We start from the raw sequence: 57,671 nt of genomic DNA, 5'->3' as shown, positions 1-57,671 counted from the left end.
TCATATTGGTACTTTTGGATTACTTCAACAACCTTCTGCCGTGTTTCCTCAGAGAAGCGACCATTCTCGTTAATCACACGGGAAACCGTAGCTACAGAAACTCCACTTAACCTGGCAATATCCTTTATGGACACTTGATTTTTTTTCATATTATTTCCCTCAAATAATTATATTGAGTAAACGTTTTCCTGATTGGAGATTAACATAATCCTAATATGGGTGTCAACTGACACACTAGCATAGAAAGAGTTTTCCGCCAAAATACGAAGAGACCACAAGTCAACATACCATTTAATGAGTAAATACAACCTTTATAAGGAATACTTTAGGAACAACTTGTATCTTAAGGAAAAATGAATTAATCGTATGGAGGTGATCATCATGTGGTCTAAAATAATTTCTTATATTCCAAGCTGGAGTACACTCTTTCAAGCAGGCCTCGCATTGATTATTCCTTTAGGGATTTATTATATAAACACCTCGATTTATTCGTTTGTTGGCAGTAAGGGAGCGAAATCCAAGCATTCTTCTGGTCGTTCTCTTTCCGACGAACATAACGAAGGCCACGCTGATCAGCAGCATGAACCAAGCTCCAAAATTACAGGGAATTATGATTCCGACTTAAAGTCGATCCAAGAAGCTATAGGCGAAAATAGTGATGTGCATTTTCGTGAGTTTGTAGTAAAGAAATATCATGCACGGTCCGTTTTAGTCTTCATAGATGGTATGCAGGATGAAAAGCTAATGAGCAAGCAGGTATTGGAGGTCTTGATGTTTGACGGCCAGCAGGCCCCACAGGAACAGCAGGAAAGTATAAATAGCTCTTTTATAAAAGAAAGCTTGATGCCGCTTACGCAAATTAGTGAAGTTGCTGATATGGAGGACCTGCAGGAGTCTATACTTTTAGGGCATACTGCCTTATTAATTGAAGGAATGAAGGGAGCACTGCTGGTAGGCTCGCCTAATGGCGCCATTCGCTCCGTCAATGAACCAACCTCTGAAGCATTACTTCGGGGTCCCAGGATCGGTTTTACGGAGGTATTAAGTGAAAATACTTCGATGCTTCGACGCCAAGGCATAAACAAAAGTCTGGAAATGAAGAAATTCCAAGTGGGAAGCCGAATCAAAAAAGATCTGGTTGTCGCGTACATCAAGGATATTGTGAATCCGGATCTCCTCGAAGAAGTAAACAGCAGAATTTCAAAAATAGACATGGACTTTTTAGCTGAATCCGGTTATGTGGAGCAACTTATTGAAGACAATTATTTAAGTCCGTTCCAGCAGGCTCACAACACTGAGCGCCCCGACCGTGTCATGAGTGCCTTGTTGGAAGGAAGAGTAGCGATTCTGCTGGATGGTACTCCCTTTGCACTTATTGTTCCGGTGACCTTCAGTATGCTACTCCAATCTCCCGAGGACTATTATGAGCGCTGGATTCCAGGGACACTTTTACGCGTGTTACGATTTTGCGGAGCTTTTATAGCGCTTATGGGTCCTGCTTTATATATCTCTTTCATATCGTTTCATCCCGGTTTGATTCCAACCAAGCTGATTATTAGCATCATCGAGACCCGTCAAGGCGTTCCTTTTCCATCTGTCATAGAAGTTATGATTCTGGAAATCTCTATCGAAATCCTGCGGGAAGCCGGCATACGATTGCCCAAACCTATCGGTCCTGCCATGGGCATTGTGGGAGGCTTAGTCATCGGCGATGCTGCTGTCAATGCGGGCATTGTTAGCCCGTTCCTGGTGATTGTGGTTTCGGTTACTGCCATCTCTTCGTTTTCGATACCGACATATAGTGCGGGCATTACCTTGCGTCTTTTGCGTTTCGTTGGCATGCTATTTGCAGCAATCCTGGGCATGTTTGGAACCGTATTGTTCTTTCTGTTAATTTGTATCCATCTGACGAAATTAAAAAGCTTTGGCGTACCGTATGTGACTCCCTTCTCCCCTATGCGTCCAAGCGACTGGAAGGATGTGTACATTCGAGCCCCTATATCTCTGATGAAACGAAGACCCGTTATGATGAAAACTCAGCAAAGCAAGCGCAAATCATAGCACCCGGAGGAAGGAGGAAGGATTGTGTTTAGACGTTCTGATGATAAGATTACATCCAAACAGGCGGCAGTATTCCTGACCAATACGGTATTAGGCGCAGGGATTTTGACACTGCCGAGAGGTGTAACTGAAACGGTAAAGACTCCGGATGCATGGCTCTCTGTCCTGCTTGGCGGATGTATTGTCATATTAGTGGTGTTGCTCATGGTAAAATTAAGCCAACAATTTCCCGGTAACACTGTGTATCAATACTCCAGGAGAATCGTCGGTATCATTCCAGGAGGATTTTTAAGTCTATTATTAATCATATACTTTATCATCATCGCTGGCTTTGAGATTCGTGTTTTAGCTGAAGTGACGATTTATTTTTTGCTTGAAGGGACACCCATATGGGCGATTGTGATTCCATTCATCTGGGTGGGAAGTTATCTGGTTTTTGGAGGTATTAATCCCATTGCGCGGTTATACCAGATTGTACTCCCGATCAGTCTCTTCTTTTTACTCATCTGTTTTGTCCTTAGCCTAAGGATCTTTGAAATTGACCATCTTCGTCCTGTATTGAGTAGCGGTATTCTTCCAGTAGTTAAGGGGCTAAAGTCGACTGTCCTTGTTTTCACTGGATGTGAAGTCATCATGACACTGGTCGCTTTCTTACAGTACCCTGAAAAAGCCATAAAGGCCATGGTAGTGGGAATCAGCATCCCTTGGGTATTATACTTTTTGACAGTAGTTATGGTAGTCGGCGGGTTATCGGTGGACTCTACTATGACAAGTACCTGGCCCACCATTAATTTAATGCGCAGCTTTGAAATCTCCGGATTTCTTTTTGAACGTCTTGAGTTTCCGTTGCTGGTAATCTGGATGATGCAAATGTTTTGTAATTTCTGCAGTTTTTTCTTCAATGCATCCTTAGGTGTCTCACAGGTATTTGGCCTTAAATATCGTTATGCGATTTTCGGCTTAATCCCAATTATCTTTATCTCCACAATGACTCCTGTTCGTATGATGGAAGTGTTTAGCCTAGGCGATGCGATCGGATACATGGGAATCATTTTATTTTTTCTGGTCCCGGTACTTCTCTCCATCGTTTTCATGATCAGGAAGAAGGGAATGAAGCAAAATGTATAGGCAACAAATCCTATCTTTGCTGCTTGCCTTCATTCTCCTGGTAACTCAAGCCGGTTGCTGGAGCAGCAGAGAAATAGAAGAACTAAGCATGTATACAGGACTGGCTCTGGATAAGGGTGAGCCCAGCACAGTGGAAAAGGACCTGGAAAAGGAAGGCAGCCGTTACTTCAAGAAAAATAAAATTACTGCCACTGTGCAAATCGTCCCCAAAAAGACTTTTGGAAACACGGCAAAACAAGGTGGTGGACAAGGGCCAAACTATATTAATATAGCTGCCACCGGGGATTCTTTACTTGAAATCTTCCGGCAATTATCCCTTCGTCTGGATCGCCCGATTATTGGCCACCATCTAAAGGTCATGGTGGTTTCCACCAAATTGGCAGAACAACAGACGATGCAGCAATTGATGGATTTTGTGCTTCGTGATAATGATATTCGTCCGAGTTGTTTTGTTTTCTTAAGTAAGGAACGTGCAGCTGATACCTTAGTTACCAAATATAAGGACGAGGTCCCATCCATTCATATTCTGTATATGCTTCGTAATCATTTCAGAACCAGCAAGGTGATGAGGGGAGTCAATTTGTCTGAATTGGATGGGTTGATGCACTCCAAAAAAAGCTATATATTGCAAAACATTTCTGAATCCGATGGGGAATTAGAATTTTCGGGTGCTGGTGTTATTAAAGGAGACACCGGTCACTGGATCGGTAGTTTGGGACAACAAGACGTAGAGAGCATTGCATGGATTAAAGGTGATGTTGAGGGCGGAGCTGTCAAAACGTATGACAAGCGGAATGAAGCTATAACTTATGAGATCAAATCGGTAAAAAGCAAAATAACAGCGAAGGTGACCGAGGGTAACGATATCTCGTTTCACGTAAAAATTGAATCCAAAGGACGTTTAATCGAAAACTGGGATGAGAAAGTGAACCCGACAGAGACACGAAACATGAAAGAGGCTGAGAAAGAATTTGAAAAAGAAGTGACTAGAAGGATTAAGTCTCTTATGCACAAATTACAATCAGAATATAAAGTCGATGTCGCCAGTTTTGGTGAACGTTTAAATATTGAGCAGCCTCAAGTGTGGAAAAAAGTAAAGGATGATTGGGATTACAAATTCAGCAAAATACCCGTAACCTTCGATATAAAATTATCTATTACGGATTTAGGCTCATCTGCCGAATGAAAGAGTCGAATTGGCCTTATATAAAAGCCAATTCGACTTAAGATTCGCGGTTGTCTTCATAACCATCCAACACTGCAACGGTCGCTCCTGAATTTCCAGAAGCGGCTACACGCTTAATTCAAATTGATTTTAAATCCATCCCCTGCATGGCCACCTAAAACGATCAAGCCACCTTTGGGCAGTACAACCGAATTGTTATTGCTAGCAGTTGAAAATTGTACAACCGCTCCGTTTTCATCATAGACAGCGAAGCCTCCGCTTTTTGGAAAATCAACGGTCATCGTTTTATTGGCTGAGTTTTTATCTATTTTATACCATGTGGCTTGGCCATTAGATGGTATGGTGTACACTGATTTTCCTCCCAAGATAGGTTTAACAGCATCTTCACTGATATAGGATTGTCCATCTATGGTTAAATACTCCGAACCATCCTTGGTATAAAAATTCAGATCAAATGCATCTCTTCCACTCATAACAGGAATCTCAACGGCATTTACTGCTTTATTCTCATCCACAATTTTAGTACCACTTGCGTATCCATCATGATCAACGGATATTTTTTTTGTTATAAATGAGGGGGCCAGATAAAATATGGAAGATATCTTTTCGTCCAAAGCATAATAATTTTTCCCGTTTCTATTTTCCCATGCCTTTTTAACTGTATTATTTAGAGGATTGGCATCAAGCTTTTGATATTCATAAATCACCATAACCATTTGGCCTAATCCCGGAAAGTTTAAATAAATGTTAGCCTTAATATACGTTTTCCCGTTTTTTTGTTTGTCAAAGCTTACGGCTACACTGCCATCACTGCTTTTGAATTGTCCATCACCTGTATACACATATTTTTGCGCCGGGACGAATCCATCCAAAAAAGCAGGTAAATCAAACTCACCGTTTTTAATCTCTACATTGATGGTTGTACCCACAGAACCGTATAATCCCGAATAAGAAAGTAAATCAGATGGCATTTCCACTTTTACAGGAGCCTCAAATGTTTTATCCGGTATGATGTCTTTAATGATGCCCTTATCTTTTAAAACTTCCAATAAAACGTTAGAAGCAAAAATACTATCTAAGATGGAAGACCCTCCAGATGAAAGCACAGCCATAGAAATTTGATGCTCTGGTATGGTGATCAAAGTAGAGTGATACAAAACAGTATCCCCACCCTTGGATAGCGCAGTTATTCCGTAATCACTAAACGGTGCCAACTGAACCGCATCCCAGCCAAGCCCATAATTAAAGCTGTTTGTCTCTTCAGGTACCCATATTCCTTTTCGATATTCATGACTTTGCATGGACTTCGCCGATTGTGCAGATAAAATATCGGGTCTGTTCCCCATTAATACTTCTGAAAACATAGCCACCTCTTCTGCGGTAGAGTATAAGCCCCCTGTCCCGATGACATTGGCATTTTCAACGGGTAAGGCCCCCTCAATCGCAGGAAAATAAGTTTTGGACAGCTTTTGTCTGTCAAACTGATCGAGTGGTGTTTTCGTAGAGTTCAAACCCAAAGGGGCACTAATATGCTTTGCCAGAAATTCGGTATAACTTAGACCACTCACCCGTTCAACCAATATTTCAAGCAATTGAAAACTATCATTACTATATACAGAATATTCGCCGGGGTTGGATTTTAAAGTTTCTGATCGTAATCTCAGCAATAGCTCATCATGATTTTCTGTATCATTGTCATTAAATAACATACTATTTTTATAGTGGGCACCGTAAAGACCCGACGAATGATTTAACAGCATACGTGGTGTAATTTGTTTGTACCTTTCATCAGCCATTGTAAAGTCCTTAATGTATGTTGTTAGCGGCTGATCAATATCTACCTTATGGGCATCCACCAGCATCATCGTTGCAGCAGATACATACATTTTGCTTGTAGAGCCTATACCGAACATCGTATCCTTGGTGATTGGCTCGTTGGTTGCTTTATTCTTTACACCCACGCTATCCGATAATACGATGTTTCCATGGTCCCTAATGGCATACTGCACACCGCTAGCACCGTATTTGGATACCAGCTCCGAGGCCAGATTGCGAGCCTTTTCCTTAATGGGTTCAGGATTGTCTTGAGCAAAAGCATTCGTCATCGGCAGTACAAAAAGCATAGCCGAAATGAACACAGCTATTATTTTCTTCATTCCATATTTCCTCCTCTTATGGGTTCCCAGATTATTACTGGACTGATCATACTATGAACGAGGATTCTATATAAAAAAGTCACCCTGAAACGAAAAAAACAATCCCTAAACAGCAAGATGTCTAAGAATTGTCCTTATAAAATGGCAATAAAACCATATTATCGAATACTTTATTTTTTGTTTCAATGGTCATATTCCCACCGTATTTGTCACATATTCTGGATATATTGGTCAAGCCAATGCCATGTACATCCGGGTTTGATTTTTGACTATGCAAATGAGCCACTTCATTCTCCACATGATTAAGGATGTGAATGAAAAGCGCGGACTCATTGGAATGTATTTTAATAAGAATGTACCTATCATCCGCAATCTTGACCTTTTTAGATGCTTCTATGGCATTATCCAGCATATTGCCCAGAGCGACACACAAGTCATAACGTTCAATATTTACTTTTTGTGAATACAAGTTAAGCTGAGTATCCACCTTGATGCCATTGGCCTGAGCAATATTAAGACTATTTGTGACAAGAGCATCTATAACCAGATTACCGGTATTAACCCTTTGATAGGCTCCTTCGATTTTATTTAATGTAACCTTAATATGTTCACTCGCCTCAGCCAATTCATTTCTCTTGATACATTCTTCAATATACAAAAACTGTTGGTGTGTATCATGAATGATTCTTTTCATATTTTTGAAGCTGTAAACCGTTTTTTCGTAGTTAGCATCTTGGTAGTCCATCTGATGTTGTAATTGAGCATTTTCATGCATTAATTGAAATTTTTCAATGATATTATCGAAAATATATATGATAAAAACATTTAAAAAAATAAAGCTAATAATAGAACCAAAATAATACATATTCTTTTCACTATAAACAGATAAAACATTGACCTGGTATAAACTTATGATGGGAACGATTAAAAATAAAATATAGTAACGATGCTGCAAAGGGAAGGTTCTGCGTTTGGCAAATAGCCGTATAATCTGAATGACAGCAAACATGATAATGCAGCTGAGTAACATAACCTTAGAGGATATCAAGTGATCTTGCCCACCCAAATGGCTAAAGTTGCTAATTTTAACGGAGCCTACAGCATATAAAATATAAAGAGATATAAAATTAACGATGGTTATCAATACAGCATAAAGGATAGAAAAAATGATCTTTGTCTTTATTTCCACTGTATACGAGTGCGCTAAACTAAATATGACAAGTAATGCCAAAATCGAGGATAGCGTAGGAGACAGATAAACACTTAAATATAAGATGTTCAGCAACCCGAAAATAATGAAATATATGAATCTATTTGGCTTTCGATTGGACTTATCAAAAACGGAGTTAAAGTAAAAATTCACTTGAAAGCACATCACCAGTACAACACATAGGTTAAGAAGCAGGTAGCTATATTCCATCATATTAATGCATCTTCATGATCATAAATTTGGTATATAGATCTTTAACTTCTTTTATTTTAGAACGCCCAATAGGTAACTTCACATCATTTGACATCAAAACATCACCGCCAGCAAATTTTTTCACATGAATTAAGTTTATAATAATCGAACGATGAATTTGTAGAAAATTATGTTCTTTTAATGCTGAAGCATAGTCCGAAAGAATCCCTTTGCTATCATAGGTTTGAGTAGAGGTTACAAAATGCAGTTTGTTTTTTATGGTTAAGCTTTTGGCCACTTCAATACTAATGATATCATCATATTTTAAAAGCACTTCCTCATAAGCTGACTTGATGATAACGAATTTTTTATCGAGAGATTGAAAATATTGACACAGCTTTATCATTTTTTCCTCAAAGATATGGGGAGCAATCGGTTTTATTAAATACTGAAATGTGACTACGTCAAAACTTTCCACCATATATTCAGGGTAGCTCGTTAAAAAAACAATCTGTTCATCTAGATGATTTAAATTCCTTATTTTTTGGGCGGTTTGAATTCCGTTTATGCCATTCATTTCAACATCCAATATTAAGATATGGAATGGAGACTCATAGTTTTGATAATAAGATACCAGCTGTTCTCCTGAGTCGAATAATTCAACTTTAAATTCTATATTGGTCTTTAACGACAAAGTAATCAGCATATTTTTAACAAGTTCTCTGTGCTTGTGCTCATCATCGCAGATAGCCACTCTATACATAAATAACATACACCTCATTCCCATTGCACTGATCATGGAATTGTATTCTAAACAGTATATAACCTTTTAATATTCTATAAACAGCTTTTGGATAAAACGCAAATTCAAATCCCTCAAATGCCAGTATACAAGCTGCTCAGCAGCTGCATCCAAGGTAAAAAAGAAACCCTCGTCTTCAAAAGACGGGGTTTCTTAACTGTTTTATTGATCGTTATTTAAAAAAATCAGTTCTTTTCTCTTCACCGTGGGAACGTCTGGCAAAGTCGACAAATTGGAATTTGTCCAACCGATGCCTTGACTCGGTATACTGGAACAAGGTGGTGTCCTCCAGATAAACATAGTTACGTACTACGACCACATGAGTGTAGTTCTGAAGGTCCATCAGTTTATGATCTTCTTCGTCTGCATTTTCTACGGAAACCACTTTTTTGGCATAACTGATTTGAAGATGGAGTTCTCCCTCCAAATATTCGTAGATGGACCCACGACTAATTTCCTCGGTAAGCACAGGTACAATGTCTGATCGAAAGTAATCTTTATCCAGTATGACGCATTCACCCTCAATCTCACGCGCACGAATAACTTTCCAGACCAAATACTTGTCTTTGTTAATCTCAAGATGATTGGCTATGTCATCTGGAACTGGAATTAAATGATTTTCATGTACAATTGTTCGTGATGTACGCCCAATCCGTTCAGACATTTCCTTGAAACTGACCAAGCCTCCTATAGGGAAATCCATCCGTCCCATATCCAGAACAAAAGATCCTTTAGCTTTTATTTTATGGATATACCCATTTTGTGCAAGCATGTGAAGTGCCTTACGTACGGTTTCGCGAGAAGTGTTATACTCTCGGGCCAGTTCATTTTCAGATGGCATTTTCGTGCCTGGAGCCAATTCGCCTGTCTGGATTCGTCCCGAGTACTCCTGATAAATTTGCAAAAATATATTCTTTGTCAATTTTCATCACCACGTTCATTGTAGCATCCTTTCACTTCCTGTTCACTAAAATAGGCTGTACGATGAATCTGACTTAATTCGTATTGTCTGATGAAGAATTCAAATGAATTCTCATTAAGGTATACTGCAAATCGTCTGCCTCACCCGGCAGTTCCTCAACCGATTCAATCATACTCTGACCATCCGGGACAATGACTGGTGTAATAATGGGGTATCCCGATTTCTGAATCAGCTCACGGTCAAATTCCATCAATAGCTGGCCTTGCTTTACGGTTTGACCTGTCTCCACATGCATGGTGAATCCTTCCCCCTTCAGGGACACCGTGTTAATTCCCACATGTACCAGAATCTGTACACCTGTCGGATGCTCTAAGATCAAGGCATGCTTGCTTTTCACCATGATGTGAATGACTTGCCCACTGAAAGGGGCAAGAATTTTGCCATCCTTCGGTTCCACTGCTATACCTTGACCCATCTGCCGTTCGGCAAAAGCCGGGTCAGGAACTTGTTCTAACGGTACAACACGTCCTCGTACGGGAGTCCTCACTTCAAGCACATCTAGTGCGGTATTTTGCGGAAGCGAGTCTTTCCTTACGGAATCATTGGCTGGTGCAGCCTGACGGCGCTTAGTTAACAACTTGCCATACATTAAAGTTAAAGCAAACGGCACAATTAACACGATCGCCATCCCGATGAAGAATACACCCCAGTTGTTTGGGAAAATAGACAAGAAGCCTGGAATCCCGCCCACACCAATGGAAGAAGCCATCACATGATTTACGGTGAGCAATATACCTGCAATACCGGAACCGATCATTGCGAATACAAACGGATATTTATACCGGATATTCACTCCGAATATGGCAGGCTCGGTTACACCCAGAAATGCAGACACTGAAGAGGTAAGAGCCAATCCTTTTCCCTTTTGCTCCTTCAATACCAGCATCATTGCCAGTGCTCCGGCACCCTGAGCGATATTGGACAGCGCCAGCATCGGCCAAAGGAATGTTCCACCCTGCGTACCAATTAATTGCACGTCCACCGCCAGGAAAGTATGGTGCATTCCCGTAATCACGAGCAAGGAGTACAAGCCTCCATAAATCAGGCCTCCCACTGCAGGAGCCAAATCGAAAACGTATACAAGACCAGACGTAATAGCATTACCAATCATAAAAGTAACCGGACCGATCACTGTAAAAGCCAGAAATCCCGTTATTAATAATGTAATCGGTGCTACGAGTAACAGTTTAAACGAATCCGCTATCTTCTTATTTAGGAATTTCTCAATGTGCGCGAGCACGTAAGCGGATACTAAAACGGGTAAAACCTGTCCTTGATAACCAATCTTGTTCACTTCCCACCCAAACAAATTCCAAACCGGAACGGTGCCCTTTGTAACCGCATCCGCATAACCGTATGCACTTAGCAGATCCGGATGAACCAGAATCAGACCCAGTACGATCCCGAGTAAAGGACTGCCGCCAAACCTAACAACGGCCGACCATCCAATTAAGGCAGGTAGAAATGTAAATGCGGTGCTGGCAATGGTGTTAATGATAGCAGCAAAGTCGGTCCATTGAGGATAGACCTGAACCAGAGCCATTCCTTCGAAGAAGATTCCCTTACCAGTCAAAATATTATTTATTCCAAGCAATAAGCCTGCAGTCACGATTGCGGGCAAGATAGGGATAAAAATATCTGCCAGCGTCTTGATGGCACGCTGAATTGGATTTTGTTTTTTGCTTGCCGCATTTTTGACATCGTCTTTAGAAGCCCGACTACCTCCTGTAATGGAGATCATTTCGTCATATACCTTATCCACCAGACCTGGGCCAATCACGACCTGATACTGTCCTTGTGAAGAGAATTGGCCTTTGACCAGATCATTTTGTTCAAGTGCATCTTTATCAACCAGCTTATCATCATAAAGGGCAAATCGCAGACGAGTTACGCAATGCGTAGAGGCCTCTATGTTGTCTTTGCCACCAACGGCTTTTATAATGTCTTCTACCTGTGATCTTTCAATCGCCATTTAGCCCACTCCCTTAACGTTTGCTCATTTTAAAGCAGCAACCCCGGTTGTAAAAAGTAGCGTACCCGGGGTGCTACCTGATGTCTCCATACTATTCACTAAGGCTACGAACAATCCACATATAGGAAGCATATGGGGTCAAAGAGATTACTTCTTTTAGCTCCGGGGCGTGCTGGGTATTACCTATTAAAAGCTCAGCCCCAGCCAACGCTTGATTTTCTAATGATGAATAAAATGAATCCGGTATACGGAATTGCGTATTCTGTCCGCTAAAATTGGAGATGACGATCAAAGTCTCCTCTTCATTGCTGCGTTGATAGGCATAGACCTGAGGATGAGCTTCGTCCAGGCGTAGATAATTCCCATCGGTAATGACTTGTACCGTCTTACGCAAATGAATCAGCTTACGGTAATGGTGGTAGATAGAATTCGGGTCCTCTAACTGAGCCTGAACATTAATCTGTGGATATCGTTCATCTACCTTAATCCAGGGAGTACCTGAAGTGAAGCCCGCATTGCGAGTGCCATCCCACTGCATCGGTGTTCTCGAATTATCACGAGACCGCTCTCGAATGATATTCAATGCTTCTTCTGCACTTTTGCCTTGCTCCTGTAAGATACGATACATATTCAGAGATTCAACATCCCGAAACTCTTCAATGTCTGCCCACTGCGGGTTGGCCATCCCAATCTCTTCACCCTGAAATATATAAGGCGTTCCTTGAAGACCATGTAGCGTGGTTGCCAGCAGCTTGGCGCTTTCCGCATGATATTCGCCATCATCCAAAAAGCGAGAGATTGCCCTTGGCTGATCATGATTATTAAAAAACAATGCACTCCAGCCACCGCCCTGTTGCATGCCCGTTTGCCAATCCGAGAATAGCTTTTTCAGCATTTCAAAATCATATGGCATCAATTCCCACTTTTGTCCATTTGGATAATCCACCTTCAAATGATGAAAATTAAAGGTCATGGACAATTCTTTTCTCTCTGGATTGGAATAACGGATACAGTGATCCAGTGAGGTGGAGGACATCTCACCCACAGTGACGCTATTCTGTTTGGCAAATACTTTCTCATGTAACTCATGGATGTATTCATGCACATGTGGACCGTCCGTATAATACTTACGTCCGTCGCCAGGAGCCGTGCTTCTATCATCGTCCGAGAATTGCTGATCCTTGGAAATCAAATTAATGACATCCAGTCGGAAACCACTAACTCCCTTCTCAGCCCAAAATTCCAGCAGATTGACAACTTCTTGACGGACTTTGGGATTTTCCCAGTTTAGATCCGCCTGAGTCTTATCAAACAGTGTCAGGAAATATTGGCCTGTTGCCTCGTCATATTGCCAAGCTGGTCCACCAAATTTGGAAACCCAATTGTTTGGAGGTCCACCATCAGGTGCTGGATCACGCCAGATATAGTAGTCCCTATACTCACTATCCTTAGAAAGCCGTGCCTCCTGGAACCAGGCATGTTCTGTGGAAGAATGGTTAACCACGATGTCGATCATTAGGTACATCCCACGCGCCCGGATTCCCTCGCTCAATTCTTCAAAATCCTGCATTGTTCCATAATCGGGATTAATCTGGCAATAATCGGCTACATCATACCCGTTATCACGTTGTGGTGAGACATATACAGGCTGCAACCAGACAATATCGACACCCAGTTTTTTCAAATAATCCAGCTTTTGCGTCAGTCCTCTTATATCACCGGTTCCTTTGCCCGTTGTATCGTTAAAACTTTTGGGATAAACCTGATAGACCACTGATTTGCGCCACCAGTCCTTATCTTGAGGAATTAAAGTCTTGTTCATTGCTTCCATTCATGCTCATTCCTTTCTTGCGAAATGAAGTAGCGTAAAAAATAATATAACGCTTTCAACATCTTGTATATACAAGATTAAGTCATGTATATACAAGTTGTCAACAGCTTTATCTATTAAGGTAATACCCGTTTTACAGCTAAATGATCAGGAGACTCATCCATTCTGTCCGATTGTATGTTATGACTCGTAGAATAAGCTCAATTCACACGAAAAAAGGCTCCTGCCTATAGTCAGGAACCTTTCTTTTCTATGATGAATAAGGTACTCATTTACATCCATATCGATAGTGCACTATAAAGGAGCAATAAGGACATTATGATATTGAAGGAACGCTCATGCTTATTCAAGAAACGTTGAAACACTGCGCCAAAAATCGCCCAGCTCACTACAGCTACAAAACCAATACAGGTCAGGAGTAATGAAATCGTAATAAGCTCTATATACGATACATCATAAGGCATTACAAACGTTGAAATGACCGTAATACCATACAAAATGATTTTTAAATTGATAAATTGTAGCAACAGTCCTGATTTGAAGGAATATCCCTCATTGTGATCATTATCCTCCGTAGAGGATTTGCTCTTTGCAATTTTCACCGCCAGATAAAGCATATACAGACTGCCGAGAACATTCATCCAGATCTTAACCCGTGGCAAAAAATGATACAAAGCAAGATTAAAATAGCAGGCTAACAGCATAATGGCGAAACAACCTGCTGTTACTCCCAGCAAGAATGGGAATGCTTTTTTCAAACCCAACCGCCTGGCACTGTCTAAAGACATAATATTGTTGGGACCTGGCGTAAAGCTGCTAACAAGTGCATAAGAAAGGAACGGAATAAACGGCATGCAACAATCAACTCCCGTATGTTATAATTGAATGAAATGTACGTTGAGACGTACATTTGTACTTTATAATTGTACAATATGTTCTTTATAAAGCACAATAGGAGCGAAGAATTATGGAGAATATTAATCTGATTTTAAGTAAAAATTTGAAACATCTAAGAAATGAAAGAAAATTAAGTTTAGATAAATTAGCTGATCTGACGGGGATCAGTAAAACGATGCTCGGTCAGATTGAGCGCGGAGAATCTAATCCCTCGATTACAACCGTATGGAAAATTGCGAACGGCTTGAAAATCTCTTTCACTGCTCTGATTAATGAACCACCTTCAGATGCAGTAGTCGTTCCTAAAAGCAAAGTACAAGTGCTTGAAGAAAATAATCAATATCGGTTGTATCCATTTTTCCCCTATGAAGGCAGTAGAAATTTTGAGGTTTACACCGTAGAGATTGAAGCAGGCGGAGAACTGAGTTCAGCGCCGCATCGTGAAGGTACAGAAGAATTTATTACGGTATTTGTGGGTGAGATGGTGGTAAAAGTCAGTGAGGAAATATACACGGTTAAAGCTGGAGATTCGATCCGCTTTAAAGCAGACCGCCCACACATTTACTATAATCTAGGAGAAACCCTGGTTCGGGTGAATATGATTATTTATTACTCTGTATAGTTCAATCTTGAAGACCATAAGTATACAAGTCTTTAAATTAAATGATCCTATTAAAATAAGGAGCGCTTTTAATAGGATCATCGGTACAAATATTAAATGATTTGCCTGTATGCTGTTTAGGAGATTTTAATTTGCTTTATCACTCGTGCTGGATTTCCAGCTACAACCACATGATCTGGAACATCCTTGGTTACTACTGCTCCTGATGCCACTACGACATTATTACCTATCGTAACACCGGGATTAATAACTGCTCTACCGCCGATCCATACATTGTTGCCAATCGTTACAGGTTTTCCATACTCTGGGCCAGCGATTCGTTCAAACGGATCTATGGGATGATTCGCTGTGTAAATATGGACTCCTGGAGCCATGAAACAATTATCTCCAATGCGCACTTCGCAAACATCCAAAATGGTACAGTCAAAGTTGGCGTAGAAATTTTCCCCAACATGGATATTGTATCCGTAGTCACAGCGTATGTTGGGTTCCATACCTATATTTTCACCAGTTGATCCGAAAAGCTCCTTAAGTAACTTTTCACGGTACTTACGATCCGTCTCTGCCGTCTGATTAAAGAGACGTACACAGCTTCTCGCATACTCTCTTTCATTTGTTAATTGAGGATCAGCAGCTACATAAAGTTCTCCATTCATCATCTTTTGTTTTTCCGTTTTCATAGTCATGGGACAATCCCCTTTATATTTTAATCTGATTTTTTTCTTTCATCCCAATAGGTTGGGCTGCGCCCGATATCAAGCCAGCAACAATAACGCCAACAAGCACTACAATCAAGGCATGTAGAAGTCCAACATGTTCACCTAAAAACCCTAAGCTTGGAGGGCCTACTAAAAAGGCAATGTAACCGATCGTGGCTACGGCTCCAACCCGGATAGCTGCACCACGAGGATCGTCTCCGGCAGCAGATAAGCCCACAGGAAAACCAAGTGAGGCTCCAAACCCCCATAATACGACGCCCAGTCCGGCCATGAGGTAATGCTGTCCCCAGATCACTAGAATGATACCGATAGCAGCCAGGACAGCACTCCCTTTCAACACAGGGACACGGCCGTATTTATCCAGTATGAATCCGCCAGTAAAACGTCCAATGGTCATCGCTGCCACAAATAGTCCATACATATAAGAGCCTGTTAAAGAATCCACGCCATAACCATCTACCATCGCTAGTGGCAACCAGTCATTCGCAGACCCTTCTGCAAACGCCATACCTAACACGATGATACCGATTAATAAAATCCGTCTTTCTTTCCATACAGCAAGCTGCGCCTTGAGATTAGATCCGACCTTTTGAGTAGAAACTTCTTTCTCTATACCTGTATCGTGGGGCAGAAAACGATAAAAATAGAAGGTTACCGCTGCAATCATGATAGCCATAGCTCCAAAATGGACCACAACAGGTATATGTAGCGCCGCTGCTCCAGAGCCAATGATCGCACCTACAAGTGTACCCATACTAAATGAACCGTGAAAAGCGGGCAAAAGCGTTTTTTGCAATTGATTTTCTACCGCAGAACCTTCGACATTAAGAGCTACTTCTGCTGTCCCATAGCCACCTCCAAAGATGACTAAACCAGCAAACACGATGCTCGTGAGCGAAAATGCAGTTCCCAACCCTACAATGACAAAACCGATCACAATCAAAATCGCACTTACCAAAATGACCGCCCGTCCACCTATACGAGAAATCATATTGCCTGCACTAAGTAGTCCCACTAAAGAACCTGCGGCTAAGCCAAAAATTATAATTCCCATTTCGGCAGTCGAGACATGTAAAATATCCCGGATAATAGGCGTTCGAGACACCCAGGAAGCAAAAGCTACACCCGGTAAAGCGAATAACAAAAATAAAATGTTACGAATTACCCTGGGATTCATGGAGGGTTCTACTGGCATTTACTTATCTCCTTATCACCACTTTTTATTAATCTTTTAATAAGTTATATTATAATTAGTCATTCTATTCGTATCCAAACTATTTGTCAAAAAGAGAATTATAGTCATAGATGGCTATTGACTGTCAGTTGTAAACATATTAAAAAGGGCCTGAGCAGGTAGGGCATAAGCATTCACCACCTGTTCAGACCTTATTAGTTAAACCATACAAGCTCTATACTGAATCAGCCTTGAATTGTCTTTTGGATTCTTCTTCTATTTTCAGTCTGGTTTCTCCCAGCAACCCTCCATCTGCTGACGCCTGAAGCAACAACTCACCAGCCACATAACCGGATTGTATAACAACGAGACACCTTCCCCTGTGTGTTCGTCTCTCATTCCCCTTGAAGGATTCATCGCTGGTGAGATCACCATTGTCTATTCCAAGGATACGACCATCACCATGCAGTTTAAAGGTTACATCAAAATCCTGGTTAGGTACAATGGTCCCGTTTGGGTCTATGACGGTTACTTCCACATGAGATATCTCATGCCCATCAGCAGGTAGAACCGTCCGATCGGCCTCCAACTTTAGAGCATAAGGAGCCCCGGCAGTGGTCAGTTCATGCTCACAAACCTTCTCGTTTCCATTACGACCCACAGCCCGGATTTTGCCCGGTGTATAGGGAAGCTCCCATAGGATTAGATGATTAGGGTAATCCACTAGCTTCCTCTCACCGTATGATTCATCATTCACGATCAATTCCACACTCTCACAATTAGTGAAAGTAACCAACCGTATCAATTTTCCACCGTATTCAGGAAATGTCCAGTGATCTTCCATAGCCGGAGATTTCCAGTGCATCGTCCATGTCGGATTAAATTCCGATTTCATATGTTCGTTAAATGCGGCTATGTGCACAATAGGCTGATCAGACCATAAACTTTGTTGGAGATAAGATACTGGTTTGCGGAATCCGCAAGTATCAATCAGACCCGAAGACCACCCTTTGGAGGGATAGCTCGTTTCTCCCAAATAGTCAATTCCACTCCAAACAAATTGACCGATCACATAATCATGATTAGCGACATCAAACCAGGGATTCATAGGCAAATAACCTTTAACCCGGTTATCCTTACCCCGATAGTATGGGAATGTTTCTGTTCCAAAGATAAGCGTATCCGGCATGGCCGCTCTATAGTGCTCATACCACTGCTCCTGATAGTTTACCCCCAGAACATCCACTCGTTGTGCCAGCTGTTTGGTATGCTCCACTTTGGCCTCAATCGAACCCTCACGCAAGCTGATCGGTGTATTATGCGGCTCAAGCGCACATGTAACCGGTCGGGTTGGGTCTTTTTCATGGCAGAAACCCACGAGCTGCTCCAACATTTTGAGCATGGATGGCTGACCTTGGTTTTCCACTTCATTCCCAACGCTCCACATGAAAACACTGGGATGGTTCCTGTCCCTGAGCAACATTGCTTCCAGATCTTTTTCCCACCACTCATCATACAAATGCTCATAGAAAAGAGACTTCCATTTGTCAAAAGCTTCATCAACCACCAAGAACCCCATCTGATCACATAAATCTAATAATTCGGGCGCCATCGGGTTATGAGCAAAACGAATTGAGTTACAGCCCATTTCTTTCAGCCTCTGCAGCCTTCTCTTCATGGCTGTATCATGGTAAGCAGCCCCCAGACAGCCTAAATCATGGTGAATGCACACTCCCTTTAGCTTTAAGTTGCTTCCGTTCAGCAATAAACCTTTTTGTGTATCCAGCTTCATTTCTCTTATACCAAAAGGGGTGCAATAACGATCCACCTCTGTATTGTCGCAATAGATCGTCGTCTGAGCTTCGTAGAGCAGTGGGTTGTCCGGTGACCATAGTTCTGGCTCTAAAACTCGCGCTTTTTGCTCTATTTCCCCCGTTTCACAGCCCGAAAGAGTTACTCGGTTTTCCACTTTTCCTTTGATCTGTCCCTGTGGGTCCAGCATTTCAGTCATAATCGTACACTCTACGGCATGCGCGTGATGATTAGTGACCTGGATTCTGGCAGTCACCTTGGCTTCATCTGGCGAAATTTCAGGTGTGGTAATGTAAGTCCCCCATTCGGTTATATGAATATAATCCGTACAAATCAGCCAAACATTACGATAAATACCGGCCCCCGAATACCATCTATCAGGTGAAAGAATCGTATTGTCCACTTTGACGGCAATCACATTCTCCTCATCCCACCGAATATATGGAGTCAAATCATATTGAAAGCTAACATATCCATAGGGTCGCTTGCCCACAAAATGCCCATTGATCCAAACCTCACTGTTACTGTGAATGCCATCAAATTGTATGTATACGCGCTGTTTTGGAGAGGAGGGCTTCACATTAAAATGCTTTCTGTACCACCCGACAGACCATCTCGGCAAATAAGCTTGATTGCCACCATACAGCATATGCGGATCAAAGGACTTTTCAATGCTCCAATCATGAGGGACTTGAAGGAGTCGCCAATGCTCATCGTTGTAGTCCATTTTCTCAGCACCTGCATAATTACCTTCTATAAATTTCCAATCTATTTTGAATGGCATAATCACTCTGCTTCCCATCATCTTGCCTCCATTTCATAAAGTGGATGAACGGATATAACAACAGTGCGGGATGACCATCACAAAAGACGTGTTCTCATTACAATATTTGAAACACCGGGCGATCTTCTATAAAGTGTACGGGGAGCATTGGAAATTGGGCGGAAAGTACATCTGCGAGATACTTCATCCCAGGTGCTTCACTTTCAGCATGTCCCAGCATGATAAGTGCTTTACTTTGCCCTTGATAGACAGCATCTTTAACATATTCTGGTGTTTCCCATTCTGGGCCCTCACCGGCAATGACTAAATCCACATTTTCATTTAGAAATAATGGAATGGCTAGTTCACCACCTCCCCTGTATCCTACTGAGATTCCCACTCGTTCACATGGCATGGAAACCTCGCCAGCCACCCGTACATAACGAATATGTAGTTTGGCTTTGATATATTCAGCGATCTCCTTAACCTCCATAGCCGGAATAGTCAAAATGGCGGCCGTCGGCTGCTGTTTCACAATGTAGTTGTGCCAGCTAAGCGCCTGAAGAAGCCCAACCATCACTCCATCCGGTTGATAACGATGTATGGCGTCATGAAACCGATAAATGCCTATACCTGCATCGGCAATGAGGCGAGATTTTTGCAAAAAAACAGGATCATATAGTAAACATTCATGCATTCTCTGATGACTATAAAAGATGCCTTCATGCGTAATGATAAAATTTGCACCTAGAGAAATAGCTTGTTCTATCACATACTGCGAAGCTGAGAAAGCGGTTACAATTCCTTGCACCTCAGTATCTATATATCCTGGGTCCAGCAGATCTACGGTGGTGTTGGGTATGCTTATTCCCTTGGTCAGATGATTCACAATCTGACCCATAGTCATGGTCATACACGTTCCCTCCTCATGGATAATGCATATCAATTGTACCATTTTATTTCAATCATAAGTGCTATTCTTTCTAGCAAAATAGCCAGTTCCAAAGGAGCCAGCTGTTTTACGAATGGTTCTATTATTTATACAGAACTCCTAAAATGGAGTCGATTCGTTCTTTTGCTCCTTGCCAGGATGTCATGACGGGGAACTCATATTGCTCTCTTACTCTCAGATTCCATGGATGAGGAATGCAAAGCACCTTTTTCCCCTCCTCTAGCGCAGGCACTAAATTATGAGGACCATCATCAATCAGGAGATCATAGTTAATCAGGTTCTTTCGTTTACATGGGAAAAAGTTCTCAATCGGAATGAATGGCATATGTCTTTGAAGCCAGTTCCATTTCTCTACGACGGTCTTGGGTTCTGCCGCTGTCACAATAATGACATCAAAAGCATTGCAAAGCTTCTCCATCTCTTCTACAACATACTCGTCATACAGTTCAAGTTCCTCAAACAAACCCGGTCGCCCATAAAATACATCATGCGTGCTTTTGGGATGACGTAGATGATCGGTGTTCCAATCTAACATTTCTTCATACCGAAGCGGATGAGTGGGAAATTCACTATTGTTATGGTATATGGCTCGTTTGACGAGATGACAGATGGTATCGTCCATATCGACTGCAATGATTGGTTTTCTCATCAGCTTGCCCCTATTCACTCTGGTAAAATTTTTCACAAGAATATCATACTATAATTTAATATCGCGGTGAAGCTTAGGTATTGCTGTCCGATTAGATCTCGCCTTTGTTCAAGATAATTAGCCAAGTACAACGTTAGGTTTATCTACATAAATCAGATATATTAAAGCAAAAAAGTTAGGTTAGTTTTATTGAAATAAACTAAATTTCAAACAAATATAAGCAATAAATACAATGATACCATAGAAAATCTCACTTAAATAATAAATCTATGTGTTTATGATTAGAAAACACAAAAAATAACTAAAAAAATCAATTGAATAACAAAAACTCAAATGATAGAATAACAAAAAATAACTTTTCTCCAAATTGAAAACGATTAATTTGTGTTTAGCTTACTGCTATTTACACACTTACATACCTACCTCATCTCTGTATAGCAGGAAGTTGAATAATATATTTAGGGAGGAACAAAAATGAAGGTATTGTTAAGAAAAGCATTATTGTCTGGACTGGTCGGCTTGCTCATCATGATTGGTTTAGGAGGAGTTTTCTCCAAGGTAGAAGCTGCTTCAGGTTTTTATGTAAGCGGTACCAAATTGTATGATTCTACAGGCAAGCCATTTGTTATGAGAGGCGTCAATCATGCTCACACATGGTACAAAAATGATCTTTATACAGCTATCCCGGCAATTGCCCAGACAGGTGCTAATACCGTCCGAATTGTCCTTTCTAACGGAAACCAGTACACCAAGGATGACATTAATTCCGTGAAAAATATTATCTCTCTAGTCACGAGTTACAAAATGATTGCTGTGCTTGAAGTTCATGACGCTACAGGCAAAGACGACTATGCGTCTTTGGATGCAGCTGTGAACTACTGGATTAGCATAAAGGATGCTCTGATCGGCAAGGAAGACCGGGTTATCGTAAACATTGCGAACGAATGGTATGGTTCTTGGAATGGAAGTGGTTGGGCTGATGGATACAAGCAAGCGATTCCCAAGTTGAGAAACGCAGGTATCAAAAATACGCTCATCGTCGATTGTGCCGGATGGGGACAATATCCTCAGTCTATCAATGACTTTGGTAAATCTGTATTTGCAGCTGATTCTTTGAAGAATACGGTATTCTCCATCCATATGTATGAGTTCGCGGGTAAAGATGTTCAAACTGTTCGAACCAATATTGATAACGTTCTGAATCAAGGACTTCCTCTGATTATTGGTGAATTTGGCGGTTACCACCAGGGAGCAGACGTCGACGAGACAGAAATCATGAGATATGGCCAATCCAAAGGGATAGGATGGTTAGCTTGGTCCTGGTATGGTAATAGTTCCAACCTTTCCTATCTTGATCTTGTAACAGGACCTAATGGCAATCTGACGGATTGGGGAAAAACTGTAGTTAACGGAAGCAACGGGATCAAACAAACATCGAAAAAAGCCGGTATCTACTAAAAACACATTAAGAAAATAAAAAATACTCATGTATTCACTGGCCCCTTACTTTATGTGAAATTAGTCTGGAAAGGAATCACCATGTAACCTTCTGGGTTATATGGTGATTTTGATTTCATATACAGGCACAAGGCTAACCGAACCGATATCTACAATACTTTCCTTTGTCGTCTCTTTCCAGCCAGCCATGGTCGTATTGCTATTGAGAACCTTACCTTTTCGAATGGAAGAAACATATACGTACAACCCTTGCTCGATGAGCCGATGCTCAAATGCTTTCAAACCTATTTCCCAGGTCGTATGGTTGCAGAAATTATCGTTGATCAGTTCGCCATCAATAAAAGCATAACCGATATCTCCAGTATAACGGATACGCAGCAGAGCTTCCTTGATTCCGTGAAAGGCATCTAATTCGAAATCAAGGGTAAATTTATCGTTATTTATCCTTTTCAAATTGAAATGAATTTCTTTCTCAGGAGCCTTTAAACGATATGTTTTGAATACATTGTTTTCTGTTATTTCAAGCAGTTCTCCACCGGAAATCGATGTGAATGAGGCGTCAAAATCCGGGAATACACTCAGGGTTACCATTTCTTGGTCCGTTGATTCCAGCCTTAGATCGCCCTCAGATACAAGTAGATTGGCATTTGTCAAAATGACTCTGTCCCGGCCTTGCATGTTTACCTTCCAAAATGTAAGACTTTGCTCATCAGTCATCGTATAGATGGCAACTTTTTGACCACTTTCAGATACCAGATGGATGAGACTATCCTCCTCTTCAGCAACCTTAATGATCGTGTTCCCATCCAATTGCTCTATCGAACCTTTGTCGATTGTGGCACTGATTATATCTTTTGACTCCATTACATACGTTCCTTTCATACCCTCTGGTACAAAGAAAAAATAATATGCTTCTCCATCCTCTTCTATCCTTGTTATCAGCTGTGCCGTAGCATATTTGAGCTTCATTCCATCTAAATTGAAGTTAAATGGCAATATGGCAAAACTATCACGTCCTAACGTCAGTTCACCTTGGCTAGGGATTACAATTGTTTCCTCGGGTAGCTCAATACTCACATTAAAATCGCACAGGTCGTAATTTTCGACATGGTCTTGAAAATTATTTAGAAACAGGTAACCCGATCCGGCACTAGATCGCACTGCATATCGTAACGTATCCACATCATAAGGGTCCATCTGGGACGTATCCCCTGGCAGAATTGTCTTTGTTAGTGAGAATTGCTTTTGGAACGTTGAAAAAAAGTAATGCTGCAGCTTTGTTCTTTGGTATGATTCCCTTACTTGGCCGAATTCGCCGATCATAGCGTTGAAATCATAGGATATTTTAGGAGTGGCTAGATCATTTGTGAACGGGTTAACCTTACCTCGAGGATTGGAACCCCCATGATACATGTAGTATCCGATCAGGTTACAGCCTTCTGCAACCTTCATGACAGTCATCGCTGGAACACTGCGGTAGGGAAATGCGAATCGATATTTATAAAACTGAACCATGCCGCCACCCATTTCACAGCAAGCGTACGGATAGTCTTCAGGCGCGTATTGAGGCTCAAAATTGTAGCTCTTTGGAATCTTGTTATTATGCTTGTCTCGGAAAATGTATTCCGGTGTCGCAGGATGCTCGTTCATCCCCTCCAACCGTCCCTCTTCGTAGTATATCCATGGCCAATAGGCATACCCGCCCCATAATGGCAGCATATCAGGTACAGGAGTTGTCGCTCCTCCCCATCCTGTGCACGTATAGATCGGAGTATCAATCCCTGCTTCCAGAGCTATTTCTTTAAGTTTTAACATATGCGAGTTGCCGTCACTTCCACTGTTTAACCACATATCATTAATTCCTACAGTCAAGGCCCACTGGGCAGATGAATGATTATGTTCATTTTCGATTTGGGTGCCGATAATTGGCCCCCCCTCCTTATATAACAACCCTTTAACCTGGGTACCGATTTCGTTATACATTCTTCTTGTATAGAACAGATACCCCTCATCATTAGAACGAACCTCAAATGGTCGACCGAATAACCAATCCGGCATACCGCCGTTTCGAATTTCCCCATGATCAAAGGGTCCGATCCGAATCATGGAGTATACCTGATGCTTGCCGCACAACTCGATGAAACGACGAAGATTTTTGTTCCCACTCCAATCAAAAATACCTTCAACTTCTTCATGTAGGTTCCAAAAAATATAAGTGGCAATGATGTTTACGCCGCCCATTTTTATTTTAATAATTTCGTCTTCCCAATAGCGTTCATCATAACGGGCATAATGGAATTCACCACAAATACCGAAAAAGGGCTCTCCGTCCTTCTCCATAAAATAGTTGGTGAATCCGATTTCCTCTCCTTTGGGATTGGTGCCGCCAAGTTTGATATGTCCTTTAACAATATGCTTTTGATCGTCTTTGACTGTAACTCGATAGTTTCTCATGGAGTTCACTCCCCTCACTCGTTAATCTGAATTCAGGATAAATTGATTCCATTTGCGCTGCCAAGCGATATCATCCCAGAATGGATGATGGGGAGCACAGTTAGAACAGAGGGTCATTCCCCAGAATCCAAGTGCCATTCCTTTTCGCAACACATATTCAGCGATAAATTTGCCGACTGGGCCTTCTTCAAATTGGGCATACAGCGGCGTGTAGCCTACATAACCTTCTCCTATGACTATTGGAATTCCGGAATGACGAGTCCATTCATAAATCTCTTCCAAACGGGTGTCGGCCTTCTGCAACATGGCAATTTTATGGTCTCCATACCGATCGTACAAAAATAAATCCCATTGGTCGGGATCTACCCAGTCGTGTAAATAAATAAGCCTCATGCCGACTGGATTGCCTTCCATCCGCCAATTCTGCTCCGGAGGCAGGGTCCACTTTGCAAATGGAGGAGCATCTTCTCTTAATAGGGATTGTACGAATGGATTGGGGAACGGCGCCAACTCATCATAAAGCCCTGCCGCTTCCATAAGCTCATTGAGCACCCCTTTAATATAAAGATGAAAATGGGCAACCTGCATATTGCGCGCGACGTAAGCTTTAGGGTAGGCTTCATTTAACGTATAGCTTGCCGTCATCATAATATCGGGATGACATTGGCGAAGATATTCAATCGCTTCTTCTACATAGGGCTGCATGGCTTCAATAAGCGCTGGTACATTCGTTTCGGCTATGCCTTCAGACGTCCCAACAGCGTTTAACTGCCCAAATTCCACTTCGTTATGCAACTCTGTATAGATGATCTGGTTCCTATAGCCTTCTGCTGTGACGAAACGGATCAACTGATCCATTGATTTTGCAATGGCCATGAATCTCTCCTTAGGAGGTATTGCAGCTAATTCATCTCTAAGCTCAGCATGAGCCAGAAAGCTGGGACTCTGCTGATATTCCCAAGAGGATAACATAATGTAACAGTTATGAGCCTTTGCTTGTTTAAACAGTTCAAGTAAATGAGCATGCCCGTCCAGCACTGCGCCGCCACGACAGTTATACCAACGCGTACGCTGACCTACTTCCCCAAGGTTAGCAAACTCCAAGGGTCCAGGACGTTTGCCATCCGCTGTAAACAACATGAATGGCATAGCACATATTCGGATCGTATTGTACCCTCTTTCGACCGCTTCTTTAAAACGGGCTTCAAGATCGCTGTAGGGCTCACCTTCTTGCGTCATTGTATACCAAGAAAAGTCCCACATGGTGATCGTCAATTTGCGCGGTACATTTCTCATGAGATTACTCATTTGATTTCCCCTCCCAGCTCCAGTCCATATGGTTCAATGCTCCTTGATGGTTAGCTTCCAGCTTAAGCACCGATTCAAAATGCAAGATAGCTTCGTCCTGTCGTCCTAATCCAAGCAAACCAAGTGCTTTCATATAAGTACAATGAACCTGATTACGATTATTCAGGTCATCTTCAAAGATGAGAAAGTCGGGTAACGAAACCGCAAAATAATCCATTTTCACGGGTTCAAACAAGTGCCTTTCGGCGTAATCAATGAGCTTGTTGAATCGACGATTGCCTTCCTTCGCATAACCAAGTTTCTGCCAGGCCAATCCTTGGTAAAATATCATATCCGGCTGTTGATCGTTATAATACATGGCGTTAATGGGTTCCCCCTGTCCTTGAGAGGCCGTGGAAAAAGCCTGCCTTGCCTCATCTGTTAATTTCAATAGCTCATACGCGCAGCCCAAATAATAGTAGATATCGTTATCTCGGGAACCCTCTAGCTTACCTTCGCCAAGATTCTCTGGATACACTAAAGCCTCCCGCAGCCCTTTTACAGCCTGCTCAATCTGCCCAGACCTCAGGTCGGACTTCGCAAGCTCTACCTTGGCAAGCCTATACTGTCCAGTTACCTTCCCCTCTCCGCCTTCCCATGGATGAAATATTCTCCCTGTCAGCAAGGACAACGCTATTTTATGCTGCTTCATCGTATTGTGAACGGTTACATATTCCAAAAACAGATCATCGCGAAGCTTTATGATTCCCGGATAACTCTCCATTAGGTTCAATCTGTCGTTGGGCTTGATGTTCAGCTTCTTATACAGCTGGTCAAGCTCATAAAGAACACGCGCGTCTGAAGTATTGCACGCAAAGGCCTGCTCTAACGAATGGCGAGCCTTCTTTACTTGGCCTTGTTTGTTAAAATATCCAAGAGCAAGATTACGGTGAACAACGGGGTAAGTATCGTCAATGGAACGAGACGTTTCCCAGCTGGAAATGGCATCCCGATGCCGTTTCTTGTCATAGAGTAAATTACCTAAGTAATAATGCGCCTTTCCATCCCCCGGTCTCGTTCGAATTGCAAATTGTAACACATCCAACTCCAACAGACTGTTAGGAAAGCAGTAGTCGGGAACTGCAACTGCGGCCTGCGCGAGAGCATTATTCGCCTGCTCATACTTGCCGATTTTAGCATAGCAGAAGGCCTGAACGTAATACAGCATAGGGTATGTTTTCGCCTGCTCTGGAGCTTCTTCCAACACACATACTGCATCCTCATAGAGTCCCGCCGCTGCATAGTCCGATGCTACTGCTATATAATTATGCACATCTCCACGCATCCATTTTTCCAGCTCTTCGAAGACCGTTTTAGCATCATCTCGTAACCCGAGAGCCTCTAATGATAATGCTTGCTCACGGTAAGCTCCAAAATCGGCGATATCGAGCTTAATTGTTTCCTTGGAATAGGCTATTGCCGCTTCGTAGCTGCCAAGCTTACGAAGAATAGCCGACTTCAGGTTGCGTGCTTTGTAGTTGCGAGCATTTCGGATTATCGAACGCTCCACCAGCTCCAACGCTTCTTCATAGTTCCCTTTTTCTGTCGCAATCTGTGCCAGTGAGAAATACCCGCTGTCTTGCCATGCTGCACTCCATACTGATTTATAAAATGCAGCGAACGCCTCATCCATCCGCTCTTGGTATTTTAGCGACAAGCCAAGCTGGTAGTAGGCCTCACCGTCATAGGGATTAGAGTTACGCCAGGTTACCCGCGAGATAGCTTTACGAAAGCACTCTTCACTTTCTGAATACAACCCTCTACGAAGAAGCAACGTACCATATGCCACATTTATGCGGCTGTCATTTTTATCTCTTTTCAGGCCCTCAAGATAATACGCCTCGGGTTCAAAGGTAGCATGACGGTATTGCTCCAAGTGTTGTCCTGCTAAATATAATTCTTCGTTCGTTCTTAATTCCTCCGGTTCTGGCAGGGGGGCGGCAGCAGCCGGCATCTGTTCAACTTCCTTTTTCTTCGGCTGATAGCTAATCAACTCCCTTCCGGTCGCGTCTTTGACGGTTAAGCATAGTTCATAATCCTCATCCTCAGCCAAAATAACTGTCTTCTGCATAAAGGCCTTATTAGGTGTCAGATCTAAGGTTTCTTGGATATAAACTTTCCGCTGACTACTTAATTCCACAACAGCGTCACGAAATGACGAAGTTACATAGACTCCAATCTGTGCTGTCCCTTCGCTGCGATTTAATTCCAAATTAACGGCTGCGTCAATTGAAGCGTTTTTGACAATACCAATATGTTTGTAAGGCATAAAATACTGCGAGAACGATTTTTCTTCATACGGCTGAAGCCAAGTGAAATCTGGTTGGTTATCGGTATATACCCCCGTCATCAACTCGATGTAGGGGCCGTCTTCGTCTGTTAGATTCCGGTCCCATGCTTGGCCGAATTCGCCATTTCCCCATGTCCATTGCTTTTTTCCGGGAGAGATGTGATGGTTAGCCACATGCAAAAGCCCGGCTTGTTTCATATGGTCGTAACCACCTATGAAATTGTAATCCGATTTATAGGCCATATATGAAGTGGGGACAGGAATATTTTTGTATCGGGAGATATCTACGCCTTCAGAATAATCCATTTTATAATAAGTGCCTGTAGCGATCGGGAAACGGGATACATCTCGCTTTCCATGGTCGAACACGGCTGATACGTCTGGAGGAAAAACAGATTGTGTGTGCTCATGTACCGCTACGGCTGGATTGGCCCACCATAGAAACGTTTGAGGCTCGGCAGTCCGGTTGTATAGCTGGGCCCCAACTTTAAGGTATGCTTTGTCCGGTTGGAGTGTAAATCCAGCTGTTACTTTCGTGCCGAATATACGATCAATTTCGCTCACCCATACCGTTGCGCTTCCGTCCTCATGTTCTTCCAACTTGTATTCAACGGGTCCGTAAGTGTTGGGACGGTGATGCTGAGGCCAGTTGAACTCAATGCCTCCAGATATCCACGGCCCCAATAAGCCCACAAGCGCTGGTTTGATGACCCTGTTATAATAAACAAAATCGTAACCGTTGGTCTTGTCGACCGCACGATAAATGCGGCCTCCCAGCTCTGGCATGATCTCAATGCGCAAGTATTTATTTTCCAGAAAAACAATTTGGTAATTTTCAAGTTTCTTCTCATCCTCAATTTTATCAATTACCGGATGCGGGTACACTCGACCGGAACTTCCCTGGTAGACACGTTTCTCCAGAAACATTGGATTTTTGTCGGGTTTGCCAATTCCATACGTGGGGATCTGCACGGTTTCCTCCCACACGCGTGCCTTAGCGTCGAAGATGCTCAATTCCATCACTCCCTCATAGTCGCTCTTATATTCAGAGCTTACAAGTAAGTGACAGTACAGACAATTGACAATCCACTGTTTATGATGGACTATATACGTATTTCATCATTAGAGCCGCCTAAGGCTAGGAGATGGATAGATTATGAATAAGAAAGCTGATGGATTTGAGGGTGAAAAGTTATATGTCCTTCCACCCTATATGCTGGATAAATTAAATATGAATCCGCTTACAAAAAATCTATATATTACGGATATAGGCTACTTCAGCCATGCCCGCCATCATTTTCGTGAAAGAATGCACGGATGTGACTCTCATATATTCATCTACTGTGCCAGCGGAAAAGGTTGGATACGAACAAAGGATGGCCTAACGATTGACATGACGGAGCGAAGCTTTGCGTACATTCCCAGGGACATGCCGCATGCTTATGGGGCTGACGATGGAGATCCTTGGACGATTTACTGGTTTCATCTTAAAGGGGACCAAGCTGATGATTTTATGGCATTATTTGAGCCTTTTAAAACGTATATTTCAATGGCCGCCAGTGATGAAGTCAAACTACTGGAGCTATTTCATCAGTGTTACGACCTTTTACTGAACAAATCATACTCCATCATACATTTAGTTCAAGTATCGCAAACGGTCCGTTATCTGCTGAGCTTTGTTGTATCGGTTGCATTTCGCAAGGAAGACAGTACGTACCAGAGTCATGTGGATAAGGCAACACGCTATATGAGTGAACAATTGGAATCCACCCTTTCGCTTGAGGAGCTTAGTCGGCATGTTCAGGTATCCAAGCAGCATCTGAACTTGATATTCAAGCAATCCACCGGCTACTCTCCTGTCGATTACTATTTAAGAATGAAGATACAGAGGGCCAGTCAGCTTTTGGATTTGACGAATGCTTCTATTAAAGAAATTAGCATACAACTCGGTTTTAGGGACCCTTACTACTTCTCCAGGCTATTCAAAAAAATAATGGGCTGCTCTCCTTTGGAATATCGAAATAATTTGAAGGGTTGATCTATGTTCATCAGGAGCGTTCAAATTTGCTTCTATCGGGCTGCCGCAAGGTCACAGATCATTTACGAATCGGGGGTGCAAGGTCTATACTTAAGGTTAAAAAAGGAAGTTTTGTATGCTCCTCACGTTGAATCGTAGACTAAATGCAGCTATGCCGCTAATTACACCAATCAGTATTCTAATTGGCGTCCTGATCGGTACGCCGTTGTCACAATATACCGAACTCTCTCCCTGGCTGTTTGCATTCATGACCTTCGCGGGCAGTATCAGTATGGGGTTTAAGGATTTTGTCCATGTGATAAAGCATCCTGGTCCGCTGATCGCCTGTCTGTTTATTCTTCACCTGGCCATGCCGCTTCTCGCCATGATGCTGGGGCATCTGGCTTTCAGTAATGATCCTTATACGATCACTGGACTTATTCTTGGTGCAGCTATCCCTACAGGTATTTCCAGCTTCGTGTGGGTCAACATCTATAAAGGCAACACGGCGCTGACATTGGCGATCATTCTAATTGATACGATTTTGGCCCCATTCGCCGTGCCGGGCATCATGTCCCTGCTGATCGGAGCGGATGTGCATCTCGATACCTGGGCGATGATGCAGAGTCTGTTCTGGATGATTGTCGTTCCTTCGCTAATCGGCATGGTATTGAACGAATGGACTAAAGGGAAGATCAAGCAGGTATGGGGACCTCGGCTAGGCCCGTTCTCCAAGCTGGCTATGGCTCTTGTCGTCATGATTAACGGATCTGTCATCGCGCCTTATCTGGTCGATTTTAATCTCAAGCTTGTTGGAGTATGCCTATCCATAGTCGTCCTTGCTTCCACTGGATATGCGATCGGTTATCTGATATCAGGGCTGATGCGGTGGAATAATGCAGACCGTACGGCGCTTGTCTTTAACGGCGGCATGCGTAATATTAGCGCGGGAGCTGTGCTGGCCATCACCTATTTCCCGGCCCCGGTAGCACTGCCTGTTGTACTCGGGATGATTTTCCAGCAATCCACGGCATCTCTGGTCGGATTTCTGCTAAGTCGTCGCGACCGCGGCAACGCCAAGGAAAAGCGCAATACGGCCTCAGTTTCTTAAGCAAAGGGGGCTGGCGGCGGTTCCAGAAGATAAACTCCTCCTTATGAGGAGGAGTTTCGGAAGGGCGTTTCTATGCGCACATGGTTGGGAGCTTAATTAAAACATGCATGCACAATCATGTAAATGTTCACTTTCCAATCATAACATTTCTATTGAATCGTCTAGGGTAATAAACTAAGCCCCTGTAAAGAGCCTTTCGTGGCACAACGTTCAAGCCACATATTACCCTAAGGAAACTAAGAACGATATACACAGGTTGCAAAGTCTAAAATAGCTTTTGCGTAAGATTTTGAAATTGTGACTTCACTCCATCTTTCTGAAGTTCTGATTGTAACACCTGATTAAAGGTTTGAAGTGCACGCTGGAATTTATTTTCACCTAATTCCGTAATCCGAGTATACACACCTCGTCGATCATCCTCGCATGTATATCTTTGTAAAGCCCCGCAGTTTTTGGCTTCCATTCTCACTACGAGTCTCGATGTCGCACTTTGACTTAACCCCACCAATTCTTGAAGTTGCTGCAGTCGTAATTTTTTTTCCTCGGAATTGGATATAAAACCCAACACATAAAACTCCTTCAAGGATAAATCATAATTTTGTAGCAGAGCTTGTTCTAACTTATCATTTAAAGTGGAATGGATGTGAGACAAAGACAACCATACATCCAAAAGTTCGTTTTCATGTTGCAAGTTTAGACCACACCATTCTATGTTAAAGTATCTCCACTAAGTTTATCCTATTGTATCAAGCTTAAATGGAATGGTCAAAACTCCTACAATATTTTAAATATTACAACCCGTCATCACCGAACCAGTATGCAAATGCAGTGTGTTATTAGTCGAATGACAGGTTCATTCGAAATTGGTATTTACCACAAAACCAGCATCTTCTAAATAAGGTGGGCTAAATCCGCTTAACCACAGGAACATATCATCAAGTGGATCTTTACCTTCGAAAAAATCTTCATACAATTTTCTGACTTCCATCGAGTCTAATTCTTCTCCTTGTATGTTGATTAACCTATCCAACTTTTCTAAAATACTTACTTCCTTTGATGACAACACCTTTGACTTAATAAGCGTGTCTTTCATATTAGGAAGTAACCCTCTTGGCCAGCAATCCTCATACACACCTCTGTATGAATCATATAAGAAAGTGATCTGACTTATTCCCGCATATTTCCGAACGTGTGGATGCACTAATAATAAAAATTGAGCGACGATTCCAGAACGCTGGCTTATATAATAGGCCCCTTGTACTTCCTTCATTAAGTAAGATTTGTCTTCTACAGAATCAGCAAGATAATTGATGTACATTCTTGAAAGAACACTTATTAAGTGTTCTTTCTCTAAATTCTCCTCCAACTTCTTAATTATTTCTTTTTCACTAATTCCCGCTTTTATAAACCCTATTAAACAAGCTGACACCCCTTTCACATTAACAGCTTTTTCAGCTATACATAACATATATTTATCAAAAATTTCCTTGAGGTAGTTTTCACTAAATGAGTTTGCCTTCTGAAGTGGAGGAAAGTAAAGGGGATTTCCAAAAATAAATTTATTTAATCGTATATAACTATCATAAAATGAAGATATTAATAGCAGCTCGCCTCATTCCACATTTCCCTTAATTCTCAAGTAAAGTTTGATTCTAAAGAACCGTTTTATTTGCGGAATAAAGCACTAGTAATGATACCATACGCTTTTTGTTGCTATAAGTTGTTTTTTTCAAAAGGAGAAAAAAACAAAAAAAGTTTAAAAAGAGGTTGGCTTAATTCTACTGCCCACTTTTTAACCTAAAAAAGCGACGATATCGACGAAAGCGTCATTCTACGCCAAAGTCAATACCGTCGCTCTTTTCTAAAGAGATCTAGTAAATAACATGCCAACCTTAACCTTTACAAAAAAATCTTCCTTACTGCCATAATTCAAAAACCGTTGAATGAGCATCTACTCCCCTTCCCTGTGGCCAGGTATCCCATGTATCTTTTAGTAACACTATAAAGCTGTGACCTGTCATCAAAAGTGTGCCTTTCTATCTTGCAGACTAGTGTGATTTTTAGAAAACGGCTCATAAGTCATTCAAAAAATTCGCTGCACTTGATTTGCCAATCTGCCTCCCCTAAAATTGAAACTACTCTGGCAAAGTATAAATAACATCAAACGGATTCTTATCTTCAAAAAATTCTGCATAAAGTTTTTTAGTTTCTCTTAAATTTAAATTCACATTACTTCGTAATAAGCCACCTAATTTCACCAATACATCTGCTTCCTTTGGAGTTACTATTTTCTTTGCTACTATTTTTTCTGTGTTTTTTGGAGTTACCCACGCCCAATCGTTCACAGCAGATTCAGTAAATGGATATCCAAAAGATAACGAACTGATATGAGCATATTCTGAACACAACGGATGCACAATTAACAAGAAAGCTCCAATTACCGCTGAACGATATCTTATTCTTTGTGCTATTTGAACCCGTCGAGCGAATGACTCTAGATGGCTAGGTACATCCCCCCATTTAGAGCGGCCCATTGAAACTAATATTTCGATGGCGAACTCATGATCTAAGTTCTCAGCTAGCTGCAAAAATATTTCATTGTTAGTAGAGCCCGCAGCGGTAAATGCACCTAAACATCTTGCTGCTTCCTCAACGTTAGTCGCGCCTCGTGATAAAAGTCCTACATATTCATCTAAGAATTCATTTCCAGTGACATAATCAGGAGACTCAACAATGGTCTCAATTAAAAGTGCCTTTGTGCTTTCCACCTTAACTAAAGAAATCATATTAACAAGCTGAATATAGTAGTCACCTTCTAATTCTTCTAAATTACATTGATTCTTTAGCAACTTCAAAGCAGCTACTAAAATACCATCATCTCCATCTACTGAAGCGTTGGTTATCAACTCCATAATTTTTTTTACCATATATCCTTCCCTCTCTCTTTCCCTGATTTCATCAAAGGGTATTTCACTTCAATTTATAAATGATTCTGAATAATTTTCCACTCTATAACACCATTTACTTCCTTATAAAGAAGCCTCATTTTATTCGATGACCCTGTGTTTTCTTCGACGAGATCAAGGCTATTCCATCCATCGTCACGGGGATGATCTCTAAAATCAGATAATCTTTGCGCTGCAGCTGAATCTCCATTTTTGCGGGCTACAAGATCATTTAAGTGCTGATTAGCTATTCTCTTTTCATCCCTGGTAAGATGCCTACGTACTGGATTCTGTGTTTTTTTAGCTATCCTTATATCTAATGAAATCAAATCATTAAGTGCATCTCTGGGCTTCATATTAGCATGTTTAATTCCTAATAATTTCTCTGGTGGTATAGATTCTGTTTTAGTATTTCCCGTCCCCTCAGAAGAATGATCATCCTTTTTAGGTGATCCTCCTGGTGAAGCACCGTCATCTTTAGAATGCTTCTTTCCTTTCATTCCAACAATAAAAGCAAATGCTGTATCTACTAACAAATGGGCATTTTCTTGTTTGGATCTGTTTATCGTTTTTTCATAAGCAGCATCTGGATCCGTTATGACATTAACGATGTTATCTGCTACGTCTTGCTTTGCTTGGAAGTTATCGGCCACCATTTGACGGATATCTAGATTAGGAAAATTACGTATTCGTTCCCATGTCGCTTCTACACTCTCATAAGCAGAGTTTTTGATTTCATTCAGCACAATCCGCTCAGTCTCATCCAGGTCTTTCATAAAAGGACTTTCCCTATACGGCCCATACTCTTTTCTATATTCGTCAATTGAATTCAGAAAATCAATTAGATATTTCTTCTGTTCCGTCGTGTATCCTTTCATATCATCCCGATACTTGGAACTCATCAAAGCTCTGTCACTATATCGAAAATGGTTGTCCGTCTGCCGCTGATGTTCCATTAATGCGACTATATCTGTGGAGAGATCTTGATTATTATAATAAGCATCCAGCGCCTTTTCAAACTGTTGATCCACATTTCTTTGATACCAGCGTTCCCGTATATCAGAAGGAATATCGCTATAGGCTTGTACGGAAGCCTGATTGACTCCCTTTACATAGTTGATGAAGTCATGTATGGATTGTACTTCTCCATACCCTCTGGCACTCGTCCATACCTTGCCGAGAAAATCCATCGTCGCATGCCGTTCACGGGCTCTCTGTTCCTCCGCGTGTGCATGTAAGGTTTGAGCAGCAACCTTGGCCGTCTTCCCCAACACCACTCCCCAACCATGGGAAGGGACGCTGGCAATCATGGACAATCCTGCTGCCGCATATTTAACTATGGATGACGGTCCAGAGGAAGCCACTTCGGAACGAATCGAAGCTATTTTTTGACTTGCTGCTTTCGGTATGGCACCCAATACAGGAATAGACGCAGCCACATCACATACTTTCTGGGCTAATCCCAATACGCCATCGAGTAGACTAGCCTTCGGTGAATTTGGAGTGTTTACGGCTGACTTAACGGCTCCCCCATCTTTCGATGTAACGCTTGAATTGGAGCTTCCCCCTGTACTGCTGTTTGCTGCACTTTTTGCCGCCTGCGCCTCCGCATAAGCTTTCATAGACATTAGTGGTGGTTCCCAAATCGGTGCTAAATCAGCAACAAAAACCGATCTTTTAACCGTGCCTTCTAGCTGTACTTTAGCGGACCGTATATCCGTTTCCCCATCCAACACCAAGCTACTGCTGCCCGCTTTGAAATAAATAGCCTCGGCAGCTTGAATATTCAGCTCCCCGTCTGCATGCAAGGAGAGCGTCTTGCCTGCCGACAATGACAATTCATGTTCACTGACGACCTGAATACCCGAACCATTCATTGAAATGTGAACCTGTTCCGATTTAGCCGTCACCTTCAATTCACTGGCACTCAGCTTGATGGCCTTGCCATGAGGAGTCCCCCAATACTTGGTGGCTGGATCAGTGAGCTTGGGGGACGAGCTTCGCCCTTGTCGTATGGAACTTGCCGCATATCCATCCGCCTCCTGCTCTGTAGGGAAGCGGACAGATACTGTATCTCCTCGTTCCGGCATGACGTACCACCCGCTATGTCCTTCGGCGGTATAACTGCTGGCATATGGAAACCACCACGCCTTATCCTGGTCTTGTTTTTCATCCACTGTAAGATGAATACGGATTCGGCCTGATTTGGCTTCTATTACACGTCCTTCGAATGAAGCTCCTGTGAGGTGGGGGCACAAAATCTCTGTTTGCTGAATTCCCTGTTCGTGAACCAGTTCATATTCGTGTAATAGCAACCCTTTCCGCAATTCAGAAGTGACTTCTGCCACCATCCATTGCTCACCATTCCAATTCGTGAGGTCTCCGGGCCTGGCAAGCGTTTCACTCTCCATCATGTAGCTGAATTCCGCTGTCCTTTTCGGATCAAAACTACGTCGAGTACGGTAAACCGGATGCTTCATCTCAACGTACTGCCCCTCAGGCATACCAAACCAGAATTTAGGTCCATTCAATGAGATCTCTGGGATCAACACCGTTCCAAACCGGGAAGCCATCCGTTTGAGAAAGGCCCAATCCGTCTCTCGATATTGTAAAGTAAATTCATGTAAGATAGTACTATCTGTTATGTTATCAATAACATCGGCCTGATTGTGCTTCTGAATGATTTGCTTGATCAAATTTCCGTAGGGCATTAAGGTATCCTGATAAGACCGCGTTACAGGTGTGATATCCAACTGAATCGTATGAGAAACGGCTTCAAGCTCCACATAATAGATGCCACGCACCATCCGTGTTTCTGCATGGACCAGTAAACCATGGAACAAAATGCGTTCAGGCTGACCATTCTCTGTTTTGGTACGGATAATGACCGGTTCGTTATCCTGATCCTGTTCTATGTAATGATCTCTCTGCTCTTCATCTAACCATCCACTGATCTTTAACCGGGCATGGTCATTTAATTTTCGTTCAATACGCAGTTCGCTTATTGTTTGAAGAGGATATGGACCTGTACATTCCAACTCCGTATACGTTAACATCGTTTGTGTGTGATTCAACTTGTACCTCCTTACTCCAGCGTCTGGCCATCGTCTGTAATCCGAATCATTCCCCCGTATAGGCACGCATTCGAGCATTGATCCAGCAAGGCTGGTTCTCCCTCCACAAGCACATCACTTTTGCCGCCGATCCAGGGTCCGGTGATGACCGGAACACAGTTCGCTTTTTTCACCCCGTAGATATCCACCATGTCACTGCTTTTGACCGCTGGATTAGCTGGACAGGAGCAACGACCGAAATTGCTGATATTGGTTCCTGGCAAGTAATCTGTAACGTTCATTTGCGCTTTATCTTTTACATATACTCCGTGACTGAACGGACGTTTGAGACGTGTCGGTTGCGTACCAAAGCTGCAGCTTAAGATCGCCCCAGCAACAACATATCCTTGTTTACTTCCCCGTCCAGCTTGAATAGGTTCCTTATCGGAATGAGACTTATTTGCCATTCTTCTATTCCCCCTTTCATTCCTTTCTTAGTTCGTCTTCACTTCACTGCCCAGAACATTCGTCATTCCGCCCAGCGATACGGTGCTGCCTTTGCTCGTCATTTGAATTTCATTCCCTGCCGTGATTTTCACTTTACTACCAGAATGAATGGAAATATTTCCCAATGCCGAGAAATGAATCTGTTTGTCGCTTACAATATGAATACCCTCTTTCTCATTTAACTGTATATACACAGTTCCCTCCTTACTGGTGATTACAATTTCATCGGGAGTTAATTTGATTTCCTTACCGTGGGCCGTACGAAATAATTTGATGTCGGGATTAGCAAGAGCATGCTGCTCTACACTCTGATTCTTTTGGCGCAAAGATGTACTTGCCATGCCTTCTTCTTCCCGATGGGCGGGGAAATAGAGTAGCACGGTATCTCCCAACTCAGGCATCACGTACCATCCGCTATGTCCTTCCGCAGTATAAGGAGAAACATACGTGAACCAGTGGGCCTTCGTAGGGTCTTGAACGGCATCTATATTCAAATGTAATTTGATACGATCTCGCTCTACCTGAATGACTTTACCCGGTAAAGACAGACCGATAAGCTGTTCGTTAAAGACTTCCTTGTGCCTCAACCCCTTGTGAGAAGTTAAGGTATACACGTGCTGCAGTACACCCTTTTGCATGTGAGTATCTACCTTGTACACGTACAAGCTTTTACCTTTAAAGGTAACGGTGCTGCCTAACTCCAAAACTTGCTCCGCCTCAACCAGATAATCAATAAAATCATGCTCGTTTACATGTGCTGTATCATTGCCGTTAAAATAACGATAATCCGCAACTCGTTTACTGACGGTATAATGATAATTCGTTAAATCAAGTCCTGACGGGGTCTCCTCAACACCAAAATAACACTTCGGCACATCAAACACAGAGGCAGGCGTGAGTGAAGTATGATAACGCGAAGCGATCCGCTTTAGGAACTCCCAATCTGTTTCACGATATTGGACCGCTATGCGACCTAAAGCTGCTCCCCCTGTAGCCGAATCAATAATGTCAAAACCGGGATAATTCCCACCTACAGCCCGCAGCAATTCCTCTACCTTCATATTTTTATCTTGAAAGGACCTGTCTTTTTTGCGAATATCCAGTTTATACGTGTGTGATATAGCTTCGACCTCCAGGTAATACACATCTCGGACAGCTCTGACTTCCATATGAAGTACCGTTCCGTTAAATAGCGGTGTTGGTGTTCCTGCCTCATCCAATTGTGATACACAAACCGGGGAATCGGCTTCGATCAATTGAACATAACTGTCCTGTAATTCTTCAGGTAAAATAGCTGTAAAAGAGAGCCGGGTATGCTCATTCAACCGCTTGGTCATACGCAATTCCTGAATACTCACCAATTCAAATGGTGTAATTTGCAGCCGATCATATGTAATGTTAGTTAATGTCATAAGAGTTACTTTCCTTTCGCTCGGGTTCGATTTTCAATGTTAGCAGCATACTGCGGGCAACGGGCTTCCAGCTCACTATTTCTTCTTCCGTACAGTTAAACGCACACATTAGCGCCCGTCCTTCCAATACTGTAAAAAAAGATAAATTATACATACGAGCATTCCATACTGGCGTCATGAATTCGCAGTATCCTATTCGATTCTCTCCTACCTCCAACACTTCATGGCCAAACCATTCGGTCAACTTCTGGGTTTGTTTTACCACCTGAGCCATCTCATCCGTAAAGTTCTCCAACTCTTCTATTTGCAACGGGCTTTCGGTATGCTTAAAGGTTAAGTTAATCGTGCCTGCCTCATTAGTGAAAATAAAATCTGGGCGATGGTGAGAAGGATATTTTAATAGCTGCTCATCAATTGGCATATCCCGAAAGCTCTTTGGCATTGTTATACTGATGCGTTCATCCACTAAATACCGCTGAGCAAAAACCAGACTTTCCCCTTCAAGCTGCATGAATGTTTGTAATGTTTGCCCAAACGGCTCCTTCTCGTGTGCGTGACTTAAAGCTTCATCCTCAGTTAAGGATGGATTATTTTCGGCATTTTCTGATCTTACCGTATGTAGCAAAGAAACAATTTTCTTATCCACATGTTCCACAAATATCTCCTCCCATTTCGTTACTGCATATCGACTTCCTGAAAGGAGATACCACTCGTTCCCCTCCGCAACAGACTTTCTGCTAATGCCAAATTTACTAATGTACAGGTTTCACGCAAACCTTGAACTTGCAATAAGGGCCTTCCCTCGGTGCGCTCTCGATCTACTACCAACTTCATCAATGTTCCTCCGGGATGAAATGTACTTAGCTCACCTACACAGTTCACTAAAGGGGGCTGAATCATCCAGTACAACTTTTGCTGAGAACGTTCCATATCCCGAAACAAAGCCATACGACTGAAGAGGCTCGGCGTATAGACCTGTAACAACTCATGTACAGAATCAGATACCACCATCCTCGAACCCATCAGAATATCAGGGTAAACCGTGTAATCGTGACCCTTGACCTTAAACTGTGCAGCATAAGAAAAGGGCCATTCCGTCCAATTATTAATATTTACCATCTCTGCATTGGCCTCTTCGTCCCATATGGGAACAGCAGAATACAACATCCGATCATCATGTTGACAAAGAAAATACTCCACTATGCCACGTCCCTTCCATTGCGCCTGTCCTACATGGTTTCATCCAAATGAAGTTAGATCCCGGGCAACTGGATGCATCCCTAAACTAAATCGGGTTCCATCCAGCACCGCCCCTTTGAAACAGGCCCCCTCTATAGCTGCACCAATGAAGTCGGCCCCCTGCAATATAGCCCCGGTGAAATCAGCATTCTGTAAGTAAGCGCCCTGAAATTTGGCTCCTGTAAGATCTGCTCCTGCAAAACTTACGGGTTGAAAACCAGGTCTTTCCCATCGTTCAGACTGGTATATTCCAGGTACAGCTACTGCATCTCGAAAAGACGTTCCTCTTAAGTTGGCTTTTTCAAAACAGGCTTCTTGAATCAAACAATCGCTAAAGTCAGCTTCTATTAAACATGCTTTATTCCAACAGGAGCCAATCAAATTTCCTCCTGTAAAAACACCATTGATAAAAGAACTTTCACTCAAATCGGCATATTGCAGACGTATTCTCTCATAATTTCCTTGAGACCCATCGATCTTGCGGAAAACTTCATGTATGTAGTCGTAGGGCTTTTTTTCCTCTAGCCAGTCTTTAATCATAGTGGAATTTTTGATACGCACATCTCGTTTATAGACGACTTCACTTTGGTCTAAATACTCTCCGATTCTCAGTTCAAACACATCTTCCAACTGAATTTCATGGGCAAATTGAATTTCATCCAGCCATTCTTCCGTTATACTAAAACGTGCCAAGGCAATGATATATTGATGAATATATACTGCCACGTGCAATTTCATCCTCTGAATATCATCTAATCCGATTCTTCCACCATATTTCTTAGCGTGCTTGCTTAATTCAGTCTCCCACTCGTCCAAATAGCAAAAGGCCCATTCTGCATCATAAGTATCCCGGCAAGTATGGCGATCCATAAACCATCTCTTATCCATCGCCTCCACCAAATAGGTCGCCCTTCCGTTTGCTAATTCGGTACGAAGCATGGAATAAGATATATATCCCAAGGCGTGTTTATCACCTTCTTGCTGCATCAACTTGACTTTCTCAAATATCTGCTCCAGTGAATTGCAAAATGTCTTGGCTAAAGCATGCTTACGATTTTGAAAAGAGGCTTCCAATGCGAATAACATTCGATGCTTTAGGGGTTCATAGATCTCATTTTTAAAATGTCGAAAGACCTCTTCACGATTCACGCTCTATCTCCTTTCTAGTCGTCACATTTACATAGGCTGCACGCCTCAATTAGTTGGTTATCTTAAACCGAAGTCTAATTTTAATGATATGTGAAATCATAATTTTCAAGGGTATATTTAACAGTAAATCATCCTTATGTATGTATCGGACAAATTAGTGATTTTGTTTACAGAAAGACCCATAACTGTACTCAATGAAAAAGGGGTGGGTTCACAATTGAACCCACCCCTTCCGAGAAATTAAATATTAATATTTTCTATTATTTTCATGATTAGTTTCTCTTTTCAATTCTGTTCAATGATCATCTTATAGCTCAGTTTATCTAGGCACCATGATCAGAGCCGATGAATACCGAAAATCGGACTGTATTCTCTTTATCTGGTATCCTGTTTGATCAGTCCGTTTTAATTATAACCCGGCACTTTCTATGACTATAAATATAGAGTATCAAGAAGGCTATCTACTTTACTGTTTGTGAGACTGGTTGGGTAGGACTGAATACTCGGTCAAAACGGCGCATCAGTCCTTCAAGCGGGCCGACAGGAAGCCGCGCAATCAGCCAGCCCAGCAGTAGTGCCGCCACTCCGATAATCAGGTCGCCGAACGGAACGCCTTCGAGACTATGCCCGATTCCTATCAGATCAAGAATCCAGACCACCACAAACTGAATGGCATACATGGTCAGCGCCACGCGCCCGACTGCCGCAAAAGGCATTAATACAGCGGAAAATTTCTTCGTCACGAAGCATGCCAGTCCCAATACCAGAAACGAGATTCCCAGGCCTATAATCGTCTGGAATGACGAAGCGGTGTGCGGAGCCGACTGCAAAAGCATATGCCACATCGGTGGTTCCGTGTTAAGCGGCCAAATTGCGTATTCATCCGGCTGCATAGGAGCAATTCCCTGTGCGCTGATCAGCCATTGTTCAAAACGAAGGCTCCAACCTGGAAGCACAAAAGTGGCCAGCGTTTTGCCTATCACAAGCATAACAATACCGCTGCCTGCGAGTATGAGAGCTGTGCGTATCCTGGTGAGGTCAAAGCGGCCAATGGCCATGCCGGCAACAAATGCAGGAGTCAAGGCGAGAGCTGACATCGGACCTCCCGCGATATCACTAAGAAGATAAGCTTTCGAGAAAATGCTTGATCCAAGAATCATTAGTGGCGGGGCCGTCACGAGCAAAACTGCTGCTGTTGTAACAATTGTGCGGGTCGAACGGCGAAATAACATTAGTGCCAACACAAACATAGCTGCATAGGCAGGCAAAATGACACCATATGGAGTGTTCAGCATAATAAGCAAATATCCGATAATATCAACAAATACGGCGCGTGCCAGCATTCGCGCACGGAAAGCGGCCGTATCCGCTCCCCGATCCATCATGCGCTGTGCCATAATGGAATAAGATATACCCCCGCACAATACGAATAATAGTGTCGTGTTTCCGGAAACAATCGCAGAAACGTTTGGGTTCGATCCGAAGTGCTGCAAGTACATTCCCAGCACCGCCAGTCCTCGTACTGCATCAAGTGCTACAAGACGCCCGGTGCCCCGCCTTCTCCTCGACTCTTCTACAGAGCTTCGAGAAGGAATATCGCTTTGTGTACCGTCGTAGGATGTATTGGATATACCTGCTGTATCTACTGCTTTTTCATCCAATTTATTAGCAACCGTCTTTTCATCTACTTGATTTTCATTCAACTGGCTGTTTACGGAAGAAGCTCGTTTTTTAATATTTTCCTCTCCCTCATACTCTCTGACGAATCTGCTCATCAGCTTTATACTGCTTAGCAACTTGCATTCCTCCCTGAAAATACTGAATTCACATTTTTATCAACCTGGTTATGCAGAGGATTGATGTCACGCTATAGTCCAATATATCCTGCAGATGTCGCTAAAGTTTGATCAAGTTGTAAACAAAATGTCACAGTAGGCGAAACCGTTTTATCGCAAAAACAACCTTATTCGCAGTTGATCACTGGAATAAGGTTGTTTGCAATATCATTAAAAGTCACTCAGTATTTTCCGGCGACGGCATTAAAAATTGAATTGGCCAGTAGTCGGAATTGCTGCTGTGAATGAGCGCCATTGGTTAGATCATTGGAGAAAACAGTAAGATTCTTTTTGTTTTCCTTATAGGTGAAGGCCATGATCTTTCCTCTTGCGGCATCGTGACCTGGCCACCAGCCCGCTTTGAAGAAGTTTTCTTTATTACTAATGGTTGCAAGAACTTTTGCGGCTTTAGGTAGTTTCGTAATGTAAGAACCTGAAATGGTGTAGAAGTATTCTTCATTATCGTAAGGGGCTGTAATCACATGATCCTGTTTGACATTTGCCAGGAAGACCCCTTAGCATCTTTCCCACGTCGGTTCAGCAAGCGCAAATTGAGGAACCCGGTTTTTCACATTAGAAGGTTTAAGAACTTTGCCAACGGGTCTGTTATTGCCGAATGCCGTTATATCAAGATAGTATTTGGCTGCCAGCGGATGCAGATCGTCATAAGCCACTGCGAAGTCACCGGCTTCATAACCGGCTCCGCTCTTCATAAGCATGGTGACGTTTATTCTTTTTTTTAGCAGTTCATTGACCACTTAGATGGCTTCGTTATTTGTATTTCGGATTAACACATAGATGGAATGATACAGCATCTCTGTTACCGGAGAGGTTTTGTCCGCAAATACGCCAGCTTCTTTAACCGCATCACGTTCAAAACCGCGCAGATCCAGGAAATCCTGCACAATCTCACCTACTACGGAAGCATAGCTTTTCCGTCTGGACCGGTTCCTGGCTTACAGCGGCCGGCGCATCAGGCAAAGGTCGGGCTTTGACGTATCCGTCTTCCATGAAGCCAGAATCAAAACAAAGGCAATAACGATTACGGAAAGGCCTGCCTGGGTGCCCGACACCTGACCTGCGCATTGAAATCAGACAGGTCCAAAAAGTCCCAACAATAAAAAGAAATTTAAGGATTAGTGCTTGAAAAGAAGCTCTGTGCAGCAACGACTTCACAGAAGCTTCACTCTTGTTTAAAATTATTAGCTATTTCTTTTATGGAGTATCCTTGGACTAGGCGTAATTAAGTACAGTCCTTTGCTAGTCATTACTTACCATCAAAAAAATCCGATCGACTTCCTCTCGAATTTTCAAATCCAGGGTATCCCAGTGATAATCAATTAGTTCTCTATGTGAAGAGTATCCTCCCATCTTTTTTCATTTCTTAATAAATCTATAGCAAGATTTTTGGCAATTCTCAAAAGATAAAACGGATACGATCTTTGGGCCAGTCAAGGGAAGCACTTATAAACCGAATTAAAGCATTCGTGCAACAAATCTTCGGCATCCTGTTTGTTATGCACTATTCTCAAGGATTTCCAAAGAGTTCTGATTTATAAGATAAAAATAGATCCTCTAAATCTTTAATGTCCATATTTTGCTTATTCCTTCCGTTCTGTTTGGTTACAGTGTTCTCTTGACATAAATAACATAGAAATTTTTATCATCTGTCTCCTCAGGCTTTTGGACGAGCATTTGCTGATTCAAGTACTTTTCAACAAATGGCTGCATCTTCAATATCAGTAACATTTTTTAGAGAGGATTCGCTCCCTTTGGATTCGTTATTTAATTTGTCGGTTGATACTGTTTTTATTTTTTCTGCAAATTCAATCGTTTTTACTGGCTGTGGTTTACTACTGAAGATGTCAGAGAGTTTTAAAATATTTAGAACAATACAAATGATAATAATAAACAGTAGTCTTCTTCTCTTAATCCGATGAGCTCTGGTTCTATTATGCGTATAGCTTTTTTCAATAGTATATGTTTCTCCAAAATCTAGAAGCAGTTTACGTTTTATTTTGCGACCATGTGCCAATAAAATTATTCGTATCTCAATGCATCTATAGGCTTCAAGCTTGCTGCTTTATAAGCTGGATATACCCCGAATAGAATGCCTGTACCTGCGGAGCTGAGAAACGAATATATGATAGGCGAGACCGTAAATTGAATGGCCATATGAGAAGTTGCTTCAATTATTTTGGATGCTGCTATACCAGTAACAACCCCGAGGATACCACCCATTAGACCGAAGATAACTGCTTCTGACAGAAATTGAATCATAATATCTCTTGGCTTGGCACCGATAGCTTTTCGAATCCCGATTTCTCTCGTACGCTCTATAACTGAAACCATCATAATATTCATAATTCCGATTCCCCCTACCACGAGCGATATCGCGGCTACACCTCCCAGCAAGTTGCTCATGATTTTATCTACACCGAAAGCTGCACCTACTGCTTCGGACAGACTTGTAACTTGAAATTGATCCGGTTCTGAAGGTTTTAGCTGGTGCGTCACACGCAAGCTTTCCAATATGTCTGAATGAGCCTGATCCATCAAAGCTGGTGACTTGGCGGACACATCCAGAGTGACAATATTCTTCTCACCCAAACGGTTCATCATAGTGGTAGCAGGGATATAAATTTGATCATCACTACCGTAGCTTAAGTTCGTAACTGGCTGAGTATCCAATACTCCGATCACTTTGAAAGGGATCTGTTTAACTTGAAACGTTCGTCCTAATACATTTTGGGTATCTCCACCAAAAAGACGTTGAACCGCTTGGCTTTCAAGGACGGCGACATTCATGCGTTTATCCATCTCATCGTTGGTAAATGTTCTACCCTCGGCAAAGGAAACCTTTTTGACCTTATAGAATGAAGCGGAAGTCCCTACAATAGTGGCGTTATAGTTATATCGCCCCCACGTAGCTTTTGAATTGCTCGTTATATTTGGCATTAATGCATCTATAGACTTCTTTTGTTCCAACGCCTCGATATCAGCCCACGTAAATGAGGCCAAGTTGCTCACAATGACTTCTTCTTCAGTCATTGGCATGGCTGGAGCAACCATAAGCACGTTATTTCCTAATTTGTCGATTTCCTCCTTAATACTGGCCTTAGATCCATTTCCGATTGCCATAATGGCAATAACCGCCGCTACCCCAATAATAATACCGAGTATCGTTAAAAATGAGCGCATCTTGTTGGTGGTTAAGCTATTCATAGATACACGGATTGTTTCCATCAAATTCATAGGCTTACCATCCTTGATGAAATTCGTCTATTCGTAATACGCTCATCTCGTTCAATATTACCATCCCGAAAACTAATCAATCGTTTGGCATATTCAGCAATTTCCAGCTCATGCGTGACCAAGACGATGGTTTTTCCCAGCTCATTCAAGCCTTGGAACAGCTCCATAATCTCGACGCTCGTCTTCGTATCCAGTGCTCCCGTAGGCTCATCCGCCAGCAGAATAACAGGATTATTCACCAATGCTCGGGCAATGGAGACACGTTGCTGCTGACCACCAGAAAGCTCATTAGGCTTGTTATACATTCGTTCTGCAAGACCAACGCTACGTAGTGCCTCCACGGCTCGTTCCCGGCGTTCCTTGGCAGGTATACCTGCATACATCATAGGTAGCTCTACATTTGCTAATGCTGTAGTTCGGGGAAGTAGATAGAATTTCTGAAACACAAAACCCAGTTTCTGATTTCGAATCTCCGAAAGCTCGTTCTCACGAGCATCCAATATGGAGTACCCATCCAGGTAGTACTCTCCGGTATCGGGATGATCAAGACAACCAATGACATTCATCATGGTAGACTTGCCCGAACCAGAAGGTCCCATAATGGCAACAAATTCACCTTCGCTAATAGATAAATTAACACTGCGCAGAGCCTGAATCTTCTGACCGCCTACCTCATACATTTTTTTCAGTTCTTTAATTTCGATAACAACTTTATGGGATTGATTTTCTCTCATTGTGCCTGACCCCCATCAGGGTCTTGACCCTCTTGACTGCCATTGGAACCAGCACTACCACTCTGAGGTGGAATAACAATGGTCTCGCCTTCCTTGACACCGGACTTGATTTCGGCCTGATCCGCTGTATAGACACCTAGCTTCACTGGCCTGAATTCATAATCTGCAGGGTTAGCCGGGTTCTTCGCTACATATACTCCATCCACTCCACCTTCGGATCTCAATGCGAACAGTGGCACTGTAAGCGTATCTTTGTGCTCAGCCAACTGGAGCGATACATCTATATTCATCCCTGACTGTAGCTTTATTTTTTGGCTATCTAAAGATAATTCAATTTTGTATGTAGTCACATTGGATTCAGTAACCGGCTCTGGAGATACAAAGAGGACTTTGCCTTTAAATTGTTTGTCCGGGAATGAACTTGTGTGCATCGTAGCCTGAAGCCCAGTCCTCATTTTAGCAATGTCACTTTCGTTAACCTTGGCACTAACCTTCATAATGCCTGTATTAGAGTTGTTCATAACAATAAAAGGTGCTGTAGGACTGGTACCCACATCGCCGTTGACCTTCATGATTATTCCATCCCATGGCGCTGTAGCCTGTAATTTGTTCAGGACACTTTTCTTCTGTTCCAATTCCGTTTCCGCCTGTTGTAAAGAAGCCTGTGCGGATTGAATGTTGGAAGCATCAGGCGGGGACTGTGCAGCTCTTAATTGTATTAAAGCTGTTTTATAGCCCATTTCCGCCTCCTCAATCGCCTGAGCTTGGCGGTTCTTTGCCTTTTTATATTGAAGTTCAACATTATTCATATCCAATTTTTCCTTATCCAGGTTTTGCTTGGCCGTCGCCAGGTCACTTTCTGCAGCTGCATCATTCTGAACTAGATAAACCTGGTCATCATAATCCTTTTGTGCTTTATCCAAAGTCACCTTGGCCGCCTCTTTTTGTGCAGTGGCTTCCTCTAAATCCATCCCGTCCTTGGCTGTTTTAATCGCCATCTGTGCCTTTAAGACATTTGCCTTCTGGAGCTCAATATCACTGGACTTCGGTCCACGCTTGGTTTCCTCCAGCTTGGCTCGGGCTATCGCTACATTGGACTCAGCATTTTTAATTTGTAACCTGGAATCGGAATCATCCAAACGAGCCAGCACCTGACCAGCCTTGACACTATCTCCTGCTTTGACATTGACAGCAATGAGCTTGGCACCCTCGACATTTGTAAAATTAATATTCACTTCCTTAGATGCCTGAACGGTCCCAGTCACTTTAAGCGACTCGGTCATGTTTGTTTTCTGTACCTGTACGATCTGGTTCACAGGACTCTCCACGGGCTTTTCCTGCCCCTTTTTCATATAAACAAAACTTCCAATTCCCGCTATAATAACCAAGACAAGAATACCTATGATCCCTTTCAATCTTTTTTTCCTTCTTAACACTTGCAAAGCATCTTTCTTTTCTGTTTCCGACAATGTTATATCCCCTTAAAATGTATTTTTTCTAAAACCTATACGCTCCACGGCTTGTTTAAAGCATGTTGCAGCATTGTCATTTGAACAATTAGTTCATCCTTATTCCGTTCAATTTGCTTCACTTTTAACTGATTCGTGGCGACCTCTGTACCTGTAGCAAATCCTCGTTCCTTTTTTTTACGAGATATATCTAATACTTTATTAGTGTTCTGCAGATTACTTTGCATTTGTTCGTATTGTTCATAACTCTGCTGTAAGTTAAAGTACATACTCTTCAGTGTTTCTGCTAATTGGTCCTTGGTATTTTCCAATCCGCCTTCTGCTGAATCTACTTCAATCTGTTTAATTTCATAATCATCATTTCCTGAGTTCCACGTGTAATATTTAACTTCCATCTTTGCCAGCTTGACAGCCTCCTCCTGCCTCCATACCGAAGGACTCGCCGAGATGGCACGCGTCACAAGCGTATCTAAATTCGTGTTATCCATCTTCCGGTAAACAGGTCGATCAACCAGTTCATACACCGTACCTTGAGGTTGCCCCATTTGCGTATTTAGTGAATCCATCGCTTTTCGAAGCGCAGCTTTTGCAATCTCTACATTCTTTTGTGCTTCTAGTCGATTCTGAATAATGGTGCTTTGATCACCTGGAGAAATTTTCCCACGGTTGGCTTTCGCCTCAGCAGCTTTTTCCTCCAATAACGCAAGCGTAAGTGCATCCTCACTGCTCTTCACTTTGTTATCAGCCAGAAGTACATCATAATAGTTTTTCATTGTAATGTAGTCTGTCTGATCTTGGGCTAGCTCGATTTGCTTCTTGGATTCGAGATAAGAAACCGTCGATGAGGCATACCCCTTCCAAGCTGAGCTACTAGCCGCATCTTCCTCACCGTTGCCTGTACCTGCCGGAATAAAATCCAAATTCTTACCTGCATTTTTTAGGTTAATCCGGTTACGATCTATCGTTTGCTGGGCTTCCTTCAAGCTAAAGCTATTTGATCGTGCCCATTGCTGGGCTTGACTCAGTGTTAATTTCACACTTGTATTGGAAGACTGCTGCTGCGCCTCTTCTGCTTGAACAAAGGACGCTGATAAAGAACTGGCCGATAAGGCCAATAGCAATAAAATCAACATGTGTTTTTTCATAGAACCGCCTTCTTTCCAATTTTTATATCTTTATATAAATACGTTGTTATACGAATCTTATATTTTCCTCAATATTAAAAGTATAAGATGGAATGATACTAAATATTTTTAACGTTATAAGAGGCCAAATTGCGTATTCATCCGGCTGTGCAGGAGCAGCTCCGTGCACACTTACCAGCCATTATTCAAGGTGCAGACTCCAATTCGGAAGTACATAAGCAGCCAGTGTTGTACGAATAACAAGCATAACGATACCGCTGCCTGTGAGTAAGAGAGCAGTTCGCATCCTGGTGAGAGCAAAGCGACCAATGGCCATACCAGTAACAAATGCAGGAGCCCAGGCGAGAGCAGACATCGAACCTCCCGCGATATCACTAAGAAGATAGGCGCTCGAGAAAATGCTTGATCCAAGAACCATTAGCGGCGGGGCCGTCACGAGCAAAACTGCTGCTGTTGTAACCATTGTGCGGGTCGAACGCTTTTGGAATAAACAGTATCCTTAATTCTTGTCTCCTCCACATACTCTCTGACGAATCTGCTCATCAGCTTTATACTGCTTAGCAACTTGCATTCCTCCCTGAAAATACTGAATTCACATTTTTATCAACCTGGTTATGCAGAGGATTGATGTCACGCTATAGTCCAATATATCCTGCAGATGTCGCTAAAGTTTGATCAAGTTGTAAACAAAATGTCACAGTAGGCGAAACCGTTTTATCGCAAAAACAACCTTATTCGCAGTTGATCACTGGAATAAGGTTGTTTGCAATATCATTAAAAGTCACTCAGTATTTTCCGGCGACGGCATTAAAAATTGAATTGGCCAGTAGTCGGAATTGCTGCTGTGAATGAGCGCCATTGGTTAGATCATTGGAGAAAACAGTAAGATTCTTTTTGTTTTCCTTATAGGTGAAGGCCATGATCTTTCCTCTTGCGGCATCGTGACCTGGCCACCAGCCCGCTTTGAAGAAGTTTTCTTTATTACTTATGGTCGCAAGAACTTTTGCTGCTTTAGGTAGTTTTGTAATGTAAGAACCTGTAACGGTATAGAAGTATTCTTCGTTAGCGTAAGGGGCTGTAATTACATTATCCTGTTTGACATTCGCTAGGAACACCCCTTCGTATCTTTCCCATGTCGGTCCAGCAAATGCAAATTGAGGAATTGAGTTTTTCACGTTATCCATTCCCATATTTCCATAAGCAATGTAAGGCTTTCCTTTCTCGACAAGTTTATCGGAATCGAATGTATTCACCAGCACATCGGCATGTTGCTGATCATCGGTCACTTTAAAACCGAGATTTTTGAGCACATAAGCTGGTTCACCGAGAGCGGCTACCGTAGAAGGTTTAAGAACTTTGCCAACAGGTCTATTATTGCCGAATGCCGTTACATCAAGATAATACTTCGAGGCCAGCGGGTGCAGATCATCATAAGCCACTGCAAAGTCGCCCGCTTCATATCCTGTTCCGCTTTTGGATAGCATTGTAACCACTTTGCCGGATTTAAGCAATTCATTAACCGTTTTGATGACATCGTTATTGGTGTTTCGGATTAAAACATAGGCAGAATGATTCGGCATTTGTGTTGCCGGAATCGATACGGAAGTCACCGGAGAAGTTTTGCCCGCAAACACTCCGGCTTCTCTAATCGCATCACATTCAAATCCTCGTAGGACTGGAAAGTCCTGTACAATCTCGCCAGCTACGGAAGCATAATCTGAGACATCAATACCATCATATAAAACCATGTTTGCAATGCCGTGTGTGGCCTGATGCATATTTATGATAAATGAACCTGCAGGGTAGGTCTTGCCAGCAGCACTTACAGCTTTTGTCGAGCGTTCAACCTTTACTCCATTGCGGATAAAATATTCAATCATCCGGTAGGCTTCCAGCGGATTTTTTTGAAGACTTTTATCAGTCGGCAAAACGTAATATTCAGGGAAAAATTTCTTATTACCGTGACGCGGGCGGCCAATGACTTGATTTTTTGCATTGACTAGATACCGATCTACGGCATGATCATCCATATTATTAATTCCACGTTCATATATTTTCAGCTGGTTCAAAAATAACTTTTCTTTCTTTTCCATAACATAATCGGTTGCTGCAGCGACACTATAGTACAATGCTTTGGTCGACTCCTCATTCGATTCAGGTGTTTCCAGCGTATGTCCCATTGCACCATGGTGCATGGCGAAGACAGCTGTATAGGCTGGAGATGCATCGTCCCATCCCGAAGCAGTTCCTTTGGAAACATATTTAGGATTTTCGGCCGTTTTACGATGTTCTTCATAAGGAATATGGTAGTAATCATACTTCGTGTTTGCAATACCTGCTTCACCCATCACTTTTGCCTGTTCTACCATGTTATCAATAAGCAAATCGTATTCAATATTCGGATTGTGAGGCGGTGTGGTAGGCTCAATCAGAAAATTCTTATCAAACCCATGCAGATCTAGGAAAGAAATCGGCGACCATCTGGCGATTTGCTCTGTTATACTGCGTGTTTCAGGCTGAGTTTGATATGAATTATCCCGATTCAAGTCAAAATCGACAGCATTTGAACGTTCGGTATGAACCCTTCCATCCGGATTCTCCGTATACAGGAACAGGAAAAATACATGATCAAGCGCATCATCCAAATTCAGAGTTACCGTACTCGATTTTCCATTGGACGAGGTAGTTTTGTACGTAACATTTTTATCGAGGGCCATTGTCTTAAAATAATTGATAATCGCATCAAAGCCCGGCGCTTCATTTGGATGAATATTGTTGATCCAGATGGGCACTTGATAATCTCCGAATGCACCGGATTTAATATCGTTCTCCAGCTTTGCAGGATGATTCAGCATGTCAGGATGAGTTACATTCTGATATTTGTCAATCGTTGCTTTATCTTTGGCAAGCACAGTCATATAAATATCGCGGCCTTCAACGGATTTGCCGATCGATATCGTCTTAATGTATCTGTTGTTTTTTTGAGCTGCCTGTGCCGTAATCGCATCAATCTCCGGCTTCAGTTCATCATAGGTACGGAAGCTGTCGTATGGGACCAACTTAATGGGGGCATGGGCAACGGTTTTGCCGTTGACTGCTGCAGCCAGTTCATAGGTTCCCATCAATGATGCGTACAGTGGACGCTGCAGACTCGGTTCGGCAAGATTCTCCGTACCGTAAGCAAGACCGAAATTGATATTTGCAGTGACTTCTCCGTTTTCTGCTTTTATCTGAGTAACTGTGATAAAGGGGGCGCCATTATAATCGCCATTCTTGTACGATTTCCATTCCGATAATGGCTTTCCACCATATGTCCAGCGTATTTTCTTTATATTGGTCCCCTTCGGAAGTTTAAATCTAGCTTTAATTGTTCTTTTCTTCGTCATGGATGCTACATTGTTATCCAATTTCAGTGTCCGGGTATTTTCACCTTGCGTTGAAATTGTTTTTGTTGGTTGACTCTGTTTATCGTTCAATAACGTGCTTTTTGCACGCTGTGCAGCATCAGCCATAGCCATGTGCGGAGCAGTGATCTCCAGAAGCATGGCGGCGGATATGGTTAACGCCAAGCAGAACTTTACTATCGGTTTTGTACCCATTCTTTTTCCCCCTATTTATAACCGAAAGACCATGTTGTACTCTTCTTTATTCACAAAGAGCATTTAACAGACTATTGTCCGGCAAATGATGATTTTATATATTGTCCAATCCTATTCAAAATCTGTTTTCTACTTTTGTTCGGAAGGATTGTCTGTAATCGAGTTAGAAGCGTCGGAGTTTATGATACTTTGCACAAATTGCTTCAAATCCGTTCGACTTTTTACGTCCAGAACAGCCGCTCTGCCAACATAGGTTTCTTTTAACAGCTTCATTGGCGGTATTTGTTCATTTCCCTGTAATGTACTTTGATACCCTACCGAAGCCAAATTCCACATATCAGAGACTGACAAATTGGTATCGATATACGGACTGATTTCCTCTAGAATGGAAGGAAACTTCATAATGGAAGTCGTTGTTTTTACCTTCTCGGCTAATGCCGTAATCAATTGCCGCTGTCTTTTTGTTCTGGAATAATCGGACATGGCATCATGACGAAAACGGACATATTGAAGCGCCGTTTTGCCGTCGAAATGCTGCTGTCCCTGCTTTAAATTAATATCATACTCATGCTGATCGGCTTTGCTCTCATAGTACATATCCTTTTCGACATAAAAATCGAGTCCGCCTACAGCATCCACGAGTTTAATAAACCCCTGGAAATCCGTATATACATAAAAATGAACAGGCACCCCCAGCAATTCGCTGACTGCTTTCATCGCCGTATCTGGCCCATGCGTAACAGCGGTATTAATTCGATTTTTGCCGTACCCGGGAATATCCGTATAAGTGTCTCGAAGAATCGAAAATACATGAATATGCTTATTGGCAGGATTCAATGAAACGACCAACATGCTGTCGGATCTGGGTACCTCGCCCTTGTCACTTCCACGGGCATCCACACCCATCAGCAGAATGTTGACAGGCTCGGTTCCCTCCCACTCCGGAGCTTCCAGAGCTTCGGCATTATCGGTGCTTACTTTAATGAACGAGGAGTTTGCCGGTGTTTTGTTAAGTCCTTCTAATCCTTTGTAAATGGACAAGAAATAGTAAAAGACAAAGATTACAGCAGCGACCACAAGTAACAATGTTACAGTCAATATCCTCTTTTTCCTCTGTGTCATGTCATTCTTCCTTTCTGGATGATGAACGCCCCTGCCCCTTTCTGTATTTAAGATTTTTGCAAGGCTGCTACGAGAAGTGAAGTGTAGTATCGGCTACCATCTGGTTTTAAATGGACGCCATCTCTATAAAAATATTCATCTTTGCCTACACTAGCCGAATACCAGTCCACCACGCTGACGTTACTGTATTCACCAGCGACCTGTGCAATCGTGTCATTCGCCGTGTCTTGCCAGCCTTTCGGCACCCGGGTGGTAACCAAGATTACCTGTCTGGCTCCAGAAAGGGATTGCAGTACGTCGCGCAGTTGGTCTTTGCTAAACGGACCGTTGGTGCCGAGTTCGATAATGACCTGGTCTCCCAGTTTGCCTTGGGCGGACAATTCATTAATGACTTTTATAGCTTGAGACATCTGCCGGCCAACCTTGCCGTCAACCGTCATATTCGGAAGCTGCTCTTTTAAATAAGGCTCAATTCCGACCGTAACCGAATCTCCAATCATCGTGACGCCCTCGCCGTTTAAGGAAGCGGATGGTTGAGCTTGTTCTCCGCTGGTGCTGGAAGCCGCACGCTTTTGTGCAGCGGGCTGCATCGCATCAAGATTGTATAGAGAAGAATCCTTGCTGCGTGATTCGTTATCATCCGAATTTTGCTTTGCGTGCATATGGAGGCCGATGGCTCCTAAAGCGATAAGGATAACCATAAAACCCCCTAATGTTTTTACCATCCATCCATTTTTTTTGTTCATACCTAGTTCATCCTTCCCTTTAACATGCTAGTAGGTTTTATCTTGTTTGATAGCATCAATCAAAAACGAGGCATAATACTGAGCGCCTTCTGGTTTAAGATGAACACCATCGTCATAAAACAGATCGTTGCGGTTTTCGCTGGCCGAATACCAGTCGATAAGCCGGACATTTTGAAATTCACCAGCAATTTCACGTAGATTGTCATTTACGGTATTCTGCCACCCTCTCGGTACTCTGGTCGTTATCAGATAAATGTGCCGGGAATCCTGCAGTGAAGCCAGCAAGGACTTCAGTTGACTCTGGTTAAAAACGCCGTTGGTGCCGAGTTCAATAATAATTTTATGGCCAAGTTTGCCCTGTGCCCGCAGGCCATCAAGCACATCCTCGGCCTGTGACATTTGCCGTCCCACCTTGCCATCTATGATGATACCGGGAAGCTGTTTTTCCAGAAACGGGGCGGCATCCAGAATGACAGAATCTCCAATCGCCGTGACCCCCTCTCCTTCTGCGGAATGGCCTGTATTTTCAGCGGAATGATTTTCAGCGGAACAGCCGGATTGCAGCGTTTCTGTCTGGACGGATTCCCGGCTTACAGTTGCTGGCGCATCGGGTACAGGATCTGGTGAATCCGTCTTCCATGATGTCAGGACCAGAATGATGGCGATAACAATTACGACAAGACCTAGTTGGCTGCCAGCGCCTGATCTGCGGAGTGATTTTAGGCTGGTCCCAAAGGTCCCGCGGCGGATGGGCTCTTCGATGTATCTGTAGGAAAGACCCGCCATTATGAAACTGACCATTACCTGCAGAGCAATGCGCATATAGCTGGCATCTTCGGTACTTACCGCGGGACTTGATAAAATAATGACCGGATAATGCCATATATACAGACTGTAAGATCGCTTACCGATCCAGCTTAGAGGCCGGCAGCCGAGCAATCGTTCCAGTCGATTGGCCGGATGAACAAGTACAGCAATAACAACTGCAGTAATGAGTGATAAATAAAGAAAACCGCCGCGATACAGCGAATCATCAAACTGGTTGGTCTGACCGATCAGGATAAACAGCATTACAATGCCCAGTACGCCAGTCATATCCAGCGTGGTCCGGGACGAAGAAGATACATTGTCGCTCAGTCTCCAGCTGGGCCAGATTACCGCCAGAGCCGCTCCGATTAAAATGGCAAACGCCCGCGTGTCCGTCCCGTAATACACCCTGCTTGGATCTGTTCCGGGTTCGTATATAACGGCCATTGCTATGGCGGATACGGCGGCGCAACCCAGAATGTATAACATCAGTCTGCCTCGTCGCGGTGCAAGGCACAGACCGATCAGTAGAACAAGCGGCCAGATTACGTAAAACTGTTCCTCAATGGAAAGCGACCAGAGGTGCCCGATTGGAGAAGGCGGGCCAAAGCTCTCAAAATAGGAAACATGATGAAAAATGAGATACCAGTTGTTTACGTAAAAAAGCGAGGATACAAAATTTCCTCTTAATTCCTGCAGTCTGGAGAAATCGGTAATTAAAAACCAAAATGCCACTACAGTCATCATAAAGATCATTGCTGGCAGTAGTCTGCGCAGTCGTCTTATCCAGAATTGCACAATAGAAAAACCGCTGCGCGTCCTCCATTCAAAAAGGATCTGATCCGTAATCAGATATCCTGACAGGACGA

46 protein-coding genes (2 of these 46 only partly in view) are annotated in these 57,671 nt (G+C 42.6%); 7 read left to right on the top strand and 39 right to left on the bottom strand.

What is annotated here, in order from left to right:
- Positions 1-149: the 5' portion of a LacI family DNA-binding transcriptional regulator gene (locus NSS66_RS17390; RefSeq protein WP_028541072.1), read on the bottom strand. The gene continues 862 nt to the left of window position 1, outside the view; only the first 149 of its 1,011 coding nucleotides appear in the window; it begins with the start codon at positions 147-149; the stop codon falls past the left edge of the window.
- A gap of 232 nt (positions 150-381) precedes the next feature.
- Here NSS66_RS17390 and NSS66_RS17385 point away from each other — a divergent pair, with 232 nt between their 5' ends.
- From NSS66_RS17385 to NSS66_RS17375, 3 genes are read left to right on the top strand one after another with little or no spacing between them, the layout of a single operon-like run.
- A complete protein-coding gene (locus NSS66_RS17385) occupies positions 382-2,061 on the top strand; it encodes a spore germination protein (RefSeq protein ID WP_068941338.1) in 1,680 nt (559 codons plus the stop codon).
- Between the two features lie 24 nt (positions 2,062-2,085).
- Entirely contained in the window at positions 2,086-3,189 is a 1,104-nt protein-coding gene (locus NSS66_RS17380; protein WP_068941337.1) for a GerAB/ArcD/ProY family transporter, read from the top strand.
- Positions 3,182-4,375 (top strand): Ger(x)C family spore germination protein, encoded by a 1,194-nt coding sequence (locus tag NSS66_RS17375; RefSeq protein WP_023986889.1) that lies wholly within the window; start codon positions 3,182-3,184, stop codon positions 4,373-4,375. Before NSS66_RS17380 ends, NSS66_RS17375 begins: the two co-directional genes overlap by 8 nt.
- 113 nt (positions 4,376-4,488) lie before the next feature.
- Here the strand turns inward: NSS66_RS17375 and NSS66_RS17370 are convergent, their stop codons facing one another.
- From NSS66_RS17370 to NSS66_RS17340, 7 genes are all read right to left on the bottom strand, one after another.
- Positions 4,489-6,531, bottom strand: a complete 2,043-nt coding sequence (locus NSS66_RS17370; RefSeq protein ID WP_340959454.1) for a serine hydrolase domain-containing protein — start codon at positions 6,529-6,531, stop codon at positions 4,489-4,491.
- A gap of 121 nt (positions 6,532-6,652) precedes the next feature.
- Complete coding sequence (locus NSS66_RS17365) at positions 6,653-7,954, bottom strand: ATP-binding protein (RefSeq protein ID WP_023986887.1); 1,302 nt, start codon at positions 7,952-7,954, stop codon at positions 6,653-6,655.
- 1 nt (position 7,955) lies between these two features.
- The gene (locus tag NSS66_RS17360) at positions 7,956-8,696 is read right to left on the bottom strand and encodes a LytR/AlgR family response regulator transcription factor (RefSeq protein ID WP_340959453.1); all 741 of its coding nucleotides are present in this window, start codon (positions 8,694-8,696) and stop codon (positions 7,956-7,958) included.
- A 211-nt stretch (positions 8,697-8,907) separates the two neighbouring features.
- Positions 8,908-9,657, bottom strand: a complete 750-nt coding sequence (treR, locus tag NSS66_RS17355; RefSeq protein WP_075153708.1) for a trehalose operon repressor — start codon at positions 9,655-9,657, stop codon at positions 8,908-8,910.
- 73 nt (positions 9,658-9,730) lie between these two features.
- Positions 9,731-11,689 carry a PTS system trehalose-specific EIIBC component gene (gene treP, locus NSS66_RS17350; protein ID WP_340959452.1) on the bottom strand — a complete coding sequence of 653 codons (1,959 nt, stop codon included), beginning with the start codon at positions 11,687-11,689 and terminating at the stop codon, positions 9,731-9,733.
- Between the two features lie 91 nt (positions 11,690-11,780).
- Complete coding sequence (gene treC / locus NSS66_RS17345; RefSeq protein WP_340959451.1) at positions 11,781-13,520, bottom strand: alpha,alpha-phosphotrehalase; 1,740 nt, start codon at positions 13,518-13,520, stop codon at positions 11,781-11,783.
- Between the two features lie 272 nt (positions 13,521-13,792).
- The gene (locus NSS66_RS17340) at positions 13,793-14,374 is read right to left on the bottom strand and encodes a LysE family transporter (protein WP_023986882.1); all 582 of its coding nucleotides are present in this window, start codon (positions 14,372-14,374) and stop codon (positions 13,793-13,795) included.
- A gap of 113 nt (positions 14,375-14,487) precedes the next feature.
- On the opposite strand from NSS66_RS17340, the gene NSS66_RS17335 reads away from it, so the two are divergent.
- Entirely contained in the window at positions 14,488-15,039 is a 552-nt protein-coding gene (locus NSS66_RS17335; RefSeq protein WP_075153705.1) for a helix-turn-helix domain-containing protein, read from the top strand.
- 116 nt (positions 15,040-15,155) lie between these two features.
- On the opposite strand, the gene NSS66_RS17330 is transcribed toward NSS66_RS17335, so the two are convergent.
- From NSS66_RS17330 to NSS66_RS17310, 5 genes are all read right to left on the bottom strand, one after another.
- Positions 15,156-15,725, bottom strand: a complete 570-nt coding sequence (locus NSS66_RS17330) for a sugar O-acetyltransferase (RefSeq protein ID WP_340959450.1) — start codon at positions 15,723-15,725, stop codon at positions 15,156-15,158.
- Between the two features lie 13 nt (positions 15,726-15,738).
- The gene (locus NSS66_RS17325; protein WP_445671359.1) at positions 15,739-16,953 is read right to left on the bottom strand and encodes an MFS transporter; all 1,215 of its coding nucleotides are present in this window, start codon (positions 16,951-16,953) and stop codon (positions 15,739-15,741) included.
- Between the two features lie 214 nt (positions 16,954-17,167).
- The gene (locus tag NSS66_RS17320; protein ID WP_319640940.1) at positions 17,168-19,546 is read right to left on the bottom strand and encodes a glycoside hydrolase family 2 TIM barrel-domain containing protein; all 2,379 of its coding nucleotides are present in this window, start codon (positions 19,544-19,546) and stop codon (positions 17,168-17,170) included.
- A gap of 79 nt (positions 19,547-19,625) precedes the next feature.
- Entirely contained in the window at positions 19,626-20,420 is a 795-nt protein-coding gene (locus NSS66_RS17315; protein WP_340959449.1) for a Nif3-like dinuclear metal center hexameric protein, read from the bottom strand.
- Positions 20,421-20,541: 121 nt separating this feature from the next.
- Complete coding sequence (locus tag NSS66_RS17310) at positions 20,542-21,108, bottom strand: 5' nucleotidase, NT5C type (protein ID WP_069079794.1); 567 nt, start codon at positions 21,106-21,108, stop codon at positions 20,542-20,544.
- 474 nt (positions 21,109-21,582) lie between these two features.
- Here NSS66_RS17310 and NSS66_RS17305 point away from each other — a divergent pair, with 474 nt between their 5' ends.
- Positions 21,583-22,566, top strand: a complete 984-nt coding sequence (locus NSS66_RS17305; protein ID WP_071559348.1) for a glycoside hydrolase family 5 protein — start codon at positions 21,583-21,585, stop codon at positions 22,564-22,566.
- A 96-nt stretch (positions 22,567-22,662) separates the two neighbouring features.
- Here NSS66_RS17305 and NSS66_RS17300 read toward each other — a convergent pair whose 3' ends face one another.
- From NSS66_RS17300 to NSS66_RS17290, 3 genes are read right to left on the bottom strand one after another with little or no spacing between them, the layout of a single operon-like run.
- Positions 22,663-25,020, bottom strand: coding sequence for a beta-galactosidase (locus NSS66_RS17300; protein ID WP_338533203.1), 2,358 nt, complete (start codon positions 25,018-25,020; stop codon positions 22,663-22,665).
- Between the two features lie 21 nt (positions 25,021-25,041).
- Positions 25,042-26,328 carry a cellulase-like family protein gene (locus NSS66_RS17295; RefSeq protein WP_076265239.1) on the bottom strand — a complete coding sequence of 429 codons (1,287 nt, stop codon included), beginning with the start codon at positions 26,326-26,328 and terminating at the stop codon, positions 25,042-25,044.
- Positions 26,321-29,677, bottom strand: a complete 3,357-nt coding sequence (locus tag NSS66_RS17290; protein WP_340859100.1) for a DUF5107 domain-containing protein — start codon at positions 29,675-29,677, stop codon at positions 26,321-26,323. The genes NSS66_RS17295 and NSS66_RS17290 overlap by 8 nt, the downstream gene beginning before the upstream one ends.
- 136 nt (positions 29,678-29,813) lie before the next feature.
- Here NSS66_RS17290 and NSS66_RS17285 point away from each other — a divergent pair, with 136 nt between their 5' ends.
- Together NSS66_RS17285 and NSS66_RS17280 are read left to right on the top strand one after the other, a co-directional pair.
- Positions 29,814-30,695, top strand: coding sequence for an AraC family transcriptional regulator (locus NSS66_RS17285; protein ID WP_340959448.1), 882 nt, complete (start codon positions 29,814-29,816; stop codon positions 30,693-30,695).
- A 115-nt stretch (positions 30,696-30,810) separates the two neighbouring features.
- Entirely contained in the window at positions 30,811-31,785 is a 975-nt protein-coding gene (locus NSS66_RS17280; protein ID WP_023986870.1) for a bile acid:sodium symporter family protein, read from the top strand.
- Between the two features lie 265 nt (positions 31,786-32,050).
- Here NSS66_RS17280 and NSS66_RS17275 read toward each other — a convergent pair whose 3' ends face one another.
- The 23 genes from NSS66_RS17275 to NSS66_RS17165 form a co-directional block, all read right to left on the bottom strand.
- Complete coding sequence (locus NSS66_RS17275) at positions 32,051-32,476, bottom strand: MarR family winged helix-turn-helix transcriptional regulator (RefSeq protein WP_023986869.1); 426 nt, start codon at positions 32,474-32,476, stop codon at positions 32,051-32,053.
- A gap of 162 nt (positions 32,477-32,638) precedes the next feature.
- Positions 32,639-33,253: a hypothetical protein gene (locus NSS66_RS17270; RefSeq protein ID WP_340959447.1), complete on the bottom strand. Its 615-nt coding sequence runs from the start codon at positions 33,251-33,253 to the stop codon at positions 32,639-32,641.
- 667 nt (positions 33,254-33,920) lie between these two features.
- Complete coding sequence (locus tag NSS66_RS17265) at positions 33,921-34,712, bottom strand: hypothetical protein (protein ID WP_053324574.1); 792 nt, start codon at positions 34,710-34,712, stop codon at positions 33,921-33,923.
- Positions 34,713-34,765: 53 nt separating this feature from the next.
- The gene (locus NSS66_RS17260) at positions 34,766-37,804 is read right to left on the bottom strand and encodes a phage baseplate assembly protein V (protein WP_076161325.1); all 3,039 of its coding nucleotides are present in this window, start codon (positions 37,802-37,804) and stop codon (positions 34,766-34,768) included.
- A gap of 11 nt (positions 37,805-37,815) precedes the next feature.
- The gene (locus NSS66_RS17255; RefSeq protein WP_068941311.1) at positions 37,816-38,250 is read right to left on the bottom strand and encodes a DUF4280 domain-containing protein; all 435 of its coding nucleotides are present in this window, start codon (positions 38,248-38,250) and stop codon (positions 37,816-37,818) included.
- Positions 38,251-38,277: 27 nt separating this feature from the next.
- Positions 38,278-39,702, bottom strand: coding sequence for a phage baseplate assembly protein V (locus tag NSS66_RS17250; RefSeq protein ID WP_340959442.1), 1,425 nt, complete (start codon positions 39,700-39,702; stop codon positions 38,278-38,280).
- On the bottom strand, positions 39,689-40,357 hold the full coding sequence (locus tag NSS66_RS17245) for a hypothetical protein (RefSeq protein WP_340959441.1): 669 nt from the start codon (positions 40,355-40,357) through the stop codon (positions 39,689-39,691). The genes NSS66_RS17250 and NSS66_RS17245 overlap by 14 nt, the downstream gene beginning before the upstream one ends.
- Positions 40,358-40,377: 20 nt before the next feature.
- On the bottom strand, positions 40,378-40,821 hold the full coding sequence (locus NSS66_RS17240) for a hypothetical protein (protein ID WP_340959440.1): 444 nt from the start codon (positions 40,819-40,821) through the stop codon (positions 40,378-40,380).
- Between the two features lie 120 nt (positions 40,822-40,941).
- Positions 40,942-42,090: a pentapeptide repeat-containing protein gene (locus NSS66_RS17235; protein WP_076317397.1), complete on the bottom strand. Its 1,149-nt coding sequence runs from the start codon at positions 42,088-42,090 to the stop codon at positions 40,942-40,944.
- Positions 42,091-42,551: 461 nt separating this feature from the next.
- Positions 42,552-43,886: a DUF418 domain-containing protein gene (locus NSS66_RS17230; RefSeq protein WP_340959439.1), complete on the bottom strand. Its 1,335-nt coding sequence runs from the start codon at positions 43,884-43,886 to the stop codon at positions 42,552-42,554.
- Positions 43,887-44,107: 221 nt separating this feature from the next.
- On the bottom strand, positions 44,108-44,407 hold the full coding sequence (locus NSS66_RS17225) for a hypothetical protein (protein ID WP_340959438.1): 300 nt from the start codon (positions 44,405-44,407) through the stop codon (positions 44,108-44,110).
- 33 nt (positions 44,408-44,440) lie between these two features.
- Complete coding sequence (locus NSS66_RS17220; protein ID WP_139116824.1) at positions 44,441-44,644, bottom strand: hypothetical protein; 204 nt, start codon at positions 44,642-44,644, stop codon at positions 44,441-44,443.
- 39 nt (positions 44,645-44,683) lie between these two features.
- Positions 44,684-44,830, bottom strand: coding sequence for a hypothetical protein (locus NSS66_RS17215; RefSeq protein ID WP_218639123.1), 147 nt, complete (start codon positions 44,828-44,830; stop codon positions 44,684-44,686).
- Positions 44,831-45,639: 809 nt separating this feature from the next.
- On the bottom strand, positions 45,640-45,960 hold the full coding sequence (locus NSS66_RS17210; RefSeq protein WP_209435650.1) for a hypothetical protein: 321 nt from the start codon (positions 45,958-45,960) through the stop codon (positions 45,640-45,642).
- Positions 45,961-45,965: 5 nt separating this feature from the next.
- Positions 45,966-47,180 carry an ABC transporter permease gene (locus tag NSS66_RS17205; protein WP_053324567.1) on the bottom strand — a complete coding sequence of 405 codons (1,215 nt, stop codon included), beginning with the start codon at positions 47,178-47,180 and terminating at the stop codon, positions 45,966-45,968.
- The gene (locus NSS66_RS17200; RefSeq protein ID WP_053324566.1) at positions 47,177-47,914 is read right to left on the bottom strand and encodes an ABC transporter ATP-binding protein; all 738 of its coding nucleotides are present in this window, start codon (positions 47,912-47,914) and stop codon (positions 47,177-47,179) included. Before NSS66_RS17200 ends, NSS66_RS17205 begins: the two co-directional genes overlap by 4 nt.
- Positions 47,911-49,383 carry an efflux RND transporter periplasmic adaptor subunit gene (locus tag NSS66_RS17195; protein ID WP_076265437.1) on the bottom strand — a complete coding sequence of 491 codons (1,473 nt, stop codon included), beginning with the start codon at positions 49,381-49,383 and terminating at the stop codon, positions 47,911-47,913. Before NSS66_RS17195 ends, NSS66_RS17200 begins: the two co-directional genes overlap by 4 nt.
- A 35-nt stretch (positions 49,384-49,418) precedes the next feature.
- Entirely contained in the window at positions 49,419-50,528 is a 1,110-nt protein-coding gene (locus NSS66_RS17190) for a TolC family protein (RefSeq protein ID WP_340959436.1), read from the bottom strand.
- A 181-nt stretch (positions 50,529-50,709) separates the two neighbouring features.
- A complete protein-coding gene (locus tag NSS66_RS17185; RefSeq protein ID WP_264454219.1) occupies positions 50,710-50,883 on the bottom strand; it encodes a hypothetical protein in 174 nt (57 codons plus the stop codon).
- A 430-nt stretch (positions 50,884-51,313) separates the two neighbouring features.
- Positions 51,314-54,127, bottom strand: a complete 2,814-nt coding sequence (locus tag NSS66_RS17180; protein ID WP_340959434.1) for a M14 family metallopeptidase — start codon at positions 54,125-54,127, stop codon at positions 51,314-51,316.
- A 129-nt stretch (positions 54,128-54,256) separates the two neighbouring features.
- Complete coding sequence (locus NSS66_RS17175) at positions 54,257-55,249, bottom strand: LCP family protein (protein WP_028541103.1); 993 nt, start codon at positions 55,247-55,249, stop codon at positions 54,257-54,259.
- A gap of 47 nt (positions 55,250-55,296) precedes the next feature.
- Positions 55,297-55,995 (bottom strand): SGNH/GDSL hydrolase family protein, encoded by a 699-nt coding sequence (locus NSS66_RS17170; protein WP_028541104.1) that lies wholly within the window; start codon positions 55,993-55,995, stop codon positions 55,297-55,299.
- A 27-nt stretch (positions 55,996-56,022) separates the two neighbouring features.
- On the bottom strand, positions 56,023-57,671 hold the 3' portion of the coding sequence (locus NSS66_RS17165) for an acyltransferase family protein (protein WP_340959433.1). The gene runs 154 nt beyond the window's last position; only the last 1,649 of its 1,803 coding nucleotides appear in the window; its start codon lies off the right edge, out of view; it ends in the stop codon at positions 56,023-56,025.

This window comes from Paenibacillus sp. FSL R10-2748, assembly GCF_038005565.1.
GTDB lineage: Bacteria > Bacillota > Bacilli > Paenibacillales > Paenibacillaceae > Paenibacillus > Paenibacillus polymyxa_B.
The sequence above is the reverse complement of the archived record's forward strand: the minus strand, read 5'-3'. Positions and strand labels throughout refer to the sequence as shown.

Bases quoted from the DNA above. Each gene is read 5' to 3' on its own strand.
- NSS66_RS17305 (WP_071559348.1), top strand. From the start codon at position 21,583: ATGAAGGTATTGTTAAGAAAAGCATTATTGTCTGGACTGGTCGGCTTG.
- NSS66_RS17255 (WP_068941311.1), bottom strand. From the start codon at position 38,250: ATGGCAAATAAGTCTCATTCCGATAAGGAACCTATTCAAGCTGGACGG.
- NSS66_RS17175 (WP_028541103.1), bottom strand. From the start codon at position 55,249: ATGACACAGAGGAAAAAGAGGATATTGACTGTAACATTGTTACTTGTG.
- NSS66_RS17295 (WP_076265239.1), bottom strand. From the start codon at position 26,328: ATGAGTAATCTCATGAGAAATGTACCGCGCAAATTGACGATCACCATG.
- treP (WP_340959452.1), bottom strand. From the start codon at position 11,689: ATGGCGATTGAAAGATCACAGGTAGAAGACATTATAAAAGCCGTTGGT.
- NSS66_RS17240 (WP_340959440.1), bottom strand. From the start codon at position 40,821: ATGGTAAATATTAATAATTGGACGGAATGGCCCTTTTCTTATGCTGCA.
- NSS66_RS17385 (WP_068941338.1), top strand. From the start codon at position 382: ATGTGGTCTAAAATAATTTCTTATATTCCAAGCTGGAGTACACTCTTT.
- NSS66_RS17270 (WP_340959447.1), bottom strand. From the start codon at position 33,253: ATGTTATGTATAGCTGAAAAAGCTGTTAATGTGAAAGGGGTGTCAGCT.
- NSS66_RS17365 (WP_023986887.1), bottom strand. From the start codon at position 7,954: ATGATGGAATATAGCTACCTGCTTCTTAACCTATGTGTTGTACTGGTG.
- NSS66_RS17265 (WP_053324574.1), bottom strand. From the start codon at position 34,712: ATGGTAAAAAAAATTATGGAGTTGATAACCAACGCTTCAGTAGATGGA.
- NSS66_RS17285 (WP_340959448.1), top strand. From the start codon at position 29,814: ATGAATAAGAAAGCTGATGGATTTGAGGGTGAAAAGTTATATGTCCTT.
- NSS66_RS17185 (WP_264454219.1), bottom strand. From the start codon at position 50,883: ATGTCTGCTCTCGCCTGGGCTCCTGCATTTGTTACTGGTATGGCCATT.
- NSS66_RS17180 (WP_340959434.1), bottom strand. From the start codon at position 54,127: ATGGGTACAAAACCGATAGTAAAGTTCTGCTTGGCGTTAACCATATCC.
- NSS66_RS17280 (WP_023986870.1), top strand. From the start codon at position 30,811: ATGCTCCTCACGTTGAATCGTAGACTAAATGCAGCTATGCCGCTAATT.
- NSS66_RS17170 (WP_028541104.1), bottom strand. From the start codon at position 55,995: ATGAACAAAAAAAATGGATGGATGGTAAAAACATTAGGGGGTTTTATG.
- NSS66_RS17335 (WP_075153705.1), top strand. From the start codon at position 14,488: ATGGAGAATATTAATCTGATTTTAAGTAAAAATTTGAAACATCTAAGA.
- NSS66_RS17375 (WP_023986889.1), top strand. From the start codon at position 3,182: ATGTATAGGCAACAAATCCTATCTTTGCTGCTTGCCTTCATTCTCCTG.
- NSS66_RS17370 (WP_340959454.1), bottom strand. From the start codon at position 6,531: ATGAAGAAAATAATAGCTGTGTTCATTTCGGCTATGCTTTTTGTACTG.
- NSS66_RS17205 (WP_053324567.1), bottom strand. From the start codon at position 47,180: ATGAATTTGATGGAAACAATCCGTGTATCTATGAATAGCTTAACCACC.
- NSS66_RS17315 (WP_340959449.1), bottom strand. From the start codon at position 20,420: ATGACCATGACTATGGGTCAGATTGTGAATCATCTGACCAAGGGAATA.
- NSS66_RS17290 (WP_340859100.1), bottom strand. From the start codon at position 29,677: ATGGAATTGAGCATCTTCGACGCTAAGGCACGCGTGTGGGAGGAAACC.
- NSS66_RS17340 (WP_023986882.1), bottom strand. From the start codon at position 14,374: ATGCCGTTTATTCCGTTCCTTTCTTATGCACTTGTTAGCAGCTTTACG.
- NSS66_RS17200 (WP_053324566.1), bottom strand. From the start codon at position 47,914: ATGAGAGAAAATCAATCCCATAAAGTTGTTATCGAAATTAAAGAACTG.
- NSS66_RS17330 (WP_340959450.1), bottom strand. From the start codon at position 15,725: ATGACTATGAAAACGGAAAAACAAAAGATGATGAATGGAGAACTTTAT.
- NSS66_RS17190 (WP_340959436.1), bottom strand. From the start codon at position 50,528: ATGAAAAAACACATGTTGATTTTATTGCTATTGGCCTTATCGGCCAGT.
- NSS66_RS17300 (WP_338533203.1), bottom strand. From the start codon at position 25,020: ATGAGAAACTATCGAGTTACAGTCAAAGACGATCAAAAGCATATTGTT.
- NSS66_RS17360 (WP_340959453.1), bottom strand. From the start codon at position 8,696: ATGTATAGAGTGGCTATCTGCGATGATGAGCACAAGCACAGAGAACTT.
- NSS66_RS17310 (WP_069079794.1), bottom strand. From the start codon at position 21,108: ATGAGAAAACCAATCATTGCAGTCGATATGGACGATACCATCTGTCAT.
- treC (WP_340959451.1), bottom strand. From the start codon at position 13,520: ATGGAAGCAATGAACAAGACTTTAATTCCTCAAGATAAGGACTGGTGG.
- NSS66_RS17250 (WP_340959442.1), bottom strand. From the start codon at position 39,702: ATGACATTAACTAACATTACATATGATCGGCTGCAAATTACACCATTT.
- NSS66_RS17220 (WP_139116824.1), bottom strand. From the start codon at position 44,644: ATGCTTATGAAGAGCGGAGCCGGTTATGAAGCCGGTGACTTCGCAGTG.
- NSS66_RS17325 (WP_445671359.1), bottom strand. From the start codon at position 16,953: ATGCCAGTAGAACCCTCCATGAATCCCAGGGTAATTCGTAACATTTTA.
- NSS66_RS17320 (WP_319640940.1), bottom strand. From the start codon at position 19,546: ATGGGAAGCAGAGTGATTATGCCATTCAAAATAGATTGGAAATTTATA.